General features: G+C 72.3%; 60 protein-coding genes (1 of these 60 running past the window's edge). 34 read left to right on the top strand and 26 right to left on the bottom strand.

Going from position 1 to position 54,272, the window contains the following annotated elements; all coding sequences use genetic code 11:
• The 8 genes from pstA to ABZ312_RS19710 form a co-directional block, all read right to left on the bottom strand.
• On the bottom strand, positions 1-778 hold the 5' portion of the coding sequence (gene pstA, locus ABZ312_RS19745; protein WP_500438322.1) for a phosphate ABC transporter permease PstA. The gene continues 296 nt to the left of window position 1, outside the view; 778 of the gene's 1,074 nt are visible here — the first part of the coding sequence; it begins with the start codon at positions 776-778; its stop codon lies beyond the left edge, outside the window.
• Positions 775-1,764, bottom strand: coding sequence for a phosphate ABC transporter permease subunit PstC (gene pstC / locus ABZ312_RS19740; protein ID WP_500330720.1), 990 nt, complete (start codon positions 1,762-1,764; stop codon positions 775-777). Before pstC ends, pstA begins: the two co-directional genes overlap by 4 nt.
• A gap of 101 nt (positions 1,765-1,865) precedes the next feature.
• The gene (pstS, locus tag ABZ312_RS19735) at positions 1,866-3,005 is read right to left on the bottom strand and encodes a phosphate ABC transporter substrate-binding protein PstS (RefSeq protein ID WP_500330721.1); all 1,140 of its coding nucleotides are present in this window, start codon (positions 3,003-3,005) and stop codon (positions 1,866-1,868) included.
• 213 nt (positions 3,006-3,218) lie between these two features.
• The gene (locus ABZ312_RS19730; RefSeq protein WP_500359393.1) at positions 3,219-3,674 is read right to left on the bottom strand and encodes an NUDIX hydrolase; all 456 of its coding nucleotides are present in this window, start codon (positions 3,672-3,674) and stop codon (positions 3,219-3,221) included.
• 40 nt (positions 3,675-3,714) lie between these two features.
• Positions 3,715-4,989 carry a CHAD domain-containing protein gene (locus tag ABZ312_RS19725; RefSeq protein ID WP_500330724.1) on the bottom strand — a complete coding sequence of 425 codons (1,275 nt, stop codon included), beginning with the start codon at positions 4,987-4,989 and terminating at the stop codon, positions 3,715-3,717.
• Positions 4,952-7,270, bottom strand: a complete 2,319-nt coding sequence (locus tag ABZ312_RS19720; protein WP_500330725.1) for an RNA degradosome polyphosphate kinase — start codon at positions 7,268-7,270, stop codon at positions 4,952-4,954. The genes ABZ312_RS19725 and ABZ312_RS19720 overlap by 38 nt, the downstream gene beginning before the upstream one ends.
• A 285-nt stretch (positions 7,271-7,555) precedes the next feature.
• Positions 7,556-8,500, bottom strand: a complete 945-nt coding sequence (gene mshD / locus ABZ312_RS19715) for a mycothiol synthase (RefSeq protein ID WP_500438320.1) — start codon at positions 8,498-8,500, stop codon at positions 7,556-7,558.
• The gene (locus ABZ312_RS19710; protein ID WP_500438318.1) at positions 8,497-9,693 is read right to left on the bottom strand and encodes an MFS transporter; all 1,197 of its coding nucleotides are present in this window, start codon (positions 9,691-9,693) and stop codon (positions 8,497-8,499) included. The genes mshD and ABZ312_RS19710 overlap by 4 nt, the downstream gene beginning before the upstream one ends.
• Positions 9,694-9,910: 217 nt before the next feature.
• On the opposite strand from ABZ312_RS19710, the gene ABZ312_RS19705 reads away from it, so the two are divergent.
• From ABZ312_RS19705 to ABZ312_RS19690, 4 genes are all read left to right on the top strand, one after another.
• Positions 9,911-11,710 carry a bifunctional metallophosphatase/5'-nucleotidase gene (locus ABZ312_RS19705; protein ID WP_500438316.1) on the top strand — a complete coding sequence of 600 codons (1,800 nt, stop codon included), beginning with the start codon at positions 9,911-9,913 and terminating at the stop codon, positions 11,708-11,710.
• Between the two features lie 143 nt (positions 11,711-11,853).
• The gene (locus ABZ312_RS19700; protein WP_500330731.1) at positions 11,854-12,150 is read left to right on the top strand and encodes a hypothetical protein; all 297 of its coding nucleotides are present in this window, start codon (positions 11,854-11,856) and stop codon (positions 12,148-12,150) included.
• Positions 12,150-13,334, top strand: coding sequence for a glutathionylspermidine synthase family protein (locus ABZ312_RS19695; RefSeq protein ID WP_500359395.1), 1,185 nt, complete (start codon positions 12,150-12,152; stop codon positions 13,332-13,334). Before ABZ312_RS19700 ends, ABZ312_RS19695 begins: the two co-directional genes overlap by 1 nt.
• A gap of 178 nt (positions 13,335-13,512) precedes the next feature.
• A complete protein-coding gene (locus ABZ312_RS19690) occupies positions 13,513-15,168 on the top strand; it encodes an RICIN domain-containing protein (RefSeq protein WP_500330734.1) in 1,656 nt (551 codons plus the stop codon).
• 59 nt (positions 15,169-15,227) lie between these two features.
• On the opposite strand, the gene ABZ312_RS19685 is transcribed toward ABZ312_RS19690, so the two are convergent.
• The 6 genes from ABZ312_RS19685 to ABZ312_RS19660 all read right to left on the bottom strand — a co-directional run bounded on the left by ABZ312_RS19685 (position 15,228) and on the right by ABZ312_RS19660 (position 20,865).
• On the bottom strand, positions 15,228-16,745 hold the full coding sequence (locus tag ABZ312_RS19685) for a sensor histidine kinase (protein ID WP_500360930.1): 1,518 nt from the start codon (positions 16,743-16,745) through the stop codon (positions 15,228-15,230).
• A complete protein-coding gene (locus ABZ312_RS19680) occupies positions 16,745-17,482 on the bottom strand; it encodes a response regulator transcription factor (RefSeq protein ID WP_500330737.1) in 738 nt (245 codons plus the stop codon). Before ABZ312_RS19680 ends, ABZ312_RS19685 begins: the two co-directional genes overlap by 1 nt.
• Before the next feature lie 73 nt (positions 17,483-17,555).
• Positions 17,556-17,741 carry a hypothetical protein gene (locus tag ABZ312_RS19675; protein WP_499513119.1) on the bottom strand — a complete coding sequence of 62 codons (186 nt, stop codon included), beginning with the start codon at positions 17,739-17,741 and terminating at the stop codon, positions 17,556-17,558.
• A gap of 29 nt (positions 17,742-17,770) precedes the next feature.
• Positions 17,771-18,838 carry a S1C family serine protease gene (locus ABZ312_RS19670; RefSeq protein WP_500438314.1) on the bottom strand — a complete coding sequence of 356 codons (1,068 nt, stop codon included), beginning with the start codon at positions 18,836-18,838 and terminating at the stop codon, positions 17,771-17,773.
• A gap of 176 nt (positions 18,839-19,014) precedes the next feature.
• Positions 19,015-20,037, bottom strand: coding sequence for a LacI family DNA-binding transcriptional regulator (locus tag ABZ312_RS19665; RefSeq protein ID WP_500330740.1), 1,023 nt, complete (start codon positions 20,035-20,037; stop codon positions 19,015-19,017).
• 66 nt (positions 20,038-20,103) lie between these two features.
• A complete protein-coding gene (locus tag ABZ312_RS19660; RefSeq protein ID WP_500330742.1) occupies positions 20,104-20,865 on the bottom strand; it encodes a response regulator transcription factor in 762 nt (253 codons plus the stop codon).
• Between the two features lie 178 nt (positions 20,866-21,043).
• Between ABZ312_RS19660 and ABZ312_RS19655 the strand changes: the two genes are divergently transcribed.
• The 8 genes from ABZ312_RS19655 to ABZ312_RS19620 all read left to right on the top strand — a co-directional run bounded on the left by ABZ312_RS19655 (position 21,044) and on the right by ABZ312_RS19620 (position 25,833).
• Positions 21,044-21,886, top strand: coding sequence for an alpha/beta hydrolase (locus ABZ312_RS19655; RefSeq protein WP_500330744.1), 843 nt, complete (start codon positions 21,044-21,046; stop codon positions 21,884-21,886).
• 112 nt (positions 21,887-21,998) lie between these two features.
• A complete protein-coding gene (locus tag ABZ312_RS19650) occupies positions 21,999-22,262 on the top strand; it encodes a MoaD/ThiS family protein (protein WP_500330746.1) in 264 nt (87 codons plus the stop codon).
• A gap of 4 nt (positions 22,263-22,266) precedes the next feature.
• Positions 22,267-23,148, top strand: coding sequence for a hypothetical protein (locus tag ABZ312_RS19645; protein WP_500330748.1), 882 nt, complete (start codon positions 22,267-22,269; stop codon positions 23,146-23,148).
• 57 nt (positions 23,149-23,205) lie between these two features.
• Positions 23,206-23,919, top strand: a complete 714-nt coding sequence (locus ABZ312_RS19640) for an LmeA family phospholipid-binding protein (protein WP_500330750.1) — start codon at positions 23,206-23,208, stop codon at positions 23,917-23,919.
• Positions 23,920-24,079: 160 nt separating this feature from the next.
• On the top strand, positions 24,080-24,160 hold the full coding sequence (locus tag ABZ312_RS19635) for a putative leader peptide (protein WP_360910367.1): 81 nt from the start codon (positions 24,080-24,082) through the stop codon (positions 24,158-24,160).
• Positions 24,161-24,306: 146 nt separating this feature from the next.
• A complete protein-coding gene (locus tag ABZ312_RS19630) occupies positions 24,307-25,152 on the top strand; it encodes a sulfurtransferase (protein ID WP_500330752.1) in 846 nt (281 codons plus the stop codon).
• A gap of 34 nt (positions 25,153-25,186) precedes the next feature.
• Positions 25,187-25,477, top strand: a complete 291-nt coding sequence (locus ABZ312_RS19625) for a DUF1416 domain-containing protein (protein ID WP_500330753.1) — start codon at positions 25,187-25,189, stop codon at positions 25,475-25,477.
• A gap of 122 nt (positions 25,478-25,599) precedes the next feature.
• Entirely contained in the window at positions 25,600-25,833 is a 234-nt protein-coding gene (locus ABZ312_RS19620) for a hypothetical protein (protein WP_499516897.1), read from the top strand.
• A 54-nt stretch (positions 25,834-25,887) separates the two neighbouring features.
• Here the strand turns inward: ABZ312_RS19620 and ABZ312_RS19615 are convergent, their stop codons facing one another.
• Positions 25,888-26,250 carry a DsrE family protein gene (locus tag ABZ312_RS19615; protein ID WP_500358913.1) on the bottom strand — a complete coding sequence of 121 codons (363 nt, stop codon included), beginning with the start codon at positions 26,248-26,250 and terminating at the stop codon, positions 25,888-25,890.
• 385 nt (positions 26,251-26,635) lie between these two features.
• On the opposite strand from ABZ312_RS19615, the gene ABZ312_RS19610 reads away from it, so the two are divergent.
• The 7 genes from ABZ312_RS19610 to ygfZ all read left to right on the top strand — a co-directional run bounded on the left by ABZ312_RS19610 (position 26,636) and on the right by ygfZ (position 32,314).
• Positions 26,636-27,124: a hypothetical protein gene (locus ABZ312_RS19610; RefSeq protein ID WP_500358914.1), complete on the top strand. Its 489-nt coding sequence runs from the start codon at positions 26,636-26,638 to the stop codon at positions 27,122-27,124.
• Positions 27,125-27,197: 73 nt separating this feature from the next.
• On the top strand, positions 27,198-27,992 hold the full coding sequence (locus ABZ312_RS19605) for a hypothetical protein (protein ID WP_500358915.1): 795 nt from the start codon (positions 27,198-27,200) through the stop codon (positions 27,990-27,992).
• Complete coding sequence (locus ABZ312_RS19600; RefSeq protein WP_500358916.1) at positions 27,989-28,915, top strand: hypothetical protein; 927 nt, start codon at positions 27,989-27,991, stop codon at positions 28,913-28,915. The genes ABZ312_RS19605 and ABZ312_RS19600 overlap by 4 nt, the downstream gene beginning before the upstream one ends.
• Positions 28,912-29,982, top strand: a complete 1,071-nt coding sequence (locus tag ABZ312_RS19595) for a hypothetical protein (RefSeq protein WP_500438312.1) — start codon at positions 28,912-28,914, stop codon at positions 29,980-29,982. Before ABZ312_RS19600 ends, ABZ312_RS19595 begins: the two co-directional genes overlap by 4 nt.
• A 245-nt stretch (positions 29,983-30,227) precedes the next feature.
• The gene (locus ABZ312_RS19590) at positions 30,228-30,791 is read left to right on the top strand and encodes a heme-binding beta-barrel domain-containing protein (RefSeq protein ID WP_500330764.1); all 564 of its coding nucleotides are present in this window, start codon (positions 30,228-30,230) and stop codon (positions 30,789-30,791) included.
• 79 nt (positions 30,792-30,870) lie between these two features.
• Positions 30,871-31,323: a Fur family transcriptional regulator gene (locus tag ABZ312_RS19585; RefSeq protein WP_500330766.1), complete on the top strand. Its 453-nt coding sequence runs from the start codon at positions 30,871-30,873 to the stop codon at positions 31,321-31,323.
• A gap of 10 nt (positions 31,324-31,333) precedes the next feature.
• Complete coding sequence (gene ygfZ / locus ABZ312_RS19580) at positions 31,334-32,314, top strand: CAF17-like 4Fe-4S cluster assembly/insertion protein YgfZ (protein ID WP_500330768.1); 981 nt, start codon at positions 31,334-31,336, stop codon at positions 32,312-32,314.
• A gap of 10 nt (positions 32,315-32,324) precedes the next feature.
• Here ygfZ and dtd read toward each other — a convergent pair whose 3' ends face one another.
• The gene (gene dtd / locus ABZ312_RS19575; RefSeq protein ID WP_500438310.1) at positions 32,325-32,750 is read right to left on the bottom strand and encodes a D-aminoacyl-tRNA deacylase; all 426 of its coding nucleotides are present in this window, start codon (positions 32,748-32,750) and stop codon (positions 32,325-32,327) included.
• Between the two features lie 171 nt (positions 32,751-32,921).
• Between dtd and ABZ312_RS19570 the strand changes: the two genes are divergently transcribed.
• Together ABZ312_RS19570 and ABZ312_RS19565 are read left to right on the top strand one after the other, a co-directional pair.
• Positions 32,922-33,494 carry an RsiG family protein gene (locus ABZ312_RS19570; RefSeq protein ID WP_500330772.1) on the top strand — a complete coding sequence of 191 codons (573 nt, stop codon included), beginning with the start codon at positions 32,922-32,924 and terminating at the stop codon, positions 33,492-33,494.
• 58 nt (positions 33,495-33,552) lie between these two features.
• Complete coding sequence (locus ABZ312_RS19565) at positions 33,553-34,794, top strand: GNAT family N-acetyltransferase (RefSeq protein ID WP_500330774.1); 1,242 nt, start codon at positions 33,553-33,555, stop codon at positions 34,792-34,794.
• 6 nt (positions 34,795-34,800) lie between these two features.
• Here ABZ312_RS19565 and ABZ312_RS19560 read toward each other — a convergent pair whose 3' ends face one another.
• The gene (locus tag ABZ312_RS19560) at positions 34,801-34,980 is read right to left on the bottom strand and encodes a hypothetical protein (RefSeq protein ID WP_500438308.1); all 180 of its coding nucleotides are present in this window, start codon (positions 34,978-34,980) and stop codon (positions 34,801-34,803) included.
• Positions 34,981-35,041: 61 nt separating this feature from the next.
• On the bottom strand, positions 35,042-35,209 hold the full coding sequence (locus ABZ312_RS19555; RefSeq protein WP_392614338.1) for a hypothetical protein: 168 nt from the start codon (positions 35,207-35,209) through the stop codon (positions 35,042-35,044).
• Positions 35,210-35,546: 337 nt separating this feature from the next.
• Here ABZ312_RS19555 and ABZ312_RS19550 point away from each other — a divergent pair, with 337 nt between their 5' ends.
• From ABZ312_RS19550 to ABZ312_RS19530, 5 genes are all read left to right on the top strand, one after another.
• Positions 35,547-36,407, top strand: a complete 861-nt coding sequence (locus ABZ312_RS19550; RefSeq protein ID WP_500358918.1) for a winged helix-turn-helix domain-containing protein — start codon at positions 35,547-35,549, stop codon at positions 36,405-36,407.
• The gene (locus ABZ312_RS19545) at positions 36,380-37,072 is read left to right on the top strand and encodes an HAD family hydrolase (protein WP_500330780.1); all 693 of its coding nucleotides are present in this window, start codon (positions 36,380-36,382) and stop codon (positions 37,070-37,072) included. Before ABZ312_RS19550 ends, ABZ312_RS19545 begins: the two co-directional genes overlap by 28 nt.
• A gap of 67 nt (positions 37,073-37,139) precedes the next feature.
• Positions 37,140-37,910 (top strand): HAD family hydrolase, encoded by a 771-nt coding sequence (locus tag ABZ312_RS19540; RefSeq protein ID WP_500438306.1) that lies wholly within the window; start codon positions 37,140-37,142, stop codon positions 37,908-37,910.
• 228 nt (positions 37,911-38,138) lie between these two features.
• Positions 38,139-39,401: a phosphotransferase gene (locus ABZ312_RS19535; protein ID WP_500438304.1), complete on the top strand. Its 1,263-nt coding sequence runs from the start codon at positions 38,139-38,141 to the stop codon at positions 39,399-39,401.
• Between the two features lie 2 nt (positions 39,402-39,403).
• Complete coding sequence (locus tag ABZ312_RS19530) at positions 39,404-40,255, top strand: GntR family transcriptional regulator (RefSeq protein WP_500438302.1); 852 nt, start codon at positions 39,404-39,406, stop codon at positions 40,253-40,255.
• Positions 40,256-40,278: 23 nt separating this feature from the next.
• Here the strand turns inward: ABZ312_RS19530 and ABZ312_RS19525 are convergent, their stop codons facing one another.
• Positions 40,279-40,698, bottom strand: a complete 420-nt coding sequence (locus ABZ312_RS19525; RefSeq protein WP_500330788.1) for a GNAT family N-acetyltransferase — start codon at positions 40,696-40,698, stop codon at positions 40,279-40,281.
• Between the two features lie 104 nt (positions 40,699-40,802).
• On the opposite strand from ABZ312_RS19525, the gene ABZ312_RS19520 reads away from it, so the two are divergent.
• The 3 genes from ABZ312_RS19520 to ABZ312_RS19510 all read left to right on the top strand — a co-directional run bounded on the left by ABZ312_RS19520 (position 40,803) and on the right by ABZ312_RS19510 (position 43,628).
• A complete protein-coding gene (locus ABZ312_RS19520; protein WP_500330790.1) occupies positions 40,803-41,675 on the top strand; it encodes a dihydrodipicolinate synthase family protein in 873 nt (290 codons plus the stop codon).
• Entirely contained in the window at positions 41,672-42,700 is a 1,029-nt protein-coding gene (locus ABZ312_RS19515; RefSeq protein ID WP_499513153.1) for an aspartate-semialdehyde dehydrogenase, read from the top strand. The genes ABZ312_RS19520 and ABZ312_RS19515 overlap by 4 nt, the downstream gene beginning before the upstream one ends.
• A 100-nt stretch (positions 42,701-42,800) precedes the next feature.
• Entirely contained in the window at positions 42,801-43,628 is an 828-nt protein-coding gene (locus ABZ312_RS19510) for a MerR family transcriptional regulator (RefSeq protein WP_500330792.1), read from the top strand.
• A 4-nt stretch (positions 43,629-43,632) separates the two neighbouring features.
• On the opposite strand, the gene ABZ312_RS19505 is transcribed toward ABZ312_RS19510, so the two are convergent.
• From ABZ312_RS19505 to ABZ312_RS19490, 4 genes are all read right to left on the bottom strand, one after another.
• Complete coding sequence (locus ABZ312_RS19505) at positions 43,633-44,181, bottom strand: DinB family protein (protein ID WP_500438300.1); 549 nt, start codon at positions 44,179-44,181, stop codon at positions 43,633-43,635.
• An 87-nt stretch (positions 44,182-44,268) separates the two neighbouring features.
• Complete coding sequence (locus ABZ312_RS19500) at positions 44,269-45,048, bottom strand: 2-phosphosulfolactate phosphatase (RefSeq protein WP_500358920.1); 780 nt, start codon at positions 45,046-45,048, stop codon at positions 44,269-44,271.
• A gap of 9 nt (positions 45,049-45,057) precedes the next feature.
• Positions 45,058-46,146 carry a MerR family transcriptional regulator gene (locus ABZ312_RS19495; protein WP_500330797.1) on the bottom strand — a complete coding sequence of 363 codons (1,089 nt, stop codon included), beginning with the start codon at positions 46,144-46,146 and terminating at the stop codon, positions 45,058-45,060.
• A 95-nt stretch (positions 46,147-46,241) separates the two neighbouring features.
• Positions 46,242-46,700 (bottom strand): bacteriocin immunity protein, encoded by a 459-nt coding sequence (locus tag ABZ312_RS19490; protein WP_500438298.1) that lies wholly within the window; start codon positions 46,698-46,700, stop codon positions 46,242-46,244.
• Between the two features lie 157 nt (positions 46,701-46,857).
• Here ABZ312_RS19490 and ABZ312_RS19485 point away from each other — a divergent pair, with 157 nt between their 5' ends.
• From ABZ312_RS19485 to ABZ312_RS19475, 3 genes are all read left to right on the top strand, one after another.
• A complete protein-coding gene (locus ABZ312_RS19485) occupies positions 46,858-47,352 on the top strand; it encodes a helix-turn-helix domain-containing protein (protein WP_499513159.1) in 495 nt (164 codons plus the stop codon).
• 76 nt (positions 47,353-47,428) lie between these two features.
• Entirely contained in the window at positions 47,429-48,055 is a 627-nt protein-coding gene (locus ABZ312_RS19480; RefSeq protein WP_500330800.1) for a hypothetical protein, read from the top strand.
• An 88-nt stretch (positions 48,056-48,143) separates the two neighbouring features.
• Positions 48,144-48,476, top strand: a complete 333-nt coding sequence (locus tag ABZ312_RS19475) for a DUF2516 family protein (protein WP_500330802.1) — start codon at positions 48,144-48,146, stop codon at positions 48,474-48,476.
• Between the two features lie 42 nt (positions 48,477-48,518).
• Here ABZ312_RS19475 and ABZ312_RS19470 read toward each other — a convergent pair whose 3' ends face one another.
• The 3 genes from ABZ312_RS19470 to ABZ312_RS19460 all read right to left on the bottom strand — a co-directional run bounded on the left by ABZ312_RS19470 (position 48,519) and on the right by ABZ312_RS19460 (position 52,204).
• The gene (locus ABZ312_RS19470) at positions 48,519-49,787 is read right to left on the bottom strand and encodes a PP2C family protein-serine/threonine phosphatase (protein WP_500438296.1); all 1,269 of its coding nucleotides are present in this window, start codon (positions 49,785-49,787) and stop codon (positions 48,519-48,521) included.
• 312 nt (positions 49,788-50,099) lie between these two features.
• Positions 50,100-51,128 carry a C40 family peptidase gene (locus ABZ312_RS19465; protein WP_500330806.1) on the bottom strand — a complete coding sequence of 343 codons (1,029 nt, stop codon included), beginning with the start codon at positions 51,126-51,128 and terminating at the stop codon, positions 50,100-50,102.
• Between the two features lie 275 nt (positions 51,129-51,403).
• Positions 51,404-52,204, bottom strand: a complete 801-nt coding sequence (locus ABZ312_RS19460) for a class I SAM-dependent methyltransferase (RefSeq protein WP_500330808.1) — start codon at positions 52,202-52,204, stop codon at positions 51,404-51,406.
• A 154-nt stretch (positions 52,205-52,358) separates the two neighbouring features.
• Here ABZ312_RS19460 and mshA point away from each other — a divergent pair, with 154 nt between their 5' ends.
• Together mshA and ABZ312_RS19450 are read left to right on the top strand one after the other, a co-directional pair.
• Complete coding sequence (gene mshA / locus ABZ312_RS19455; protein ID WP_500330810.1) at positions 52,359-53,711, top strand: D-inositol-3-phosphate glycosyltransferase; 1,353 nt, start codon at positions 52,359-52,361, stop codon at positions 53,709-53,711.
• Positions 53,704-54,219, top strand: a complete 516-nt coding sequence (locus ABZ312_RS19450; RefSeq protein WP_500358872.1) for a YbjN domain-containing protein — start codon at positions 53,704-53,706, stop codon at positions 54,217-54,219. The genes mshA and ABZ312_RS19450 overlap by 8 nt, the downstream gene beginning before the upstream one ends.
• Positions 54,220-54,272 lie beyond the last annotated feature (53 nt).

The following is a 54,272-nucleotide window of genomic DNA, read 5'->3' as shown; positions in this document are numbered from 1 at the left end:
TGACCACCTTCACAATGGTGCGCCACTTGGGGACACCGAGCGCCAGCGAGGCCTCGCGCAGCTCGTTCGGGACGAGCTTGAGCATCTCCTCGGTCGAGCGGACGACCACCGGCATCATCAGGATGGCCAGGGCCATGGCGCCGGCGAAGCCCGAGGGGCCGAAGCCCAGCAGCAGGTTCCAGGTCGACAGGATGAACAGACCGGCGACGATCGACGGGATGCCCGTCATGACGTCGACGAAGAAGGTCACCGCCGTGGCGAGCCGGCCCTTGCCGTACTCGACGAGGTAGACGGCGGTCATCATGCCGATCGGGGCCGCGATGGCGGTGGCGATGCCGACCTGCTCCAGGGTGCCGATGATGGCGTGGTAGACACCGCCGCCCTCGCCGATGGTCAGCACGCCGTTCATGGAGTGCGACAGGAAGGCGCCGTCGAGGATCTTGACACCCTTGCTGACCGTGGTCTGGATCAGCGAGTACAGGGGGAGCGCGGCGAGGACGAAGGACGCCCAGATGACGCTGGTGGCGACCCGGTCCTTGGCCTGGCGGCGGCCCTCGACCATCGCGGCGATCGCGTAGGTGCCGAGGACGAACAGCAGGACGGCGATCAGACCCCACTGGATCTTGCTGTCCAGGCTCGCTCCGAGGCCGATGCCGACGGCGAGCACGAGCGCGCCGGCGGCTATGCCCGCGGGAGCCCACTTGGGGAGCCGGCGCTGGGCCAGGGCCCGCTGCGGCACCGCGGGGGCGGAGCGCTTGTCTGCTACTGCGTGGCTCATGCGTTGGCCCCCGAGTATTCCTTGCGCTTGGCGATGATCGCGCGGGCGGCACCGTTGACGAGCAGGGTGATGACGAAGAGCACCAGACCGGAGGCGATCAGTGCGTCACGGCCGAACTCGTTGGCCTCGCCGAACTTGGCGACGATGTTCTGGGAGAAGGTCCCGCCGACCGGGTCCAGGACGTGCACCGACAGGATGGGCGCGGCGGACAGCACCGTGGCGACGGCCATCGTCTCGCCGAGCGCGCGGCCGAGGCCGAGCATCGAGGCGCTGATGATGCCGGACCGGGCGAAGGGGAGCACCGACATGCGGATGGTCTCCCAGCGGGTCGCGCCGAGGGCCAGGGCGGCCTCCTCGTGCATCCGCGGCACCTGGCGGAAGACCTCGCGGCTGACGTTGGTGATGATCGGGAGGATCATGATCGCCAGCAGGATGCCGACGGTGAAGATCGAGCGGGCCGCGCCCTGGGGGTCTTCCTTCTCGAAGACGACGGTCCAGCCGAGGTACTCGTCCAGCCACATGTTCAGGCCGACCAGGTGCGGGACCAGGAAGAGCGCGCCCCACAGGCCGTAGATGATGCTGGGCACGGCGGCGAGCAGGTCGACGATGTACGACAGCGGCGAGGCAATGCGGCGCGGCGCGTAGTGCGAGATGAACAGCGCGATGCCGACGGCGATCGGGACCGCGATGACCATCGCGATGACCGAGCTGACGATCGTGCCGTAGGCGAGCACGGCGATGCCGAAGACCGGCGGGTTCGCGCCGGCGTTCCACTCGAAGGTGGTCAGGAAGTTGCCCTGGTCCTTGGAGATCGCGTTGATCGCGCGGATCGTCAGGAAGATCGCGATCGACGCCATGATCACCAGCAGCAGGATGCCGGAACCACGGGACAGGCCTGAGAAGATCTTGTCGCCGGCGCGCGTGACGGTGGCCCCGGCATGCCTGGCGGACGGTGGCGGGGTGGGCTTCTGTGCGGTTATAGCCATCGGTTTTCTCTCCGGTCTGGGTGGGGGATCACTCCCCCGGCGGCGGTGCACCGGAAGTGCGACCGGCCCCGCGACGTGCGTCGCGGGGCCGGTCGACTGGGTTAGGACAGGGCGTCCACGGTGGAGCGGACCTTCGTGGCGATCTCGGCCGGGAGCGGCGCGTAGCCGGCCTCGGACAGGATCGACTGGCCCTCCTCGGACGCGGTGTAGCCCAGGAAGGACTTCACCAGCGGCAGGGTCTCGGCCTTGTTGCCCTTGTCGCAGGCGATCTCGTAGGTCACCAGGACGATCGGGTAGGCGTTGTCGGCCTTGGTGGTGTAGGCGGCGGACATGTCCAGGGACAGGTCGGCACCGGTGCCCACGACCTTCGCCTGCGCGATGCCGGCGGAGGCGTTGTCGGCGGTGGCCTCGACCGGGGCGGAGGCGCCGGTGTCGATCTTCACCGTCTTGATGCTGTTGGCGGTCGCGTAGGAGAGCTCGAAGTAACCGATCGAGCCGTTGACCTGCTTGACCTGGGCCGCGACACCGGCGGACTTGGCGGCGGACTGGCCGCCCTTGCCCGCCCACGCCTTGGCGTGCTCGTACGGCCACGCGTCCTTGGCGGCACCGTTGAAGTACTTGGTGAGGTTGTCCGTGGTGCCGGACTCGTCCTGGCGGTGGAAGGTCTGGATCTTGGAGCTGGGGAGCTTGGCGTCCGGGTTCAGCTTCTTGATGGCCGCGTCGTCCCAGGTGGTGATCTTCGAGTCGAAGATCTTGGCCAGGGTCGGGGCGTCCAGGACCAGGTTGTCCACGCCGGAGACGTTGTAACCGATGGCGATCGGGCCGCCGACCATCGGGATGCTGATGCCGGTGCCGTCGGTGCAGACCTTCTTGGACGCCTCGACCTCTTCGGGCTTCAGCGGCGAGTCGGATCCGGCGAAGCCGTCCGTGCCGTTGTTGAAGTCGATGATGCCCTCACCGGAGGACGACGCCTTGTAGTTGATCTGGGCGTCGGTGCAGGCCTGCTGGTAGTTCTTGACCCAGGCGTCCATGGCGTTCTGCTGCGCCGAGGAGCCCGAAGCGAGGAGCTGGCCGCCCTTGTCCGCGCACTTGATGCTGCTGGACGACGTGGGTGCCTTGCTGCTGTCGCCGCCCGCGTTTGTGTTGTCGTCCGAACCGCACGCAGTGAGCATGAGGGCACCCGAGACCGCGACCGCGCCGACGGCCAGGGCGCGGAGCCCGCTCTTACGCTGAAGCTTCACCTTTGGTGATTCCTTCCTGAAGCCCGCCGGTGGACGGCGAAGCAGAGGTATGGATTTCTGCATCCACCCGGCGGCTGCTCGCTCACCGGTAAGGCCGAAATTAGGCAGATCAGGTGAAGTGGTCGACGGCCAAGGGTGAACGCAAGGTGAACCTCGCATATCAGTGCGGTGCTGTAGCCCACACCGAGTGGCGTACGTCTCAGCGTGCCACCGTCACATGCGCGTTCCGCGCAGGAACGCGTCGAGCACGGCACGGTCCCGCTCATGGGTGAGCCGGTTGCGCGCGGCGGCCGGCGGAAGCCAGAGCATGCGGTCGACCTCGTGGTTCGGGGCGAAGGAACCCTCGCGCGCCTCGGCGGCCCAGTAACGCACAATCTTCGTGCGCCCTTCCACGAGATAGGTGGAGGACGGGAGCACCCGCCCGGGCACGCAGTCGAGCCCGGTCTCCTCCTTGACCTCGCGGAGCGCGCCGTCCAGCGCCGTCTCCCCGCGCTTCAACTTCCCCTTGGGAAGCGACCAGTCGTCGTACTTGGGGCGGTGGATCAGTGCGATCTCCAGGCCGTCGTCGAACGGGGAGCGGCGCCACAGCACCGCTCCGGCGGCGAGGATCGGGGTGTCGGCGGTTCCGGTGGAGGCGATGGCGGTGCTCCTTTCCGGGTTGCGGGTCACGGGCCGCCCCCACGGGCGGGCCGGACGGTCGGCGCGACCGTCAGCGCGACCAAAGGTGGGCGAAGGCGTACCGGGCCGCCTCCACCTCCAGGCGCTGGTCGGCGTGGAGCACGCCCAGCGCGTAGGCGGTGGCGGGGGCGATCCGCGGGGTGCGGGCGGCGGCGGTCACCGCGGTCGCGGCCTCCGAGGCCTCGCGGTGCTGCTCCAGCACCCGCGCCGCGGCGGCCAGCCGGGCGGCGGAGTCCCCGTCGTCGCAGGCCAGCACCTCCTGGGAGTAGCGGCGCAGCCGCAACAGGACGCGGACCCGGTTCCACGCGGCGTCCTGGCGTTCTGCGGGCAGTTCGCCGGCGAGCGCGGCGTGGAGCGTCTCGCCGTTGTACGGGTGCCGTGCGCGCGTCAGCGGCAGTGCGGCCGCGGCCTCGGTGAGCCGGGCGTGGGCCTGCTCCGCCAGCAGCGGCAGCAAGGTGGCGGCGGGTTTGCGCGCCGTGGGGGACAGCGGCACCTCGGAGGCGAGCACCGCCACCGCGTCCACCACCGCGTGGAACCGCGAGGAGCCCATGGCCTGCAGGGCGGCGGAGTGCGCCCGGGTCCGGGCGAGCGTGAGCTGACGTTCCAGCAGGGCACCGGCCCGGGCGGCGCCCACGGCGAGCGGGCCGCCCGCGGCGCCGCCGCGTTCGGCGGCCTGCGGCGGAGCCGGCGAGCGACGGGTCCCGGCGGCGTGGGCCACCGCGGTCAGCGGTTCCGGGACCTCGGCGGGCGCCTGGGGCGCCGCCGTCGTGCCGCGTGGGGTCTCCGCGACGCCGCCCAGGCGCTCGCGGGGCGGTTCGGACGCTGCGGACGCCGGGTCCGGCACGGTGGGCACCGGCAGCCACAGGCCGAGGTCGTCGTCGGCGGGAGCGGCGGGGATGCCCCCCGTGTCCTCCGCGGAGGCCAGCCGCTGCAGTGCGCCGATCAGCCGGCTGAGCCGGGCGGCGTAGCGGTGCTCGCGGCCGAGGGTGTCGGTGAGCCAGCCGAGCTCGGCCCGCAGGGGGTCGGCCCAGCCCGGGTCGGTGAGCGACCCGAAGGTGTGCAGGGTGCCGGCGATGCGGCGGGCCGAGCGGCGCATCTGGCGGCCGCTCTCGGCGGTGTCGTCCTGAGGCCGGCCGGGTTCGCCCTCACGTGGTGCCAGTGCGCGCAGAAAGGCCGTGGCCTCCTCCCGCAGGTACTGTCCGAGGACCGCACCGGCCTCACGGTCGGGGAGCCCGCCGGCGGTCAGGCCGGCGGGCGTCGCTGCCGTGTCAGGGTGTCGCTGGGCCACGCCGGCGCCTCCGCGCATCGATGAGCATCTCCTGGATGTGGGGCAGCGGACGCCCTTCGGCGTCGGTGCTGTGCCGGGTCCAGTCCCCGTCCGGGCCGAGCCACCAGGACGAGGTGGAGTCCGAGGTTCCGGTCTCCAGGAATCGGTTCAGGGAGGCGCGGTGCGCCGGGTCGGCGACCCGGACCAGCGCCTCGATCCGGCGGTCGAGGTTGCGGTGCATCATGTCGGCGCTGCCGAGCCACACCTCGGGGTCGCCTCCGTTGCCGAAGACGAAGACCCGGGAGTGCTCCAGGAAGCGGCCGAGCACGCTGCGCACCCGGATGTTCTCCGACAGGCCCGGCACCCCCGGGCGCAGCGCGCAGATGCCGCGCACCCAGACGTCGACGGGCACGCCGGCCATCGAGGCCCGGTAGAGGGCGTCGACGATCGCCTCGTCGACCATCGAGTTGGCCTTGATCCGGATGTACGCGGGCCGGCCCTCGCGATGGTGGGTGATCTCCGCGAGGATCCGCGAGACCAGCCCGTCGCGCAGGCTGCGCGGGGCCACCAGCAGGCGGTTGTAGGTCTCGCGGCGCGAGTAGCCGGAGAGCCGGTTGAACAGGTGGGACAGGTCGGCGCCGACCTGCGCGTCGGCGGTCAGCAGCCCGAGGTCCTCGTAGAGCCGGGCGGTCTTCGGGTGGTAGTTGCCGGTGCCGACGTGGCTGTAGCGGCGCAGCGTGTCGCCCTCCTGGCGGACCACGAGCGACAGCTTGCAGTGCGTCTTCAGCCCGACCAGGCCGTAGACGACGTGGCAGCCGGCCTCCTCCAGCTTGCGGGCCCACTTGATGTTGGCCTGCTCGTCGAAGCGCGCCTTGATCTCGACCAGCACCAGCACCTGCTTGCCGGCCTCGGCGGCGTCGATCAGGGCGTCCACGATCGGGGAGTCGCCGGAGGTGCGGTACAGCGTCTGCTTGATGGCCAGGACGTCCGGGTCCTGCGCGGCCTGCTCCAGGAAGCGCTGCACGGAGGTGGAGAAGGAGTTGTACGGGTGGTGCAGCAGCACGTCGCGCTCGCGCAGCGCCGCGAAGACGTCGGTGGCGTGCGCGGACTCGACCTCGGCCAGGTCCGGGTGGGTGCCGCCGACGAACTTCGGGTACTTCAGCTCCGGACGGTCCTGCCCGGCGATCGCGAACAGCCCGGTCAGGTCGAGCGGTCCGGGCAGCGGGTAGACCTCGGCGTCCTCTATGTTCAGTTCCTGGACCAGGGTGTCCAGGGCCTGCGGGGAGATCGACTCCTCGACCTCCAGGCGGACCGGGGGACCGAAGCGGCGCCGCAGCAGCTCCTTCTCCAGGGCCTGGAGCAGGTTCTCCGCGTCGTCCTCCTCCACCTCCAGGTCCTCGTTCCGGGTCACCCGGAACATGTGGCTGTCCAGCACCTCCATGCCGGGGAACAGCTCCTCCAGGTGCGCGGCGATGACGTCCTCCAGCGGGACGAAGCGCTGCGGGCCGGCCTCGAGGAACCGGGACAGGATCGGCGGGACCTTCACACGGGCGAAGTGGTCGTGACCGGAGACCGGGTTGCGCACGGTGACGGCCAGGTTCAGGGACAAGCCGGAGATGTACGGGAACGGGTGCGCCGGGTCGACGGCCAGCGGGGTCAGGACCGGGAAGATCTTGTTGCGGAAGAGCGTGAAGAGCCGGGCCTGCTCCTTCTCGGTGAGGTCGCTCCACCGGATGATGTGGATGTCCTCCTCGGCGAGCGCCGGGGCCACGTCGTTCTGGAAGCAGGCGGCGTGCCGGGCCATGAGCTCGCGGGCGCGGGTGAGGATGTTCTCCAGCACCTTGGTGGGCGACAGGCCCGAGGCCGAGCGCTGGGCGACGCCGGTGGTGATGCGGCGCTTCAGGCCGGCGACGCGGACCATGAAGAACTCGTCCAGGTTGCTGGCGAAGATCGCGAGGAAGTTGGCCCGTTCGAGGAGGGGGGTGCCCGGATCCTCGGCGAGTTCCAGCACGCGCTCGTTGAAGGCCAGCCAGCTCTGCTCGCGGTCAAGGAAACGGTTCATCGGGAGCTCTTCGTCCGTGCCCTCGTCCACCGCCGCGTCGGCCGCAAGGGCCTCGCCCGACTTCTCCGCGGGCCGCGGCACGGTCGCGAGGCCGTCCAGGCGCTTGAGTTCGGGGTGCAGGGGCGGGACGACGTGCGGGCGGCCGTAGGCCGGGGACTGCTCCGCCGGGGGCTGTTCCGCCGGGGTCTCGGACGCGGTGGGCGCACCGGAGCCGGACCGCTCGGTCCGGGCGTTCGTCGGGAAATTCATCGAGGCCATGGGTGCGAGCCCTCCTCCGGATCCGGCACGTCGTTCACGTGGACGGCGGCGCACGGAACCCGGCCACCGACCATGCCCCCATTGTCCCCGGCGCGCCGGGATACCGGCAGGTCGAGAGGGGGGAAGTGGGTCGCGGCGGGCGTCTGCATTCACAGATGCTCGCAAGCGAGTTTGAATCGCCGGTAACGGGCAGGTGGCGGTCAGGAAATCGCCGTACGTACCGGCCGTGTCCGGACGATCACCCGGAAGGCTCCGCCGGGGTCCGGTCGCCCGCCCGCGGGAGCCTCAGGTCTCCGTCCGGTACATCAGGTCGACCTCGTGCGTGGTGAAGCCGAGACGTTCGTAGACGGCGAGGGCGGGGGCGTTGTCCGCGTCGACGTAGAGCATCGCGGTGGGCAGGCCGCGGTCGTGCGCGAGGTACCGCAGCCCGATGAGGGTGAGCGCCCGGCCCAGGCCGCCGCCCTGCTCCTCGGGATGGATGCCCAGGACGTAGACCTCGCCGAGGCGCTCGCGCTCGTGCACCTTCGTCCAGTGGAAGCCGGCCAGCCGGTCGCCGCGGAAGGCGAGGAAGAAGCCGGCCGGGTCGAACCAGGGCTCGGCCTTGCGGTCGTCGAGGTCGCGCTGGGTGAGGCTGCCCTGCTCGGGGTGGTGCGCGAAGGCGGCGGCGTTGACCGCCAGCCAGGCGGCGTCGTCCTGCCCGGGGACGAAGGCGCGCACGGTGACGTCGGCGGGGAGCACGGGCCCGCCCAGCGGGGGCGTGCCGGCGCCCTCCTCCAGGGGGCGGCGAAGCTGCCGCAGCTCGCGGAAGAGGGCGAGGCCGAGCAGCCCGGCCAGGTGGCGGGCGGCGGGGTGGCCGCCGTGCGCCCACACGCGCAGCCGTTTGCCGGAGGCGGCGAGCAGTGCGTGGCCGAGGGCGCGGCCGTGACCCTGCGCGCGGTACGCGGGGTGGATGACCATCTCGGCGGCGGGGGCCTCGACCGGGTCGGTGTCCTCCAGTTGGGCGTACCCGACGAGCACGCCGTCGCTCTCGACCACCAGGTGGCGCACGCCCTCACGGGCACCGCCGCGCAGGTTCAGCCGGCCCTGCTCGGAGACCGCGGCCTGGCCGTCGACCGCCGCGGCCGCCTCGATCAGGGCCAGGACCGCCTCGGCGCGGCCGGGGCTCAGCGCGTCGAGGGTCTCGATCCTGCGGGGGCCCACGGCGGTCTGCTGCGCTGCTGCGTCGGTCATGGGACCGAGCTTACGGCCGTGGGGGTGCGGGAGGTGTCCATCGGCACCAGTGCCGCCGCACCGCAGGCCACGGCCGCCGCGGCGGCGAGGGCGGGCCAGTAGCCGGTGGCCGAGATGAGGGCGGCGCTCAGCGGCGGGACGACGGCGGCGGTCAGGTTCTGTCCGGTGTTGTGGACGCCGAGGGCACGGCCGGACCAGGACGGGCCGGCGCGTTCGGCCGTGGCGGTGAAGGACAGGCCGTTGGTGCTGGCGGTGATCCCTATGGACAGGACGAGGGCGGCGGCGGTCACCGCGGAGGGGAAGGCCGCGGTCACCGCCGCCGCGGCGACCACCACGGCGGTGCCGACGGCGAGTTGCCGCATCGGCCGCAGCCGGCTGCCGACCCGGTCCGACCAGCGCCCGGCGGCGATCCGGAAGCAGGCCCCCAGCACCTGTGCGACGGCGATCAGCCGGCCGGCGCCGACCGGCGACCAGCCCCGGGTGTCCACCAGCAGCACCAGGGCGAAGGCCCCCGCCGTGAACTGCGGTACGACCAGCAGCGCGCCCGCGCCGTGGATCCGCCACAAGGTCGCCGAGCCCCGGTAGGGGTTGGCGGCCGGTGCCGCGCCGGGACCGGTCCGCGGGCGTACCGGGTCGGCGGCGAACAGTGCGACCAGGCTGGCGACGACCCCGCACACGGCGGCCAGGAAGCCGAAGGCGCAGTGCACCCCGTACGCGGCGGCGAGCGGCGGCATGGTCAGTGCGGCCACGCCCATGCCCAGCGGGGTGGCGGTCTGCCGGATGCCCATGGCCAGCCCGCGTTCCCCGGCGGAGAACCAGCCCATGACGAGGCGTCCGCTCGCGGAGTACACCGAGGCCCCCGCCGCTCCCGCCAGGGCGAGCAGCGCGCCCAGTGCCGTCGTGCCGCCTCCGGCGCGCACCGCGCCGGCCGCGACGGCGAGCAGCGCGGCGGCGCCGCCCAGCCCGGTGGCGATGACGACGCGTTCGCCGTACCGGTCGGCGGCGGCGCCCCACACGACGAGGGCCGCGACCAGCCCGGTGGTGGGGCAGGCGATGAGCAGTCCGATCTGCGGCAGCGTCAGGTGCGCGGTGTCCCGCAACGTGGCGGCCAGATAGGGGACTCCGTAGACGAAGGCGCAGGCGGCGGTCTGTGCGGCGGTGCCCAGGGCGAGCATCAGCCAGCGACGGGGCATGGGTGCACCTCCTCGGTCGGTGGTGGATCCAACTATGTCGCTTGTTTGAATGGCGAGACAGATCGTTCCGGTGAGTGAGACGGAATGCCCGGCTGCCCGTCATGTACCGATCAGTCGAAACCTGCCCGTAACCGCAAAGCCACTGACAACTACGCGCGTTGACAATAGGCTGCGGCCGTCCTCCGCCTCCATCCATCGTTCACGTCCAAGGGGACCCATGTCAGTGACCCACCCGCGTCGCCGTGCCGCACGCCGCGTCGCCGCCGCGACCGCCGGCCTCGCGGCGGTCGGTGTGCTCGCGATAGCGAGCCCGGCCGCCCAGGCCCACGAGACCCAGCACGGGGGTCACGGCCACGGCAGCCGTACCGTCGACCTCCAGCTCCTCGCCGTCAACGACTTCCACGGCAACCTGGAGCCCCCGGCCGGTTCCTCCGGCCGCGTCACCGAGCTCCAGGCGGACGGCACCACCAAGACCGTCGACGCCGGCGGCGTCGAGTACCTGGCCTCCAGCCTGCGCACCGCCCGCAAGGGGCAGGAGCGTTCGCTCACCGTCGCCGCCGGCGACATCGTGGGCGCCAGCCCGCTGCTGTCGGGCCTGTTCCACGACGAGCCCACCGTCGAGGCCATGAACAAGCTGGGCCTGGACGTCACCGGCGTCGGCAACCACGAGTTCGACGAGGGCAAGGACGAGCTGCTCCGTCTGCAGAACGGCGGCTGCCACCCGGTCGAGGGCTGCTACGAGAAGGGCCGCACGTTCACGGGCGCGGACTACCCGATCCTCTCGGCGAACGTCGTCAACGAGAAGACCGGCCGCCCGCTGCTCAAGCCCTACACCATCGAGAACGTCAAGGGCGTCCGCGTCGGCTTCATCGGCGTCACGCTCGAGGGCACCCCGAACATCGTCACCGCCGAGGGCGTCAAGGGCCTGAAGTTCCTCGACGAGGTCGAGACGATCAACAAGTACACCAAGGAGCTCAAGCGCAAGGGCGTCAACGCCGTCGTCGCGCTCGTGCACGAGGGCGGCTTCCCCGCCTCCTCCGCGTACAACTACGACTGCGACGCCGGCGGTGCGGGCACCGGTCTGTCCGGCCCGATCGTCGACATCGCCAAGAACACCTCGGCGGACGTCGACGCGCTGGTCACCGGCCACACCCACAACGCGTACGTCTGCACCATCCCCGACCCCAAGGGCAACGACCGTCTGGTCACCAGCGCGGCGTCCTTCGGCCGGCTCTTCACCGAGCTCGACATGAAGTACGACCTGCGCACGCACGACATCGTGCGCGCCTCGGTCGAGGGCTCCAACCACGTCGTGGACCGCACCCAGACCAAGGCCGCGGACATGACCTCGCTGATCAGCCGCTGGCAGACGCTGGCCGCCCCGGTCGCGGGCCGCACCGTCGGCTACATCTCGCAGGACATCACCCGGGCCGGCAACGAGTCCGCCCTCGGCGACCTCATCGCCGACGCGCAGCTCGCGTACGCCAGGACCCTCGACCCGTCGGCCACGATCGCGCTGATGAACCCCGGCGGGATCCGCACCGACCTGGTGCACAAGGCCTCCGGCAGCGAGGGCGACGGCGTCGTCACCTACGCCGAGGGCTTCGCGGTCCAGCCGTTCAGCAACACGGTCAACCTGCGGACGCTGACCGGCGCCCAGCTGGTCACCGTGCTCCAGCAGCAGGTCAGCGGCAGCAACGAGGCCGCCCCGAAGATCCTGCAGATCTCCAGCGGCCTGACCTACACGCTGGACCTCACCAAGACCGGTGCCGCCCGTGTCGTGACCGACTCGATCCGTCTCGGTGGCGCCCCGATCGACCCGGCGGGCAGCTACCGCGTCGCGATGAACTCCTTCCTGTCCGGCGGCGGTGACGGCTTCGGCGAGCTGGCCAAGGGCACCAACGAGCTCGTCGGCGGCGACGACCTGGCCGCGCTCAACGCCTACCTGACCGCCAACTCCTCGGCCTCCGCGCCGCTGGCGGCCCCGGCGGCGAACCGCATCACGATCGTCCAGTAGTACGCGGCACGAGCGGGCAGGTCCCGCGACCGTGCTCCGCCCCGGGGGCGGCCGTCGAGACCGACGGCCGCCCCCGTCCTTCGTGGCGGGCCGCCCGCGACCCCGCTCTCGTGGCGCCGGCCCCCGCTGCCTACGCTGTGGACATGACGACTACGGAGCGACGGCGGTTCAGGTCCGGCACGGTGATCCTCGGCGGCATGGGCGTGCTGGCCGCCGCGCTGACCGCGTGCGGCTCCGACCCCGACAAGCGCTGCGTGGACCCGGACACGTACCGGACGCTCCCGGTCAAGGAGTGCGACGACGACGGCGGCCACGGCCGCTACTACTACGGGGGCAGCGTCCGCAGCGGGAAGGCCAAGGGCGGCAGCTTCGACAAGTCGTCGGTGAAGACCGGGGGCTTCGGCGGCCACGGCTCGGGCCACGGGTCCGGCGGCGGCTGATGCGCCGGTACGCCGTCGAGCCGCGCCCGGGCTGGCAGCGGATCGTGGAGGACCAGGGCGTCGTCTACCCGCTGACCCGTCACCCCGACGGCTCCCTGCGGCCGTACTGGGACGAGAGCGGGTACTACGCGTTCTCGCTCCCGGAGGTCGAGGCCCTGGAGGAGACCGTCGCGGAACTGCACGCGATGTGCCTCGCCGCCGCGGAGCACATCGTGGCCGAGGACCGGTTCGCCGAGCTCGGCGTCCACGACCCGCGCCTGGCCGGGCGGATCGCCGAGTCCTGGCGGCGGCGCACCGAACTCCCCTCCCTCTACGGCCGCTTCGACCTGCGCTACGACGGGACCGGCCCGGCGAAGCTGCTGGAGTACAACGCCGACACCCCCACCTCGCTGGTGGAGGCGGCCAGCGCGCAGTGGTTCTGGATGGAGGACCGTTTCCCCGGCGCCGACCAGTGGAACTCCCTCCACGAGCGCCTCGTCGACGCGTGGCGGCGCCAGGCCCCGCTGCTGCCGCCAGGACCGGTGCACTTCGCCCACACCGAGGCCGACGAGCTCGGCGAGGACCTGATGACGGTGGCCTACCTGCGGGAGACCGCCGAACAGGCCGGGCTCGACACCCACGCCCTGTCCGTCGAGGCGATCGGCTGGGACGAGCTGTCCGGACGCTTCGTCGACGACCGGATGCGCTTCATCCGCAGCTGCTTCAAGCTCTACCCCTGGGAATGGCTGGCAGGCGACCCGTTCGGCGGCCACGTCCTGGACACCCTCGACAACGGCGGCGGCACCGGCACCACCTGCTGGATCGAGCCCGCCTGGAAGATGCTGCTGTCCAACAAGGCGCTGCTGGCCGTCCTGTGGGAGCTCTACCCGGGCCACCCCAACCTCCTCGCCGCCCACCTCGACGGTCCCCGCGACCTCGCCCGGACCACCGGCTGGGTCGCCAAGCCGCTGCTCGGCCGCGAGGGCGCGGGCGTCACCGTGCACCGCGCGGGAGAAGCCGCCGTGCCGCGCGCCGACGAACCCTGCTGCTACCAGGAACTGGCCCCGCTGCCGGTGTTCGACGGCAACCACGTGGTGCTCGGCGCATGGGTCGTGGCGGACGAGCCGGCCGGGCTCGGCATACGCGAGTCGGCCGGCCTGGTCACCGACACGTACGCGCGCTTCCTGCCGCACGTCATCCGCTGAGGGGGCACGACCTCGGCGGCACAGGGTGACCCGTCGGCCGCAGCGCGTGGGCTGAAGGCGCTTACTCCCTGCCGCACAGGGGAGTTACCAGCGGAAACACTTTCCTCGGCAGTAACTTGTGGCCCACCATGGGCAACCCTGTCCCTCCAGACCCATCGACGTGTCCGGGTGGTCCGCCGTGTCCCAAACGCACCTAGAGCCCGTCTACGACGAGTTGTCCGACGCCGCTCTCACCGAGCGGGTACGGGCCGGCGCACCGACCGCCTACCCGGCGACCGAGGAACTGCGCCGCCGTCACCTCCCGGCCGTCCTGTGCTACGCACGGCTGTGCGCCCGCGGACAGTCCGCCGCCGACCAACTCGCCGCGCAGGCCTTCGCGCTGGCCTGGCAGGAGGTGCACCGGGGGGTCGACCCGCGCGGTCCCTGGCGGCACCGGCTGCTGATGCTCGTCCACCAGGCCGCCGCCGTGTGGGCGGGCGGCAGCCGCCGCGAACGGCTCGGTGACGAGTACGCCGCCTTCATCGACGACATCCGCGGCGCCGAGCAGCGCGTGCCCGGGCTCCCGGGCCTGCCCGTCAACCCTCGGCTCCACCTTGCCGAACGCTCCGTGCTGTGCGGCGCCTTCGCCGTGCTGCCCCAGCACACCCAGGGCGTGCTGTGGCACGCGGTCGTCGAGCGGGAGGCCGACGCCGACGTCGCCCGCTGGACCGGCGACAGGGCCCCGGAGCTGCCCGACCTGACCGCCAGGGCCCGGGACGCGCTGCGCGAGGCCTACCTGCGGACGTACCTGGAGCGCAGCGAGGACCCCCGGTGCAAGGGCTTCGGCCGCCTCCTCGACGCCGCCGCCCGCCGTGACGACGCCCGGCAGAACGAGGACGTGGAGCGGCACCTCGCGCACTGCCAGGGCTGTGCCGGTGCGCTTCAGACGCTGATCGTCCTCGAACGCGACCCCCGGCCGCTGCTCGCCACGGCCCTGCTCGGATGGGCGGGCCCCGCCTACCTGGCGGCCCGGTCCGCCCCCGCGCTGCCCGCCACCGCACCCGCCCCGCCGGCTCCGCCCCCGACGTCCCGCCGGCGCAGGCGTCCCGGACCGCTGGAGCGGCTGCTGAACCTGCGCGCCCGCCACCCCTCGCCCCTGGTCTCCCTGGTGCTGGTCGTCGCCGCCAGCCTGGCGGTCACCGGCCTGGTGTACGCGACGGGCGACGACCCCGCACCGACCGGCAGCGACAGGGCACTGCCCCAGCCGCCCACGGGCTCGGTCACGGTCACCGCGACCGCCACCGCCACCGCGACGCAGACCTTCACCCCGAGCCCCGCGGGGACCCCGAGCGCCTCGGCGACCCGGTCGCCCACGCGGCCCGGCGCCGGGGCCACCCAACACGTCCCGGCGACGCGCACGCCGAGCGCCGGCCCGCCGCGGAGGGTGCCGGGCAGCAGCTACGCCCAGATCGTCAACGACGCGTCCGGCCTCTGCCTGGACGTGCGGGACGAGGAGTTCGACAAGGGCGACGACGTCATCGTCGCGGGCTGCGACTCCGGCTCCGCCTCCCAACAGTGGCGGGTGGACTCCCGCGGCCTGCTGGTCAACGGCGCGGACTCCTCGTTCTGCCTGGACTCACGCGGTGACACCGATCGCGGCCTCGGCATCTGGGCCTGCTCGTCGGTCGAGGGCAGGAACGCGCGGAACCTGCAGTTCCTGGTGGACTCCCTGGGCCGGATCCGCCCGCAGATCGACCTCGGCACCGCGATGCAGCCGGACGGCTCGACCCCCGGCTCCACCCTCTCCTTCGCTTCCGCCGGCAGCGGCGACGCGCAGCGCTGGCACGCCGGGTAGCCGGCCCGGACGGGCGGGCCACCCGGCGTGCCAGCGGTCTCAGGCGGTCTCAGGCGGTCTCAGACGGTCTCGGGTGTCCCGGGCATCTCCGGTGTCCCGGGTGTCCCGGGAGTCACCGGTGTCTCGGGTGTCCCGGGCGTCCGGGGCGGCGGGGTCTGCGCCCCGGGCAGTCGTACGAGTGCCACGGTGCCGCCGCCCTGCGCGGGGTGGAGGGCGATGGTGCCGCCGAGCTGCTGCACCGTACGGGCCACGATCGACAGGCCGAGGCCCGAGCCGGGCAGGCTGCGGGCGGAGGCCGAACGCCAGAAGCGCTCGAACACGTGCGGCAGGTCCTCCGGTGGGATGCCCGGGCCGTGGTCCCTGACCGTGAGCTCGCCGCCGTGCAGGTCGACCTCGATCGTGCCGGCCGGCGGGCTGAACTTCACGGCGTTGTCCAGGAGGTTGATCACCGCCCGTTCCAGGGCGGACGGTTCGGCCCGCAGGTACCAGGGGGCCAGCTCGGTGGTGATCTTCAGGTCGGGACCGGTACGGCGCCGCGCCCGCTCCAGCGCCGCCTCCACGACCTCGTGGAACGCCACGGTCTGCGAGGGCGACCCGCCGGGTGCCCCGTCCGGACGGGACAGCTCCTGCAGATCGCCGATGAGCGTGGCCAGTTCGCTTATCTGGGCCTTCACCGACAGCATCAGCTCCCGGCGGTCCTCCGGGGGCAGTTCCCGGCCGGTCAGCTCGCTGCGTTCCAGCAGTTCGATGTTGGTGCGCAGGGAGGTGAGCGGGGTGCGCAGTTCATGGCCGGCGTCCGCGATCAGCTGCTGCTGCAGCTCGCGGGAGGAGGACAGCGCGGCCGTCATGGAGTTGAAGGAGGCCGAGAGCCGGGCGATCTCATCGCGGCCCTCGACGGGGATGCGGACGCTCAGGTCCTCGGTGCGGGCGACGTGCTCCACGGTGTCGGTGAGCCGGTCCACCGGCTTCAGCCCCGCGCGGGCCACCCCGAGTCCGGCGACGCTGGCGCCGACCACCCCTATCCCGCTGACGGCCAGCAGGATCACGGCCAGGGTGTTCAGCGGCCCGGTCACCTCGCTGAGCGGGCGGCCCACGGAGATCGCGGCCCGCTCGGTCTGATGGCGGGAGTACTCGATCTGGGCGGGCCGCGTCAGCACCCGCATCTCCGTGCCGTCCTTCGTGGTCACGGTCTGCAGCGACTCCGACGCGTCACCCCGGACCACGGCCAGGTCGGCCTCGCTCACCGGGAGCATCTCGTCGCCGAGCACCCAGCACCCCGTGCCGTCCTCGGTGACGAGCAGCACGGACGAGTGGTTGGGGTTGAAGGCGAGCGCCCCGTCGGACGTGTCGTTCTGGGGCTTGCTCAGGCATCCGTAGTCCACGAGCACGCTCCGGGCGGCGGGGGCCGCGTTGCCCGGCGCGCGCAGCGACTCGTCCAGCTGGTCCATCAGCTGCTTCTGCACGATGAACCAGCAGGCCAGCGCGCACGCGGCCACGGCGGCCGCCACGGCGGCCGCGGTGAGGATCGCCAGCCGGGACCGCAGCGGCAGGGAACGGAAGCGCGGGATGCGCGGCATCAGCCCTTGCCCTCCGTGGAGCGCAGCACGTAGCCGACGCCCCGCACGGTGTGGACCAGGCGGGGCAGGCTGCCGGACTCGGTCTTGCGCCGCAGGTACATGACGTACACGTCCAGGGAGTTGGAGCTCGGCTCGAAGTCGAAGCCCCAGACCGCCTTGAGGATCTGCTCCCGGGTGAGCACCTGGCGCGGGTGCGCGAGGAACATCTCCAGCAGGGTGTACTCGGTGCGGGTCAGCTCGACCGGCACGCCGGCCCGGGTGACCTCGCGGGTCGAGGTGTCCATCCGCAGGTCCCCGAAGGACAGCACGCCCTCCTCGCCGTGGTCGCCGCCCGGCACCGTCGCGTACGCGCTTCGCCGCAGTAGCGCCCGCAGCCGGGCCAGCAGTTCGTCCAGCTCGAAGGGCTTGACGAGGTAGTCGTCGGCGCCCGCGTCGAGACCGGTGACCCGGTCGCCCACCGTGTCGCGGGCGGTGAGCATGAGGATCGGTGTGGTGGTGCCGCCGGACCGGAGCCTGCGGGCGGTGGTGAGGCCGTCCATGCGCGGCATGAGGACGTCGAGGACGATCGCGTCGGGCCGGTAGGAGGCGACCTGGTCCAGGGCGGCCAGGCCGTCCTCCGCCAGCTCGGTCTCGTATCCCTCGAAGGCGAGGCTGCGCCGGAGTGCTTCGCGGACCGCGGGCTCGTCGTCCACGATCAGGATGCGGGCGGGGGCCTCGCCGTTCTCGCCGGGGCTCAAGGGTCTTCCACCTCGCGGGATGGGGGTCGGGGGCGGTGGGTGCCGCCGGGGGTGCGGTGGGGTGCTCCGGTTCTTAGCCTCGCACGGCGGCGAGGCGGTGGGCCGCAATCGCCCGGCGGGCGTAGCGGCGCGCGTACCGGCGGGTGGTCGCGATCTCCGGCTCGCGGGCGGCCGGCTCCCGGTAGGGGATCAGCGCGCGGTCGGAGGGGCCGGACGGGACTCCGGCGGGGTGGAGGGAGGTGCTCAGGAAGACGTTCATGGTGCCCACGTCCCTTCGGTGCGGTGCGGTCAGCTGTCGCCGCCGCCGTTGCGCAGGGTGTCGAGGTCTGCCTTGAGGGTGTTCACGGGGATGGCGAAGCCGAGGCCGACGCTGCCGGCCTGGCCGGAGGAGGAGGAAGCGGCGGAGTACATGGCCGAGTTGATGCCGATGATCTCGCCGTTCATGTTGATCAGGGCGCCACCGGAGTTCCCGGGGTTGAGCGAGGCGTCGGTCTGGATCGCCTTGTACGTGGTCGTGGACGGGCCGACGTCGCCGTTGTACTGGCCGCCGCCGAACTCGAACGGCCACCGGCCGGTGCCGCCGCCGGGTCGCTGTCCCTGGCCCTGGCCGGTGGAGATGGTCACGTCGCGGTCGAGCGCGGAGACGATGCCGCTGGTGACCGTGCCCGTCAGGCCCTCGGGCGAGCCGATGGCGACGACCTGGTCGCCGACCGAGACCCGGCTGGAGTCGCCCAGCGACGCGACCGGCAGGCCGCTCACGCCCTCGGCCTTCACCAGCGCGAGGTCCTTGCCGCCGTCGGTGCCGACGACGGCCGCGGTGACCGACTTGCCGGAGCTGAAGGTGACCTTGACCGAGTCCGCTCCGGAGACGACGTGGTTGTTGGTGACGATCTCACCGTCACCGGTGACGACCACGCCCGAGCCGGTCGACTGCCCGGCGCCGGACGTCGCGCTGATCTCCACGATGCTCGGGCTGACGGCGGCGGCCACGGCCGCGACGCCGGTGCTGCCCGAACTGCTGGTGCCGATCACCTTGGTCGTGGTGCCCGCCACGGCCGGCGAGGTGGTCGCCCGCCCCACCAGGGCGGCCGTCCCGCCGCCGATCAGCGCGGACACCAGCGCCACGGAGGCGACCAGGGCCACGGGCCGTCGCCTGCGTTGCCTGGGGATCCCGGTCGCGGGCGCCGGCATCGGCGTGGGCTGCGGCTGGGGCTGGGGCTGCGAGGCGTAGGGCGCCGGGTGTCCGTACGGGACGTGCGGCTCGTACGGCGGCCGGGACGGGTACCCGCCGGCGCCGGGGGACTGCTGCGGCTGCCGCGGGTCGTAGGCGTCGTCGTGACGGGTGCTCTCGTTCATGCCTATGACTGTGCTCGCCGAACATGAGAGCTTCCTGAGCGTGACCTGAGAACCGGGGCAGAGTTCCGTATGCCCGATATAAAGAACGAAGCGCCAGGTCAGGGCCTACGCTTACACGGCCCGTAGACAGGTCGCCGGTCGCGGCGGGCGGAGGCCCGCCGCGACCGGCGGAACGGTCAGTGGCAGCCGCAGCTGCGCCGCACGACCAGCCGGGACGGGAACTGCCGCAGCCGCTCCCGCCGCGAGCCGGAGACCCGCAGCCCGTCGTCCAGCACCAGGTCCACCGCCGCACGGGCCATCGCCTCGCGGTCCGAGGCCACCGTCGTCAGCGGCGGGTCGGTGAGCGCCGCCTCCTTGACGTCGTCGAAGCCGGCCACGGCCAGCTCGCCCGGCACGTCGATCCGCAGTTCGCGGGCCGCCCGCAGCACGCCGATGGCCTGGTCGTCGGTGGCGCACACGATCGCCGTCGGCCGGCCCGGCCGGGAGAGCAGCTCCAGGCCGACCTTGTAGGCGTCGTAGCGGTTGTACGGGGTGGAGTACAGGCGGCCCTCGACGGAGCGCCCGGCCTCCTGCATCGCACGGCGCCAGCCCTCGACGTGGTCGGTGACGGGGTCGCCGGACTTCGGGGTGGCCTCGGTGCCGCCGAGGCAGGCCACGAACTCGTGACCGTGCTCCAGCAGGTGCCGGGTGGCGAGCTGGGCGCCGCCGACGTCGTCCGTCACGACCGCGACGTCGTCGATCGCCTCGGGCCGCCGGTGCATCAGCACGACCCGCGCGTCCCAGGCGTCGATCTCCGTCGCCGCGTGCTCGCTGAGGCCCTGGCTGATGAGGATCAGCCCGGAGACCCGCATGCCGAGGAAGGCACGCAGGTAGTGCACTTCGCGCTCGTCGAGGTAGTCCGAGTTGCCGACCAGCACCATCTTGCCGCGCTCGGCGGCCGCCCTCTCGACGGCGTGCGCCATCTCCGCGAAGAACGGCTGCCGGGCGTCCGGCACGATCAGGCCTATGAGGTCCGTGCGACGGCTCGCCATCGCCTGGGCCACCCGGTCGGGGCGGTAGCCCAGTTGTTTGATCGCCGCGAGGACACGCTCGCGGGTGGCCGGTGCGACCGGCCGGGGTCCGTTGTTGATGACGTAGCTGACGACTGCGGTCGAGGTTCCCGCAAGCCTTGCCACATCGTCACGCGTCACCTTTGCCACGGGCCGAGTCTACGCGGGTACACCCGCGCGTCCCACCGTCTGTCCACAGGCGTGACCACCGCGTGATCAGCCGTTCCGGGAGGCGGTGACGGCCGTCCCCTGCCCGGGTGCCTCCTCGGCCGGCGACGGCGCCGGCTCCTCCGCCGTCCGCTCGCCCTTCTCCGGGGTGACGAAGCGGTAGCCGACGTTGCGGACGGTGCCGATCAGGGACTCGTGCTCGGGACCGAGCTTGGCGCGCAGCCGCCGTACGTGCACGTCCACGGTGCGCGTGCCGCCGAAGTAGTCGTAGCCCCAGACCTCCTGCAGGAGCTGGGCGCGGGTGAAGACCCGGCCCGGGTGCTGCGCGAGGTACTTGAGCAGCTCGAACTCCTTGAAGGTCAGGTCCAGGACCCGGCCCTTGAGCTTCGCGCTGTACGTGGCCTCGTCGACCGACAGGTCCCCGTTGCGGATCTCCATCGGGCTGTCGTCGACGCTGATCTGCTGCCGGCCCATCGCCAGCCGCAGCCGCGCCTCGACCTCGGCGGGCCCCGCGGTGTCCAGCAGGACGTCGTCGATGCCCCAGTCCGCGGTGACGGCCGCCAGGCCGCCCTCGGTGACCACCAGGACCAGCGGGCAGCCGGGTCCGGTGGAGCGCAGCAGCTGGCACAGCGAGCGGACCTGCGGCAGGTCGCGGCGGCCGTCGATGAGGATCACGTCGGCGCCGGGGGTGTCCACCAGCGCGGGGCCCTCGGCCGGGGCCACCCGTACGTTGTGCAGCAGCAGTCCGAGCGCGGGGAGCACCTCGGTGGACGGCTGGAGTGCGTTGGTCAGGAGGAGGAGAGAGCTCACCGGCCGCTCCCATCGTTCATCGTCCGGTCATGCGTGTTCCGCTTGCCCATTGCGACCCTCCTCGGTCCCTGCGAGGACGTGTGCGTCCGCCGACGTGTGCGCTCCGGTCGCCCGGAAAGCACGAAAGGACCCGGGGGCGACGCTGCCCGGATCCTCTTGACCCAAGAGAATAGCCCACATGGAGTCGGTAAGTGAGTCCGCGGTTGCGCGGTCGTGTGTCCCGTCGATCATTTCCGGTGGGTTGCGAGCGGTGCTGACGGCCGAGGACCGGGTGCCGATCGACGCCGCGTACCTGCCCGGAGCGACGCCCGGAGGGCTCGCGATCGTGGTCGCGCACGGCTTCACCGGCGCCCTGGAGCGGCCGGCCGTGCGTCGCGCGGCGGAGATCTTCGCGCGGGTGGACGGCGTCGGCGGTGTGGTGACCTTCTCCTTCCGGGGGCACGGCCGCTCGGGCGGGCGCTCCACGGTCGGCGACCGCGAGGTCTGGGACCTGGACGCCGCGGTGCGCTGGGCACGGCGGCTGGGCCACCCCGCGGTGGCCTCGGTGGGCTTCTCCATGGGCGGTTCCGTCGTCCTGCGGCATGCGGGGCGCAAACCGGCGCACGATGGGGCGCACGTTGACGCCGTGGTCTCGGTGAGTGCGCCCGCGCGCTGGTACTACCGGGGTACGGCGCCGATGCGCCGGGTCCACTGGGCCATCACCCGCCCCGCCGGACGCCTGGTCTCCCGGGGGCTGCTGCACACGCGCATCCACGACAAGGACTGGGACCCCGTGCCCGTGCCCCCGGTCGAGGCGGTGCGGTCCATCGCGCCCACCCCGCTGCTCATCGTGCACGGCGACCGGGACGGCTACTTCCCGCTCGACCACCCGCTCTCCCTCGCCGACGCCGCGGGCGACGCAGCCGAGCTGTGGATCGAGCCCGGATTCGGCCACGCCGAGAACGCCGCGGCGCCCGCCCTCCTGCACCGCGTCGCGGTGTGGGCGGCCGAACGGGTCCGCCCCACTGGCACGCCCGGCTGACCCCGCGGCCCGCACACCCGGGCCCGCACACCCGGGCCCGGCCACCTCGCGGCGCCATCGCTGCGCCATCATGGACGGCGGCACGACCCGCACGGCGAACGGAAGGACCGCTATGGCGGCACACGGAACCATCCGGTACTGGGCCGCGGCCAAGGCTGCCGCCGGCGCCGCGGAGGAGCCGTACCGGGAGGGCACCCTCGCCGAGGCGCTGGACGCGGCGCGCGAGCGCCACGCGTCGCGCCCCGAGTTCGCCCGCGTACTGGCGAACTGTTCGTTCCTGGTCGACGGGAACCCCGTCGGCACCCGGGACCACACCGGGGTGCGGCTGGCCGACGGCGGCACCGTCGAGGTGCTCCCGCCGTTCGCGGGAGGATGAGCACGTGACCGACAACCACGACTGGTACGACCGCGGCGCGGGCGCGATGCCCGCGCACGACGCCACCGCCGTCCTCCCGCCCGTCGGGGGCGCCCCGCAGCCGCCCCCGGACGGTGGCCGCGCCGCCCGGCGCCGGCAGGCGTCCCGCACCGGCTCGCCGATCATCGCCCCCGGCATGCAGCCCGCCCTCGTCACGGCCGTCCTGGCGCTGCTGCTGGCCGGCGGGGCGCTGCTGGGCCGCCCCGCGCTCGCCGCCGCGGGCGTGGTGCTGCAGGCGGTCACCGCGGCCGGCTGGTTCCGGCTGAACGGCATGTGGCCGGCGAGGCAGGGCATCGTGCTGGCCTTCCTCGCGGGCGTCACCGCCGAGGCCGCGGTGCTGATCGACGGGGCGGACAACGCCCCGGCCGTGATCGTCGGCACCCTCGGCGTCTGGCTGCTGCTCGTCCTCGTCCTGCAGCTGCGCCACCGCGGCAGTCCCGAGGAGCGGCTCTCCTCGCTGACCGCGACCACCGCCTCGACGCTCATCACGATCCTGGCCACCGGGTTCCTGGCGACCACGGCGGTCCCGCGGGGCACCGACGCCGTGGTGACCGCGGTGATCGCGGTCGCCGTCGCGACGCTCGCCCGGGCGATCCCGCTGCCCGGCGTCGTCTCCGTGGTCGTGGCGCTCGCCGCCGCCACTGGCAGCGGCATCGCGCTCGGACAGCTGGAGACCTCCGACGCGGCCCTGGTCGCGCTGGCCGCCGGGGTGTGCGCGCTGATCGGCCTGCGGGTGGCCAGCTACGACTTCCCGTCCCGGTTCGTCCACTTCACGGCGGGTGTGGCGCTGCCGCTGACCGCCGCGGCGCCGGGCGTCTACGTCATGGCCCGGGCACTGCTGGGCTGACACATGGACTGACACACCGACTAGGGTCGGTCCGAACACCGACTCGGGGGTTGTCTCATGCGTGCTCTGAAGGTCCTGCTCGTCCTCGTCGTGCTCCTCGGCGGCCTGTTCGTCGCGGCGGACCGGATCGCCGTGCACTTCGCGGAGTCCGAGGCGGCGGACCGGGCGCAGACCACGCTGGGGCTGACCTCCCCGCCGGGGATCGACATCAAGGGTTTCCCGTTCCTCACGCAGGTGCTGGCCAAGAAGCTGGACGACGTCGCGGTGACGGCGGACGGCGTGCAGGCCGCCGGCACCGGCGGGCAGACGTTGCGCGTCACCCGCTTCCAGGCCGACCTGCACGGGCTGGACCTGGGCAGCGGCTTCAGCAGCGCGGTCGCCGACACCGCCGAGGGCACCGCCCTCGTCAGCTACGAGGACCTCGCCAAGGCCGCCCCGAGCGGCGTGACCATCGGTTACGGGGGCACCTCGGCGGACGGCAAGGGCCAGATCAAGGTGGGGGTCGAGGTCTCCACCCCGGTCGGCTCGATCAAGCGCAGCGTGGTGAGCGGGATCAGCCTGGCCGGCAAGGACAGCATCAAGCTGAGCGCGGGCAAGATACCGGACCTGGACTCGCTTCCCCCGGTCGTGGAGGAGCTGGTCCGCGAGCGGATCGACTTCACCCGCGAACTGTCGGGCCTGCCGGAGGGCATCGAGCTCACGTCGGTGAGCGTGAACGCCGACGGCATCAGCATCGCGGCGACGGGCAAGAAGGTCGTTCTCGCCCAGTGAGACGAGGGTGTCCGCTCCGCAGTCGGGGCGGTACCAGGCAGGGGCGGGGCGGCCGCGCGGCAGCCCGGCACCTGATGTTCATCTCGCAGTACGGACAATCTTATCTCGGGATACGGACCGCCGGTGACACCGGCCGGTCCCCTTCCCTACGATCGAGCCCATGAAGCGACAGGCGGATCTCACGAAGCGGCGGGCAGTCGACCTGTGCCGTGTCGCCGCCATGCTCTGTCGCATCCCGTAGGGGCCCCCGCGCCGTCTTCCGGCGCCGCACGCGGCCCCGCCCTTCCCCGCGCAAAAGCCGCGACGCGCCCGTGCAGCGCAGCCCGGCACCTGTGCGCACCCGTCCGTGCGCCGAGACATCCGCAACTGCCCCGGAGGAGAACAGCAATGAGCCGCAGTGACGTCCTGGTGGACGCCGACTGGGTCCAGGCCCGGATCGACGACCCGAAGGTGGTCATCGTCGAGGTCGACGAGGACACGTCGGCGTACGACAAGAACCACATCAAGAACGCCGTCCGGATCGACTGGAAGACCGACCTCCAGGACCCGGTGCGCCGTGACTTCGTCGACCAGGCCGGCTTCGAGAAGCTGCTGTCGGAGAAGGGCATCGCCAACGACGACACCGTCGTGCTCTACGGCGGCAACAACAACTGGTTCGCGTCCTACGCCTACTGGTACTTCAAGCTCTACGGCCACCAGGACGTCAAGCTCCTCGACGGCGGCCGCAAGAAGTGGGAGCTGGACTCCCGCGACCTGGTCGACGGCTCCGAGGTGCCCGTCCGCCCGGCCACGCAGTACACGGCCCAGGCCCAGGACGCCTCGATCCGCGCCTTCCGCGACGACGTGATCGCCGCCATCGGCAGCCTCAACCTCGTCGACGTCCGCTCGCCCGACGAGTTCTCCGGCAAGCTGCTCGCCCCGGCGCACCTGCCGCAGGAGCAGTCGCAGCGCCCGGGCCACGTCCCGACCGCCCGCAACATCCCGTGGTCGAAGTCGGCCAACGACGACGGCACCTTCAAGTCGGACGACGAGCTGAAGGAGCTGTACGAGGGCGAGGGCGTGGACCTGGCCAGGGACACCATCGCCTACTGCCGCATCGGCGAGCGCTCCGCGCACACCTGGTTCGTGCTGCACGAGCTGCTCGGCCAGCCCAACGTCAAGAACTACGACGGTTCCTGGACCGAGTACGGCTCCCTCGTCGGCGTGCCGATCGAGCTCGGCGCCGCCAAGTAAGCCCCCCAGACCCCCGACCCGGAGGAACAGCACCATGTGTGGAGCGAAGACCGGCGGCCCGGACCTGGCCGGCATCGACGTGGCGACCGAGACGATCATCCAGGGTTCCGTGACCCGCGACGGCGAGCCGGTGACCGGCTACGTCCGGCTGCTGGACGGCGGCGGCGAGTTCACGGCCGAGGTCCCGACCTCGGCGACCGGCCAGTTCCGCTTCTTCGCGGCCCCGGGCTCGTGGACGCTGCGCGCCCTCGTGCCGGGCGCGACGGTGGACCGTTCCGTCGTGGCCCGGCAGGGCGACCTCACCGAGGTCGCCATCGCCGTCTGACCCGGCGACCGCGCGGACGGAGAAGGGCCGCAATCCCACCGGGCCACCGAGTGGGAGTGCGGCCCTTCGGGTCGTACCGTGGAAGGGTGTCCACGAGGCGGCGTCGTCGCTGGTATTACGCCATGATGGGCAGTTGCGTGCTGCTCTTCGTCCTGGCGTGGAGCCTCGTGCGCCTGTGGTCGGTGCCGGTGGCCGTCGGGATGTGCGTGGTGGCCATGGTCATCCCGCCGATCGCCGCCGTCGTGGCCAACCGCAGGGGCCCGGACGAACACTGGTGGGACGAGACCGGCGACCCCAAGTCCGACGAGTGGTGGCGCGAGCTGGACCGCCGCGACGACCACCGCGACCAGCGCTGACGCCCGGGGGAGCCGCGCCCGCGCGCCCCGCCGCGTTCCACCCGGCCCGGCGGCTCAGTAGACGAGCGCCTGCGTGCCGTCGGCCATGGCCTCGCTGACGAAGACCTGCGCACCGGCGATCCGGATGCCCTCCAGCACGTCCTTCTCCGTGATGTCCCGGCGCGCCGCGCACTGCGTGCACAGCGTGATCCGGCCGCCCGCCAGGATCCCCTCGATCAGCTCGGGCAGCGGCGCGGCGTGCGGCAGCTCGAACTCCGCGGCCCGTCCCGGCAGCGCGAACCACGAGGACTCGCCGGTCAGCCAGAGCGACACCTCGACGCCGCTGGCGACCGCCACCGCCGCCACCGTGAACGCCTGGGAGCAGCGTTCGGGAGCGTCCGCACCTGCGGTTACCTTGATCACGAGCTTCTTCGCCATGGTCATACCCTAGGCTGGCCCGTCTCACAGGAAAAACACTGGGAGCGTTTACCAGCGCTCGGCATAATGCGTTCGCCGCGTAGGTGCGATCAGCGCGCCGGCCGCGGATTTCTGCCCGGGGGGGCTTGTGGAAGCGCGTACCGATTCGCGTACCGGCGTCGTGATCGCCACGATCGTCGGACTTGTTGTGCTCGCGACATTGACTGCGGGGGCCGTCGTGGCGTTCGGCTCCTCTTCGTCGTCGTCCGCGTCCGCGTCGCCGGGCGGGGCCGAGCCGAGCAGCCGGGGTCCGGAGACGGCGGACCCCGCGACGCCGTCCCCGACGGCGTCCCCGAGCCGCCGAGCGACAGCGACGCCCTCGCCCGCCGGCACCCTCAAGGGCTCCGTGGACGACGGGAAGCACCGCGGCGACCTGCGCTACTTCCTGCTCGTCCCGCCGGCGGACGCCGAGGTCTACGGCGACGAGGAGGGCACCGAGCTCTCCCGTTCCGAGGTCGCCGACTCCGCCGAGGTGAAGCAGGCCCTGGCCACCTACGGTTTCAAGGCGGCGGCCCAGCGGACCTACCTCACCGGCGACGGCGAGTACGAGGTCTCCGCGCAGCTCGTCCGCTTCGCGAGCGCCGGCTCCGCCACCGGCTACTACAACGCCTTCTACTACCAGGGCACGCGGCTCACGCTCCCCGCGTCGGGCAGCCCCGCCAAGGCCTACCGGCTGTCGTCCTCCTCCGCCGAGAGCACCGGCTCGGTGATCGTCCTGTCCCACCAGGGCGACGTGCACGTCACCCTCTCGGTCACCGGGGCGAAGACCCCCGGCAAGGCCCTGCTCGCCCGGCTCCTCGACCAGCAGTACCGGCGCCTGAAGACCGGCCGCTGAGCCGCACACCGAAGTCACCGGCCGGCCCGCGCGCCGGCCGCACCCAACCACGGACACACCAGTGGAGAACCCTTTGTCCCAGGACACCCCCGTACCGGAACAGGACGCCCCTGTTCCGGACGGGCCCCCCGTCCGCCCGCCGCGCAGACGTGGCCGGACCACCCTGCTGATCGCCTGCGCGGCGGTCCTCGGCGTCCTCGCGGGCGCCGGCGCCGGGTACCAGATCCAGTACGACCGCCCCGAGACGCCGCTCCCCCCGCTCGCCCAGCCGAAGCTCCCGCAGCCCAAGGGCGCCGCCCCCGCGGCGAAGCCGCTCGCGGCGGCCGAGGACACGCTGCCCAAGTACGACGGGGACCTGCGCAAGCTGCTGGTGAAGAAGCCGAAGGGCGCCAAGGACCTCGACGGCACGTTCGGCGAGGACCACTGGCTCTCGCTGTACGACTACGCCGACACCTACGAGGAACCGGACAGCATGTTCAGCGAGCTGAACAGCAACGACTTCCGGAGGGCGGCCGTCTCCATCTGGCGGACCGGTGGCTACGCCACGTCCGTCACCACCGAGGTCCACCTGATCCAGTTCCGCGACGAGGCGGACACCTACACCGACGAGATGCTCGCGGGTCAGCAGGGCTACATGGCCGGGAAGAAGTACGCGGGCAACAAGGGGACGGCCATCCCCGGCGCCTTCGACGGCAGGGCGTGGGTGTACTCCAAGCCCTGGACGAAGGCGGGCTACCTGCCCATGTACACGGCGCGCGCCCTGGCCCGCAAGGGCACGGTCATGATGGACATCTGGGTGCACTCGGACCGGCCGATCAAGAAGTCCACCATCATGTCCCTGGCCGAGCGGCAGTGGGAGCGGCTGTGAGCGACGAGAACACCCCTGTCCCGGCGGAGCCGCAGCAGCCGCAGCCCGAGGCCCCGGCGGCCCGGCCCGAGCCGCAGCCGGACCAGCCGGAGGGCCAGTCGGCCGGGCCCGAGGCCCAGCCGGCACCGCTCGCCGGGCTTCCGCCCGCGGACGGGACCACCGGGCCGGAGGCCGCCCCCGCGCCCCGCCGCGGCCGCCGTGGCCTCGCCCTGGGCATCGCGGCCGCGCTGGTCGCCGTCGTCGCGGGCGGTGGCATCGGCGTCGCCGTGCTGCAGCACCAGAAGGACGACGGCAAGCAGGCGAGCCCGCGGACCTGGAAGGCCCCCGAGCCGAAGAAGACCGGCGAGTACGGCAGCCAGTCCGGCGGCAGCCACTACGGCGCGCTCGGCAAGCTGCTGCTGCCCGTGCCCGATGCGTACCTGCCGGGCCCGGACGTCGGCGAGTACGGCAACGACGCGGAGTTCACCGGCAAGGAGGCCGTGGCCGTCTTCGAGGGCGACCTCGCCGGGCTGCCGAAGAAGCAGCGGGACCGTCTGCACAAGGCCGTGGCGGGGCTGCACATCCAGGGCGTGGGTCTGCGGACGTACCGCGAGGTGTCGGGCGAGGCCGTCTTCGAGACGCAGATCGTCCAGATGAAGAACAAGCGCGCGGCGCGCGCCGGCACCGAGTTCTTCACCGAGTTCACCAAGGCGCTCGGAGTCTTCAGGAACGGGCCGAAGATCGAGGGCCACGCCAAGGCGCGCTGCGTCCTGCCGCCCAAGAAGCCCGGCGCGAAGCTCGACGCCATGATCTGCGAGGCGACCGAGGGCGACCTGACCATCCGCATGTCCGTCTCGGGCGCCTCGCCGCTGAAGAAGGACGACGCCGCGGATCTGTTCAAGCAGCAGCTCGACCGCGTACAGGACCCGGGAGAGGCCGCATGACCGAGCAGACCCAGAGCGACGACGTGACGATCCCCGCGCAGGCCGCCGCCCCGGCGGAGGAGACCCTCACGGACGCCGCCCCCGCGGCGGCTCCCTCCGGGGACGACGCGGCGGAGGCCGTGCCTGCGGAGGCCGCCGGGCCCGTCGTCGCCGAAGCCACGACGGAGCCCGCGTCGACGGAGAACGCCCCGGTGCAGCCCTCGCCGGTGGACGCCACCTCCGCGGCGGACGCCCCGGTGGAGCCCGTGCCCGCCGAGGCGGTCTCCGAGGTGGTCTCCGCGGAGCCTGCCGCACCCCGCCCGCGGAAGCGGCTGCGGGAGCGCAGGGGGCTGCGCGCCGCCGTGCGGTGGACCGCCGCCGTCGTGGCGTTCGCGGCCCTCGGCGGGGCCGCGGCGTACGCCGTCACGCAGCCCGAGCGGACCGAGATCCCGGGTCTGCGGACCCCGGACGACGGCCGGTGGACCTACCCCGCCCTGAAGCTGCCCAAGCTGCCGGCCGGGGCGCCCCGGCCGCTGGACGGGGACCACAACCCGCCCCGCCGGCACTACGCGGACATCCGCACCCTGCTGCTGCCGGCGCCCGCCGGGGCCAAGGTCGACAAGACCTTCCCGGGCGCCACGGGGTGGCTGCCGACCCGCGACTTCCTGGAGGTCTTCCGCGAGGACGACCGCAAGAAGCTGACCGGGAAGCTCGAGCAGAACACCCTCCGGCACGTCGCCGCCCGCGCCTGGACCATGGGCGACGGCACCCGCGCGGAGGTCTACCTGCTGCAGTTCGCGACCTGGGGGTACTCGAGCGACGTCAAGGACGCGCTCATCGACGACGGCACCCTCGCCAAGGCCGAGGCGGCCGACTACGACACGGACTGGGATTCGACGTCGCTCGACGACTCCGACCTGCACCTGTCCCTCTACGACGAGGACAAGCCGCGCGGCGCCGAGCACGTCCGGTACGGCTACGTCCAGTCCGGCGACGTCGTGGCCATGGTCGTGCTCTCCAAGGCCGGGACCCAGCCGGCCGTCCCGTTCCACCAGGCCGTGCTGCTGCAGGCGCAGCTGCTCGGCTGACGAGGGCACCGGGACATCGGGGGCGGGCGCGGCGCGTGGGGCGGACCTCACGCGGCCGCGCCCGCACCCGCCCACTAGACTCGTAGCTGGCCCACCGGGCCGCCGACCGTCCGCGCCTGCCCGAGGAGCACGCTCGTGAGCGCCATTGAGTTCTTCTTCGACACCCTGCTCGTCCTGGTCTGCCTTGGCGTCATCGCGTTCTCCGCTCTGGCCGTGAAGAAGCTCTACCAGGGACAGCGCTGAACATGATCGAGATCCCCTCCGACCTGCATCCCGACCTGGTCCCGCTCGCCTTCCTCCTGGGCACCTGGGAGGGCGCGGGCGTCTTCGACTTCCCCGGCGCCGAGAAGTGCAACTTCGGGCAGGAAGTGATCTTCAGCCACGACGGGCGGCCGTTCCTGGAGTACACCTCCAAGTCCTGGGTGCTGGACGCCGAGGGCAAGCCGGTGAAGCCGCTGGAGAGCGAGTCGGGCTTCTGGCGGATCGACGAGGACCGCAAGGTCGAGATCACCATGACCCGCGACGACGGCGTGATCGAGATCTGGTACGGCGAGCTCGCCGAGGGCAAGCCGCAGATCGACCTGGTCACCGACGCCGTGGCCCGGCTCGGCGACGCGCCCCCGTACAGCGGCGGCAAGCGCCTGTACGGCTACGTCAAGAGCGACCTGATGTGGGTGGGCGAGAAGGCCACCCCCGAGGTGCCGCTGCGCCCCTACATGTCGGCGCACCTGAAGAAGGTCGTCAACCCCAGCGAGTGGGCGAAGGACCTCAAGGACCTCCCGGACGACGGCATCGCCTTCTTCCGCTGAGCCGCCCCGCGGGCCCCGCGCGACCCCCGAGGGGGATCACGACTCCGTGATCCCCCTTTCCCTTGCCTAGACTGTCCTCGTGGTCACCACGGACTGGAAGAGCGACCTGAGGCAGCGCGGCTACCGGCTGACGCCGCAGCGGCAGCTTGTCCTGGAGGCGGTCGACACGCTGGAGCACGCGACGCCGGACGACATCCTGACCGAGGTGCGCAGGACCGCCTCGGGCGTCAACATCTCCACGGTCTACCGCACCCTGGAGCTCCTGGAGGAACTGGGCCTGGTCAGCCACGCCCACCTCGGGCACGGCGCTCCCACCTACCACCTCGCCGACCGGCACCACCACATGCACCTGGTCTGCCGGGACTGCGAGTCGGTCATCGAGGCCGACGTGTCCGTCGCCGAGCCGCTGACCGCGCGGCTGCGCGAGACGTACGGCTTCGAGACCGACATGAAGCACTTCGCGATCTTCGGCCGGTGCGCGGACTGCGCGGGGAGGCCCCGAACGCCTGAGGGTTCAAGTAACCGGACGTAGGCTGGTGGGCATGCAGCGACAAACAACGACCAGTCCCCTGCTGTCGCTCCCCGGCGCCGTTCCCGCGGAAGGCCCCGACGAGGGAGTCGCCGCGCACTACGGAGACCTCTTCCGCGAGCAGCGCGCCCTGGCGGACGGCAACGGATTCGTCGACCTCTCCCACCGTGGCGTCGTCGCCGTCACCGGCCAGGACCGCCTCGCGTGGCTCCACCTGCTGCTCACCCAGCACGTCAGCGACCTCCCGCCCGGCCGGGCCACCGAGGCGCTGGTCCTCTCCGCCCACGGCCACATCGAGCACGCCCTCTACCTCGTCGACGACGGCACGGCCACCTGGATGCACGTCGAGCCCGGCACGCAGGCCGAGCTGATCGCGTATCTGGAGAGCATGAAGTTCTTCTACCAGGTCGACGTCTCGGACCGGACCGGCGAATACGCCGTCGTGCACCTGCCGGCGGGCAGCATCGCCGCCGTCCCCGGGGACTGGCCGGTGCGCGAGGTCCCCTACGGCCGCGACGTGTTCGTGCCGCGCGGCGAACTGGAGGCCTTCGCCCGGCAGGTCGGCACCCCCGTCGGCGTGCTGGCCCTGGAGGCCCTGCGGATCGAAGGGCACCGGCCGCGGCTCGGTCTGGAGACCGACCACCGCACCATCCCGCACGAGCTGGGCTGGCTGGACACCGCCGTCCACCTGGACAAGGGCTGCTACCGCGGCCAGGAGACCGTCGCCCGGGTGCACAACCTCGGCCGGCCGCCGCGCCGCCTGGTCTTCCTCCACCTGGACGGCAGCGAGGTCAAGCTGCCCGGCCACGGCGCGCCCGTACGGCTCGCCGCGGACGGACCGGACGGCCGCCCGGTCGGCACCGTCACCTCCTCCGCCCGGCACTGGGAACTCGGCCCGATCGCCCTCGCCGTGATCAAGCGCAACACCCCGGTGGACGCGGTGCTGCTCGCGGACGGGACGGCGGCGAACCAGGAGACGGTCGTCGAGCCCTGAGGGACGCGCCTCACATCTCCAGCACGACCGTGAACGGGCCGTCGTTCGTGAGCGAGACCTTCATCTCCGCTCCGAAGCGGCCCGTCTCCACGTGCGCACCCAGCGCCCGCAGGTGTGCCACCACTTCGTCCACCAGCGGCTCGGCGACCGGCCCGGGCGCCGCCGCGTTCCAGGTGGGGCGGCGCCCCTTGCGGGCGTCACCGTAGAGGGTGAACTGGGAGATCACGAGCAGCGGCGCGGCGATGTCCGAGCAGGACTTCTCCCCGGGCAGGATGCGCAGCCCCCACAGCTTCCGCGCCAGCTGGGCCGCCTTCTCCGCGGTGTCGTCGTGCGTCACCCCCACCAGCACGCACAGGCCGGGACCGACGATCTCGCCGACCGTCTCGCCGTCCACCACGACACTCGCTTCGCTCACCCGCTGGGCCACCGCACGCATGTCGCCATTGTCCCGGGTCGGTGGGGGCGCGCGGCACCCGGGCCGTACGCCCGCTTGGACTCACGCACAACTGTCCGGAGCCGCCGTTCGGGTGCAGGTGCCTGCGCGACGCAGTTACTCGGTGGCACGATCGAGATCTGCCCGACGTGGGGGACGAGGGGACGGACAGCGATGAAGCACAGCATCACGACCGGCACGGCGGAAGGCGATCGCATGCTCAAGGCACCGGGCCCGCGCTCCCCCCTCACCGCCGGTACCCCCCAGCCCGACTTCGCCGACCTCACCCTCGAAGGGCTGCGCACCGCGCGCCGCGAGGCCCAGCTGGAGGAGGCCGACCTCTCCTACCTGCGGCGGCTCCTCCAGGGCCGGATCGACATCCTCCGCGCCGAACTCGCCCGGCGCACCGCCCCGGACGCCCCCGTGCTCGACCGGCTCTCCGAGATCCTCACCGACACCCCGTCCCGGCACCGCACCTCCGCCCGCCACGTCACCCTGGGCACCCCGCACAGCGAGCGCTACCGGCAGCTCGCCGAGGAGATGCTCGCCGAGGTCCAGCTCTCCGACCTCGAGGCCCGCACCGACCAGGAACTCCACGACGCGATGGGCCGGCTGGTCCGGCACGAGCAGCAGGTCTCCCGCTGCCGGCAGTCCCTGCAGCGGACGGTCGACGGCTGCAGCACCGAGATCGCCCGCCGCTACCGCGAGGGCGAGGCCCGGGTCGAGGACCTGCTGGCGGGGGACTGACGGCGACGCGGCGAAAACGGGATGCGACCGGGCCGCGGGTCCGCCTACCGTGCGGGGCATGAGCCTTGAGGTCCGTACGATCGGCGAGTCCGACTTCCCCGGCTGGCTGCGCGCCGTCAACACCGGCTTCCACCGGCCGCCGTCGGTGACCGAGGAGGAGATCGCCCTCCGCCGCTCCCAGACGGACCTGGACCGCACCCAGGGCGCGTTCGACGAGGGCCGCTGCGTGGCCACCTTCCGCAGCATGCCCCGTGAACTCACCGTGCCCGGCGGCGCGGTGCTGCCCGCCTCGGCGATCACCAACGTCTCCGTCACCGCCACGCACCGCCGCCGCGGCCTCGCCTCCCGCATGATGGCCGCGGAACTCGACGCCTCCGTGCGCCGCGGCGAGCCGGTCGCGATCCTCGTCGCCGCCGAGTACCGGATCTACGGCCGCTTCGGCTTCGGCCCCGCCGCGGGGGTCACCGAGTGGGAGGTCGACACCGCCCGTGCGGGCCGCCCCCAGGGAGCGCCGTCCGACAGCGGCCGCATCGACCTGGCGGACCCGTCCGAGGTCCTCAAGCTCGGCCCCCAGCTGCACGACCGGGTGCGACTGCGCCATCCCGGCGCGATCAACCGCACCGAGCGCTTCTGGGAGTACGCCACGGGGACGGTGGTCAACCCTGCCTTCCCTTGGAAGGAACCGATCTTCGTCCTCTACCGCGACGCCTCCGGGCGCGTCGACGGCCTGGCCGCGTACACGGCCGAGGACACCTGGCACGGGATGTTCCCGAAGGTCCCGCTCACCGTGCGGGAGTTGCTCGCCGCCACCCCCGAGGCCGAACGCGCCCTGTGGCGCTACCTGCTCGCCATCGACTGGGTCGCCACCGTACGCACCGGTTTCCGCGGCCCTGACGACGTCCTGCCGTTGCTGCTCGGTGACCCGCGCGCCGCCCACGTCCACTCCACCAGCGACTTCCTGTGGCTGCGCCTGCTGGACGTCCCCCGCGCACTGTCCGCCCGCACCTACGCGGCCCCCGGCTCCGTCGTCCTCGACGTCGCCGACCCCGACGGCCACGCCGCCGGCCGCTTCCGCCTCGAAGCCGCCGCCGACGGCACCGCCACCGCCGAGGCGGCCCCCTCCGCCGCCCCGGACGTCACCCTCACCGCCGCCGCCCTCGCCTCCCTCTACCTCGGCGACGAGTCCGCGGCCCGCCTGACCATCACCGGCGGCGCCGCGGAATCCCGTCCGGGCGGCGTGGCCCGCCTCGACGCCCTGTTCCGCACCGCGCGCAGGCCGTGGCCGATCGACACGTTCTAGCCGTTGTCAGTGGTGTCCGTAGGACACCAGCACCAGGAGGACGAGTACCCCGCCGACGCACATCGCATAGCTAGAACGGGCCTTGAACCCGGCACCCACCAGCAGTACGCCCAGCCCCATCAACGGCCCGTACTGCCACGCCAGGTAATGCTCCAGCAGTGCCGTTGTCACATGGCTCCACAGCATGACCCACCACCCCCTTCCCAGGTGGCCGACCGCAAGGCACGGGCCCGCTGCCGCCCTGGCCCTACTGGGCCAGGAGCAGCGCGATCACCGCGAGTCCGACGCACGTGAACGTCGTGTTCCGGGCCTTGTGGCCCACCGTGAACAGTCCGACGGCGAAGGCGCCGGCCGCGCCGTACCGCCACTGGACGAGCTGCTCGAACGCGAAGGCACACAGAGCGATAGCTGGCATAGCGATTCACTCCTTCGAGGCGCGTGGGATCGATCCCTCCGCGCGGAGAGCGCGGAGGGGGCAGATTTGACCCGTGGGTCGGCATGTGGCTGAGCGGAAGCGTGGTGCTGCTGACGCGTGCGAAGCGGCGTGGCGCTGCACTCTCAGCCGCGGTCATCCCCGGCGCGTCGTCGGGACGGAGAGGCTGCGGCCCCCGATGGCGTCAACTGGTCCAACTTGACTGGCGGCTGGACCAGTTGACTGCATTCCTCTACGGTCATGTTGCCGCTGACTGCAGATCACTAAACTCCATGCAGTCAACTCCACTTGCCTGGCGTGAAGCTGTAGTGTGGGTCACGTGAGCAACGACCGCACTGCCGGTGGGCCCAGGCGCGAGTACGAGCGTGTGGCCGATGCGTTGCGGCACGAAATCGAGGGCGGCGACATCGCCACGGGTGAACAACTCCCCACGCATGCCGAGCTGGTGGATCGCTTCGACGTCTCCCGCGCCACCGTCCAGAAGGCGATCAAGGCGCTCGAGGGCAAGGGCTACGTGGAGTCGGCCCAGGGCAAGGGGGTCTTCGCGCGCGACTGGCGTAAGTCCGCCGTTGCTGCCCATGCCAACGGGACCGCCACGGCGACGGTGGAAGCCGGCAGCGTGGAACTGGACGACGCCATCGCGGGGGCTTTCGAGGCGGAGCACGTCACGATCGATGCGTACTGCCTGACGGCCGAGTCGCTCAACGCGGCCATCGTGCCGCAGGTCAAACGGATCATCCGCGGCGAAATCCGGCCGGGCTCGATCCACCTGCGCCTGCTGCTGCCGCGCACCGACGTACGGCTGGCCGTTCCGCGCAACGTCGAGGACCCCGACGACGAGCGCCCCATGGCGCGGCTCACAGATCTGTCCGCGGCCCACACTCGAGCCCTGAGGAACCTGGAGAACCTGGCCGGTCAGGGCGCCGTACCCGAGGTGAAGGTCGAGGTACGCCTGGTTCCGGTCACACCTCTGCACAAGCTCTACCTGATCAATGGAGACCTGGCCCTCGACGGCATGTACGTCGTCACGGACAACGTCATCAACGTCGACGATGCGACCATCAAAATCCATGACGTCCTGGGTGTCGGGGCCAAGCTTTACCCGCAGCCACGGGAACGTGTGGAACTCTCTCAGGAGTGGTTCGACTCTCTGTGGACGAGGCTAGCCAAGCCCGCCTGACATCCGTCGGCATCGAATGCGTCCTGCTGGACTTCGATGGCCCGATCTGCCGGCTCTTCGCCGGGCATCCCGCCTCCGTCGCCGCCTCGCGGCTCAAGGACCGGCTCGGCGACATGTCGCTGCTCCCGTCCGAACTGGCCGGCACGGATGATCCGCACGGGCTGCTGTGGGCGATCGCCACGGGGCCCGGCCGCAACGCGCACGAGGTGAGCGCCGAATTGAACTCCCTCCTGGCGAAGGAGGAGGTCGTGGCGGCCGCATCCGCGACGATCACGCCTGGTGCGGTGGACCTCGTCCGCGGCCTGCGAGCCCGGGGCCTCCACCTCGGAGTGGTCAGCAACAACGGATACGAGGCGATTCGCAACGTCCTCCTCGCGACGCACCTGCTGGAGTTGTTCGACGGGCCGATCATCGGCCGCCCCGATGATGCCCGGCTCATGAAGCCCGATGCCTTCATGCTGCGAGAAGCGGTGAAACGGCTCGGCGCGAAGCCCGAACACTGCCTGTTCGTGGGGGATTCCTGGCGGGACGCCGAGGCTTCACGACGAGCCGACGTCAATTTTGTCGGCTATGCGAAGAGTGCACGCAAGGGACGTGAGATGACGAAGGCAAATGCCAAGTGGGTCGTTTCGCGGATGCAGGACGTGATGGGTTTGTTGCCGTGAGTCGCCGAAGCGGTGTCGTCGTCACGGCCCTCTGGTCAAGTCCCCTGCGGGCACTCAAACTCACTGGGTGACTTCTGATCGCGAGTGGCCGAGGAAAAGCGGCCTCCGGGCCCTGCTGGCCGGCCTCGAGGGAGTGCTGTTCGACTTCGACGGCCCACTCTGCCACCTTTTCGCGCCGAAGGGGGCGGACTGGGTCGCGGAGCAATTGTACGAATTCATCAAAGACAAGAAGCTGCCGACCGTACGTCCCGAAAAGGAGCACAGCCCCATAGATATCCTCCGCGAGGCGGCACGCACGTGGCCGGACTTCGCGGACGTCGCTCACCTCGAAGGCAAACTCACGTCGCTGGAGGAGGGGTGCGCCGAGGATCCGGTGATGACGACTGGTGCCCAGGCGCTGGTGGAAGCCATCAAGGATGATGGAATACCGGTCGCCATAACCACGAACAATTCCGAGGAAGCAGTTCGGGCCTGCCTGGCCAACTGCGGTCTGGGTCCGTTGTTCGGCACGCATGTGTACGGCCGGCGGAACATGGCCGAAGGGCACCCGCTGTTGCTGAAGCCCGACCCCGCATGCATCGAGCGTGCGATCGGGGGCCTTCGACTGGTCCGCCCCGAGCGCTGCCTGTTGATCGGTGATTCGCCCGCGGACGTGCTGGCCGCGAACAGCGCGGACGTGCGGTTCCTCGGTTTCGAGAACCCTCACGTTGACGACAACCAGGAACTGCGCCACGTCTTCCCCGGGACGATCGTCGAGCGTCTGGACGAGATCCGGACGGAGTGGGGCGAAGTCCATGGGCGATGCCGGACGCACTCGGCGAGTGGCGAGACCCACTGACCGCAGTCGTTCCGTGCGGGAAGTCCCGGTTCACCCATTTCGATGGGTTCCATCGTTCGGGCTAGCTCGGGGCGGAATATTTATGCGGCGTCTCGCCTCGCGCGACGTGCGGTTTGCATAGCTCAGTGGGGTTGGAGGGCTCAAAAATGAATAAAGATGCGGTGGAGTTCAGCCCCATGCGGGTCGAGGGAGGGATACGCTTCCTTTTTCTGATCCTCGAGGAATCCGGTGACCAGCCCTACCTACGAGTTCGCGTCGCGAATCGCCACCGAGGTGGTAGGCCCACTCAAAGGGCACCATCACGAGGCATATGCCGTCCGCCTGATCCCCGGCACGCCGCTCGGTGACAAGTTCAGGTGGCTGAAGCTGCGCGAACCCCGGGAACACGCCGTCTGGTACGACCACAGGTGCTTCGCGTCGGAGGAGCAACTTGTCCTGGAATTGGGCGGTCGAATTCCGCGCATTCCCAAGGTCGTCGACGTGAGTGAGCTCGTGGACGTTCCCGCCGGAGTGACTTTTGTCGAATTCATCGAAGGCCGGACTCTCGGAGATCTGACATCTCCCGGAAGGTCGGTTCCCCGGCGCTACAGAAGAAGATTGATCCAATTCTTCGGTTCCTTGGTGTCGGTCGACGCGTCGCGTGTCCGCGCGGATCGCGTCTGCGGGAACGAGCCGGGGCATCTCCCTTTCAACGGTAACGACAGCACGAGTTTCCTGGGAAACCTGATCGGCCACACTCGCGGGGTGTTTGACAAGAGAAGGACGGTACTCGATCCGCTTTTTGATGCACTGGCGATCCCCGATGGCCTCTTGGAAACACTCCCCGACGCATTGGGAAACCTCACCAGGCGCCCGTTCGCCCTCCTGCACGGTGACCTGCACCGCGAAAACCTCGTGGTCGACGGCGACCGGGAACTGTGGACGATCGACTGGGAGCTCGCCCGCATCGGTGACCCGCTCTACGACCTCGCCACGCACCTTCACCTGATGCGCTACCCCCGCCGGCAGGCACGGCAGATGGTCCGGGGCTGGCGAAAGGTTGTGGGGAAGAGTTTGCCGGGGGCGTCGGACGCGGTGGAGGGTGATCTTCCCCGTTACCTCGCGTACAAGCGAGTCCAGTCCGTCTATACGGATGTGATGCGCGGGGCGATGGCGGCCAGTTGGGCCCCCGAGGACGGGCCGGGACAGCGTGAGGTGGTGACGCATGCCGTGGCATCCATCGCTGCGGCGCTCACCCGTGCCCGGCGCGGAGAGGACGGCACGGGCCTACGCCACGTGGGGCTGCGGACGGTTGCCACTCCCGAGCGGATCGAGAAGGAACTCCTCCACTGGCTGGAGGAGTACGGAGCCCGGGCCCGGAAGGTGGATGACGTGACGACGGCAGGCGGGGTGGGCTCGGAGCCTCGGCTCGACATGATTCCGTCCTTTGAACCCGCGGTACCTGAGGAGCAGAACGGGCCAATCGGGCTGAAGCGCGGCGCTACAGTCTGAGGGTGAGCAACGACCCGACTGCCGGTGGGTCCAGGCGCGAGTACGAGCGTGTGGCCGATGCGTTGCGTCATGAGATCGAGAGCGGCGACATAGCGGCGGGCTCGCAACTACCCACGCATGCGGAGCTGGTGGCCCGCTTCGCTGTCTCCCGTGCCACGCTCCAGAGGGCGCTCAAGGAGCTTGTGAGCCGGGGCTACCTGGAGACGATCCAGGGCGTTGGGGTCTTCGTCCGGGACTGGCGCGACGGCGTCGGCGAGACACACGGCGACCGGCAGGCGGCGGAGGCCGGCAGCATCGAACTGGACGATGCCATCGCGGACGCGTTCGAGGCGGAGCACATCACGATCGACGCGTACTGCCTGACCGCCGAGTCGCTCAACGCGGCCCTCGTGCCGCAGGCGCGCCGGATCCTCAGGGGGGAGCTCCGGCCGTCGTCGATCCGGGTCCGGTTCCTGCTCGCCCGCCCCGGAGCGCACTTGGCGATCCCCCGGATCGTGGGGGAGCCGGAGGACGCCCGGCCGCTTGACCGGCTGTCCGAGTTGATCGAGCGCCACGCGTTCGCCCTGCGCAACCTGCTGGAGGACCTGGGCAGACGGGGGATCGACGTGGCCGTCGACGTCCGGACTCTCCCCATCACGCCGGTGGCCAAGTATTACCTGCTCAATGGGCATCAGGGGCTCATGGGCTTCTACAAGGTCGAGGCGAACACCGTGGACCTCCCGGACGGCGAGACCGCCCAGATCTACGACGTCCTGGGCCTGGGGGCGCGGCTGTACCCCCAGGGGCCCGAGCAACGGGCCGAGTGCCAGCAGTGGTTCGACTCCCTGTGGAACACCATCGCCGAATCGGTCTGACGCCCACGACCTCGGTGCCTGGCTCACATCACCAGTGACATCCAGTGCCCCGGCACCTCCAGCGGCTGGAACCCCACCTTCGTGTACACCCCGTGGGCGTCGTGCGTCGCGAGGAGCACGCGCCGCACGCCCAGGCCCTCCAGGTGGTCGCGGGCAGCGGTCGCCAGGGCCGTGGCGAGGCCGTGGCCGCGGGCGGCGGGGGTCACGTAGACGTCGCAGAGCCAGGCGAAGGTGGCGTGGTCGGTGACGACGCGGGCGCAGGCGACCTGGGTGCCGGTCTCCTTGTCGTACGCGCCGAAGTTGAGGGAGGCGGCGATCGCGGCGTCCTGGACGGCGCGGGGGCGGCCGAGGGCCCAGTAGGCGTCGGTGGAGAGCCAGTGGTGGACCAGGGCGGCGTCTATGCGGGCGGGGTCGGCGGAGATCTCGTACCGGTCGTCTCTCATGGGGCCTGAGGGTAGGGGATGCGGCTCCGTGCAGTGCTGCTTACCGGTGGGATGAAGGACTATTAACTGGACCTTGAGGGTGCCGTGGGCCCACGCTCGATGGCATGGGTATTCACGTACCGCTCATCACGCCCTTCGACGAGGCCGGCCGCGTGGACGCCGGCGCGCTGGGGCGGCTGGCGCACGAGGTGGCCGACGGGGGTGTCGCCGGGCTGGTGGCGCTGGGGACGACGGCCGAGGCGGCGATGCTGGACGAGGCCGAGAAGGCGGTCGTCCGGGAGACCGTGGGGCGGGTGTGCCGCGAGCGGGGGCTGCGGTACACCGTGGGCGCCGGGGGGACGGACACGCGCAGGGCCGCGGCGGAACTCGCGGGGCTGGACGCGGACGCCGCGCTCGTGTCCGTGCCGTCGTACGTCAGGCCTTCGCAGGAAGGGGTCGTCGCGCACTTCGAGGCCCTGGCGCGGGCATCCGCGGTGCCGCTGGTCGTCTACAACATCCCCTACCGCACCGGGCTCGCCCTCACCGCGGACACGGTGCGCAGGGTCGCCGCGATCGACGGGGTCGCGGGCTTCAAGCACGCCGTCGGCGGCATCGACCAGGACACCGTGCTGCTGGTGGGGGAGGTGCCGCTGTACGCCGGGGACGACGTGTTCGCGCCGGCGCTGCTCGCCCTGGGCGCGCGGGGGGCGATCGCGGCGTCCGCGCACCTGGCCACCGAGCGGTGGGTGGAGGAGGCCCGTTTCCACGACGCGGAGCGCGGGCATGCGCTCGCGAGGCTCGCCGCCGCCTGCTTCGCCGAGCCGAACCCCACGGTGATCAAGGCGGTGCTGCACGCCCAGGGACGCATCCCGACCCCCGACGTGCGGCTGCCGCTGCTGCCCGCCGGGCGACCGTCGCTCGAGACGGCACTCCGGGCACTCGCCGCGTCGGGGGATACTCGGGACCGTACGTACGCACTGATCGGAGAGACCGGATGAGGATCGGAATCGTCGGAGCCACCGGCCAGGTCGGCGGTGTCATGCGCAAGGTGCTGGCCGAGCGCGACTTCCCGGTGGAGCGGCTGCGGCTGTTCGCGTCGGCCCGTTCGGCGGGACGTGCCGTGCCGTGGAAGGACGGCGAGGTCACGGTCGAGGACGCGGCCACCGCGGACTACTCGGGTCTCGACATCGTGCTGTTCTCCGCGGGCGGCGCCACCTCCAAGGCGCTGGCCCCCAAGGTCGCCGCCGCGGGCGCGGTCGTGATCGACAACTCCTCCGCCTGGCGGATGGACCCCGAGGTCCCGCTGGTCGTCGCCGAGGTCAACCCGCAGGCGATCGCCGACCGGCCCAAGGGCATCATCGCCAACCCGAACTGCACCACCATGGCCGCCATGCCCGTGCTGCGCCCGCTGCACGAGGAGGCGGGGCTGACCGCGCTCGTCGCCACCACCTACCAGGCGGTCTCCGGCTCCGGTCTGGCCGGTGTCGCCGAGCTCGACGGCCAGGTGCGCAAGGTCGCCGACCGGGCGACCGAGCTGACCTTCGACGGCGAGGCCGTGGAGTTCCCCGAGCCCGCGGTCTACCAGCGGCCCATCGCGTTCAACGTCGTCCCGCTGGCCGGCAAGATCGTCGACGACGGCCGCTTCGAGACCGACGAGGAGCAGAAGCTCCGCAACGAGTCCCGCAAGATCCTGGGCATCCCGGAGCTGAAGGTGTCCGGCACCTGCGTCCGCGTGCCCGTGTTCTCCGGGCACTCGCTGCAGGTCAACGCACGTTTCGAGCGTCCGGTCAGCGTGGCGCGCGCGTACGAGCTGCTGGGCGCGGCCCCGGGCGTGGAGCTGTCGGAGATCCCCACCCCGCAGCAGGCCGCGGGCAAGGACCCCTCCTACGTCGGCCGGATCCGGGTGGACGAGACCGTCGAGCACGGCCTCGCGCTCTTCCTCTCCAACGACAACCTGCGCAAGGGCGCCGCTCTCAACGCCGTCCAGATCGCGGAGCTGGTCGCCGCCGAGCTGCGCGGCTGACCCCGTTCGCCCCCCTGGATGCCCCGGCGCCGACCGCGCCGGGGCATCCGCCGTCCCGCTTGACCCTCACACCGTGTGAGGCGCTGGACTCGGAGACGTCATGTTCGGAATCGGAGACTTCGCCAGGCACGGCCGCGTGTCGGTCCGCATGCTGCGTCACTACGACGCCGTAGGACTGCTGCGCCCCGACCGTGTCGACCCCGCCACCGGCTACCGCAGCTACGCCGCCGGGCAGCTCGCCCGGCTCAACCGCATCATCGCCCTCAAGGACCTCGGCTTCACGCTCGAACAGGTGCGGTCGATCCTCGACGAGGAGGTGAGCGCGGAGCAGCTGCGCGGCATGCTGCGGCTGCGCCGCGCAGAGCTCGCGGCGGCGATGGCCGCGGACGCGGCGCGGCTGGCGGGCGTCGAGGCGAGGCTCCGCACGATCGAGAGCGAGGGACGGATGTCCACCGACGACGTGGTGATCAAGAGGGTGCCCGCGGTGCGGCTCGCGGAGCTGACGGCGACCGCGGCGGGGTTCGAGCCGGCGCAGATCGGGCCCGTCATCCAGCCGCTGTACGAGGAGCTGTGCCGGCGGCTGGACGCGGCGGGCGTGCGGCCGGTGGGGCCGGGGGTCGCGTACTACGAGGACGCCCCGGAGGGGGAGGGCGCGATCCTCGTCCACGCCGGGCTGCAGGTCGCGGCCGATCCGGACGGCGGGTACGACTTCGCGGTCGTCGACCTGCCGGAGCTGGAGAGCGCGGCGACGATCGTGCACCGCGGCTCCATGGACGACGTCCTGCGCAGCGCCCAGGCCCTGGCGCGGGGGATCGACGCCCAGGGCCACCGGTCCCTCGGCTACCCCCGCGAGCTGTACCTGGAGTGCGAAGGGCATCCCGACACATGGGTGACGGAGCTGCAGGAACCGGTGGCCACGGTGGCGTGACCGGTCAGCCCGTGGGCTTGCCCTGCTGAGCCGCCTCGGCGACCAGCTCGAAGGCCGTCCGGCCGTCCAGGGACTCGCGGATGACGTCCGCGTGCCCGGCGTGCCGGGCGGTCTCCTCGATCAGGTGGAGCAGGATCCATCGGGCGCTGACCTTCATGCCCGGCGGGTTCCAGGGCGCGTCCGGCAGCGGCACCACGACGTCCAGGTCGGGCAGCGCCAGGACGGCCTCCTCGGTCTCCCGGCCGATCCGCGCGTACTCCTCCAGCCAGCCGGCGAGGGTCTCGCCCTCCAGTAGCCGGAAGCCGTCGAGGTAGTCCGCCTCGGTGCCCTTCTTGTCCTCGTGGCCCAGCAGCAGGCCCTGCACCCAGGACTCCTCGGTCCTGGCGACGTGCTTGACCAGCCCGGCGAGGCTCATCTCGCTGACGCTCGGCTGGGAGGAGGCCTGCTCGTCGGTGAGCCCGAGCACCGCGCGGCGCATCCCGCCGCGCTGCGCCTCCAGGTACGCCAGCAGCGCGTCCCGCTCACCCGTCTCGTTCCGTACCACCGTCGGCATCGCGCGCTCCCTTTGGCCATCGGCCTCGGTCGTGGGCGCCGGTGTTCCGGCGTCCTCCGATGTCTTCGACGTTACGCACCGATGCGGTCAGTTCCGGTCCGCGATGGGCCGCGAGGAGAAGGCTCCCTCGGAGAGGACCGGGACGACGGTGGCGGCGTCGAACTCGGTGGCGATCGCGACGTCCTCCGGGAAACCGCCGCCGCTGAGCTCGCGCCCTGAGGCGCAGGCCGCGACGGTGCCGGCGGGGTCGGGCGCCCCGGTGAAGGCGGCCGCCGCGGCGCGCGCCTCGGGGGAGAGCGTCACGGCGGGGGCGTGCCCCCGCAGCGCGGTGACGACCGCACCGGCGCCGAGCAGGTCCTCCAGTGCGGGCCGCAGGGTCCCGTCGGGCCAGCGCTCGCCCGCGGCGATCACCGCGACGGGGCGGTCCCGGACGCCGTAGCCGTGCCGGGCGAGCCACGCGCCGACGGCGGTCGCGTTGCGCAGGCAGGCGGCGACGACGGTCGCCGCCTCCCCGGCCGCCGCGGCGATTGTCGATCCGTTGGGCGAGGGCAGCACCAGCCGCGGGGTGTACGGCGCACGGCGCAGGGCGGCGGGGGACAGCGACCACGGCGAGCGTTCGCTGACCTCCCGCCGCCCCACGGCCAGCCGCGCCCCGACCCGCCGCGCGTACGCGGCCGCCGTCGCGTCGCGCCAGGCGTACGGGTGCACCGCGGTGCCCGCCTCGACGGCCACCGTCACCGCGGTGGTGAAGGACAGGACGTCGACGACGACGAGGCACGCCACGTGCGCCCCGATCCGCCGGGCGCCTTCCGGTCCCCACTCGAACCGCACCCCGTGGCGTGTCTGCAGAAACCATTCCTCGCTCATGGGCGAGGACTATGCCGCCGCGGACCTCTCCTGTACATCGGCGACCGCGCAACTGACGTTGTCCGGACCGCCGGCGGCGTTGGCCAGCCCGACCAGCGTGCGCACCGTCTCCCCGGGCCCGGCGCCGGAGGCGAGCACCCGGCGCAGCTCGTCGTCCGGGACGACGGTGGACAGGCCGTCCGTGCACAGCAGGTAGCGGTCGCCGGGACGCGGGTCGTGCAGCCGCAGGTCGGGCAGGCGCCCGGCGGGACGGGTGCCGGAACCCAAGGCCCGTACGAGCAGCGACCGCTGGGGGTGCGAGGCGGCTTCGGCCTCGGTCAGCCGGCCCTCGTCCACCATCGACTGCACCATCGTGTGGTCGTGCGTGATCCGGAACAGTTCGCCGTCGCGCAGCAGGTACGCCCGGGAGTCCCCGATGTGGACGAGGGCCAGCCGCTCCCCGGACCACAGCAGCGCGGTGAGCGTGGTGCCCGAGTCCGCGAAGCCGCGTACGGTCTCGTCGGCCCGGTCCAGGGCGTCCTGCAGCAGGTCCAGCAGACCGCCGGGGGCGGCAGCGGCGTCGAGCTCCTTCAGCGCGTCGACGGCGGCGGCGCCCGCCGGCGCCCCCTCGTCTCCGAAGCCGTCGGCCACCGCCAGCAGCCGGGCGCCGGCGTAGGCGGTGTCCTGGTTGCCGGGCCGGACCAGGCCGGCGTCGGAAAGGGCGGCGTAGCGCAGTTCCAGGGAGCGGTTCGCGTGGTTGGAGTCGTTCGCGTCGTTCACGACGGAGTCCTTCCGGGACAGGTGATCGACGAGGAAGGCGGCCAGGTCCCGCCGCGCGCCGTGCGCGGCCTCGGCCTGCGCCCAGTACGCCCGGATCTCCCGCGCGGCGGCGGGCGCGTCCAGCGCGCACACCTCACGTATGCGGGCCAGCGGCATCCCCAGCCGCCGCAGCCAGGCCACGAGCCGGGCGCGCTCCAGTTGGGCGGGGGCGTAGTGGCGGTAGCCGGTCAGCGGATCGACCCGCGCGGGCGTCAGCAGCCCCAGCTCGTCGTACAGCCGCAGCGCCTTCGGCGACAGCCGGGACGCCTTCGCGAACGCCCCGATCGTCAGCGAGTCCATGGCGGGCTCCCTCCCTCGGGCCGGGCAAGCCGCCCGGCCGCTTCGATGCTGTGGCCTGCCCCAAGGTCAAGGTCAACCGGCCACCCGGGCGCGGTTCACAGGGCGATCGGCCGGTAGGCGAGCGCGGCGTCGACGATCCGTTCGGGCGGGGCGTCCTCGAGGCCGGCCGGGGGGTGGAAGAGCAGGTCGCAGGCCCGGGGGTGCGGGGTGTTGCAGTCGAAGAGCCGCAGGTAGTAGTCGGTGTCCTCGCCGGCCGGGTCGGCATCGACACGGCGGACGATCTCGACGAGTTCCTCACGCGTGATGTCCGCCACCCGCGGCCGGGCGGGCCGGGCGGCCTCCCGGGCGAACCCTTCCAGGTCGCGCGACACGTCGTACCGGACGAAGTCGGACAGCAGGTAGTCGTGGCCCGTGCGCTCGTTGAAGGCGGCCACGGCCTCCTCCGTCGGTTCGCCGGAGCCGGCCAGGTCCTCGATCCGCTCGATCTCACGGGCGACCTCCGCCAGTCGTTCCGGGTTGACGGGCGGCGGGAGCAGTTCGGCGCGCAGGTCCACGGCGGCATTATGCGGGCCGGGGCCGACAGCGGGCCGGGGCGGCGCCGTGGGTTCGCCGCGGCCGGCTGGGCCGTGCGGGGGATGTCACATCCCCTTAACGAGACTTTTGCAAGCATCTTGCTTGCAAAAGTTAGCACCGCGCGGCATCCTCGGAGGCATGGCTTCACTGAACGTCGGCACCCTCGGTGAGTACCTGCGGGAGCAGCGGCGCAACGCGCAGTTGTCCCTGCGTCAGCTCGCCGACGCCGCGGGGGTGTCCAACCCCTACCTCAGCCAGATCGAGCGCGGGCTGCGCAAGCCCAGTGCCGAGATCCTGCAGCAGCTCGCCAGGGCGCTGCGCATCTCCGCCGAGACCCTGTACGTGCAGGCAGGGATCCTCGACGAGCGGGACCAGGGCGAGGGGATGGAGGTGCGGACCGCCATCCTGGCCGACACGGCGATCAACGAGAAGCAGAAGCAAGTCCTCCTGCAGATCTACGAGTCGTTCCGCAAGGAGAACGCCGCAGTGGAGGAAGCTCTTGACGAGCAGCCCGCCGCGCCGCGCGAGCACGTGGCGAAGAAGGCGGCGAAGAAGGCTGTCGCCGTGCTGAAGCCGAACGCGTCCGGACCGGCCGGACCGGGCAGCGGCGACGACGCCGCGGCCGCCGGGTGACCGGCTGCGCCCGGTCGCGCGGAACGGGCGACTGAACAGACGTACACGCCACCATCCTCAAACGGGAGAAACCCTCATGGCGATCACCGAAGACATCGTCAAGACCCTCAAGGACCCGACCCCGCTGTACGCGCTGGCCGGGACCGCGGACCTCGCGGCCGAGAAGCTCAAGGAGGTCCCGCCGCTGATCGAGAAGATCCGCGCCGAGGCCCCCGAGCGGATCGAGAAGATCCGCGGCACCGACCCCAAGGCCGTGCAGGAGAAGGTGACCGCGCAGGCCAAGGACGCCCAGACCAAGGCGCAGGCCAAGGTCAACGAGCTCCTGGGCACCATCGACGGCGACCTGCGCAAGCTGCGTGACTCCGCACAGGACTTCGCGCTGCAGCAGGTGGGCCGTGCCGCCGAGTACGCGGTCCGTGCCAAGGAGGCCTACGACGGCCTGGCCGAGCGCGGCAAGGACGCGGTCGCGACCTGGCGCGGCGAGGCCGCCGACCAGGTCGAGGACATCGCGGTCGCGATCGAGCCCGAGCCCGTCCCGGCCGCGCGGCAGGCGCCGGTCGCGGACATCAAGCCCGCCCCGGCTCCTTCCCCGGCCCCCGCCCCCGCCCCGGCCCCGGTGCAGGACGGCCAGGCGAAGAAGGCCCCGGTCAAGAAGGCCCCCGCGGCCAAGAAGCCCGCGACGCCGGGCAAGCCCGCTTCCTGAGCGGCCGGAACATCACGGGCCGGGCACGCGTGGCGTGCCCGGCTCGTTGTGCCGGTACGGTGGGAGCCGATGACGGAGGTGGACGGCAATGCTGGTGCAGGGCTTCTACAACTTGCTGGGCTGGATCTCCATCGCCCTGCTGGTCTTCGCGCTCTTCGCGCTGGTCGACGCGGCCATCCGGCGTGAGGACGCCTACCGGGCGGCGGACAAGAAGACCAAGCCCTTCTGGCTGATCATCCTCGCCGTGGCGGCGGCGCTGATCGCGATCCTGCCGATCATGTCGTTCCTGCCGGTCATCGGCCTGATCGCGGTGATCGTCTACACGGTGGACGTGCGTCCCGCCCTCAAGCAGGTGTCCGGTCCGCGACGGCGCGGCGGCGGCAGCAGCAGCGACGGCCCGTACGGCCCCTTCAACCGCTGAGGCGGAGTTCCCCCCGGCCGGCGGACCGGCCGGGCCCTCGGATCAGGCGCCCGACTCCAGGAGCATGAGGGCGACGTCGTCCGTCAGCTCCCCGCCGTTGAGCTCCCGTACCTCCATCATCGCCGCGTCCAGCAGCTCCTCGCCGGCGAGTCCGGCGGACAGCTGCCGCCCGACCAGCTCGACCATGCCGTCCTGGCCCAGCCGCTGCGCGCCCAGGCCGATCCGGCCCTCGATGAGCCCGTCGGTGTAGAGCATCAGGCTCCACGCCTCGCCCAGCTCGAAGCGCGCGCCCTCCCAGCAGTCCCTCTGGGGCAGCAGCCCGAGCGCCGGGCCGCCGTGCTCGTACGGCAGCAGCTGCGGTGCCATCCCGGACAGCGACACCAGCGGCGCCGGGTGACCGGCCAGCCAGAGGTCGGCGGCGCGGCCGTCCGGGCTGATGTCGACCTGGCAGAGGGTCGCGAAGATCTCGTCGTGGGACCGCTCGTGCTCCAGGACCTCCTGCAGGGTGCCCAGCAGGGCGGCCCCGCACAGTCCGGCCAGGGTCAGCGCGCGCCAGGCGATGCGCAGCTCGACGCCGAGGGCGGCCTCGTCCGGGCCGTGGCCGCAGACGTCGCCGATCATCGCGTGCACGGTGCCGTCCGGGGTGCGGACGGTGTCGTAGAAGTCGCCGCCGAGCAGGGCCCGGCTGCGGCCGGGCCGGTAGCGGGCGGCGAAGCGCAGGTCGGCGTCGTGGAGCAGCGGCGTGGGGAGCAGCCCGCGTTCCAGCCGCGAGTTCTCCTGGGCGAGCAGCCGGGTCTCGGTCAGCTGGCGCTGCGCGACGTCGGCGCGCTTGCGCTCCACGGCGTAGCGGATGGCCCGGGTCAGGTGGGACGGGTCCAGGTCGGCCGGGGTCAGGTGGTCCTGGGCGCCGACGCGGACGGCCTCGGCGGCGCGCTCGGCGTCGGTGTCCGTGCCGGCGGTCAGCACCAGCACGGCGGTGCGCGGGGCGAGGCGCAGCAGCTGCCGCAGGCTGTCCAGCCCGTCGGAGACGCCCTCGGCGGCGGGGGCGGACAGCTCCAGCAGGATGCAGTTGACGTCGTCCCTGAGCAGCCGCTCGGCCTCGGTCAGGTTGCGGGCGCGGCGGATGCGGACCCGTGTGCCGGAGACGTCCAGCAGGTCGGGGACGGTGAAGGCACCGACCGGGTCCTCACCGATGACGAGCAGGGTCAGGGCAGGGGAGGTCCGGCCGTCGACCAGGGTGGTTTCCTGGCGCGGCCCCGGCACGACGGCGTACTGGTCGGTGCGCCGCTCGGTCGCGGACATCGGCGACATCGGACAATTCCTTCCCTCCCCCCGAGGGCAACGTCCCGGAGCGGTCGGATCGGTCGGATCGGTTGCTCAGCTCCGAGAACACTGAAGGGCGACCATAGCGGTAGCGCCCGGCGGCGGGGGAGGCCCTGTTGGTAAACCGCCCGTGTCATATGCGGTTCTGAGCTGCGGATTTCGACCGCGGAGGGACGAAGCGGGCATGACCAACGTCACGTTTGCTCGGAGACGGGGTGGTACGGGTCACGCGGCCGGGGTCACAGGACGCAGGTCACAGCGCGGCGGCCCCACGCAGCCGCCCGGCACGGCCGCGTGCGGTCATCCGGGGCGCACGACGCCGAGGACGGGCATCGACCCGGCCCCCGCCATCGTGATCCGCCGCCCGGGGCGCGGCGCGTGGACGATGGCGCCGTCGCCCACGTAGATGCCGACATGGCTGGCGTCGTCGAAGTAGACGACCAGGTCGCCCGGGCGCATCGCCGCCATGGGGACGTGCGGCAGGAGCCGCCACTGCTCCTGCGAGGTGCGCGGGATGCCGACCCCCGCGGCGCGCCAGGCGGCCCGGGTCAGCGCGGAGCAGTCGTACGCGGCCGGGCCGTCCGCCCCCCATTCGTACGGCTTGCCGATCTGCGCCGCGGCGAAGGCGACCGCCGCGGCGCCCTGCCGTGTGGCGCCGGCGGCGTTGCGGCGCAGGTGGGTGGCGGCGTCGGTGCGCAGCCAGGCCACCTGGGAACGGTAGGCGGCCTCGTCCTCCAGCCGTTCCAGCCGTGCCCGCTCCCGGGCCTCCAGGCCGGCGAGCAGGCGTTTCGCCCGGGTCAGACGCGCGGTGACCTCCCGCTCGGCGTCGGCCGCCTCCTTCTGGTCGGCCACGAGGCGCTCCCAGGCGGCGGTGGCGGAGCGGGCGTAGGCGCCCAGCTCCGCCGTGGTGGTGCGCAACTGCTCGATCGTGGTGCCGGCGGCCTGGGCGCCCCGGTCGGCGAGGGCGAGCCCGTCCAGGAAGGCGTCCGGGTCGTCGCTGAGCAGCAGGTCGAGCCCGGGGCCGATGCCGCCGCCGCGGTACTGGGCGCGGGCGAGCGCGCCTGCCCGGGCGGTCAGGGTGCGCAGCCGGATCTGCTCCCGGTCGATGACGCGGGCGAGCGCGACGATCTCCTTCTGCTGGGCGAGGACCCGTTCGTGCGCGGCGTTGTAGGTGTCGGTAGCGCGTTCGGCCTGCCGGTAGAGGGTGCCGACCTCGGCCCGTACGTCCTGGAGCGTGCGGGGCGGGCGGGGCGGATCGGCGTGCGCGACCTGCACGGGGGCGGCGAGGAGCAGCAGCGCGGCACAGGCCAGGCAGGCCGTACGCTTCATGCGGGCACCTCCGCAGCACACATCTGACGGTCCGTCACATGGCTGTGGATGGTGCCACGGAAGACGCGAATCGGCCAGAGCCGTGGGCCGGTGCACCGCCCTCCGGCGCCATGTCGGCCCGGCCCGGGACGTGTTCGGCGGCCGTGGAGGGGTGCCGACGGCTGCCGTCGGCGGGCGGGATCGGCCCGGTGCGGCGGGGCGCCTGCGTCGTCGTGTACGGATCCGACACGCGCCCCGCGCATCGTCCGGGCGGCGTGGCGACCGAGCCGCGGGGATCAGTCCGGTGCCGGGGCCAGGGCCTCCCAGCGGACGGTCACCTCGCCCTGGCGCCAGCGGGACGGGGTGTCGGTGACGGGCCAGCCGCCCGGGCCCGCCAGGCTGCGCACCGTGCGGATCCAGCGCTGCCGTGCGCCCAGGGAGGCGAAGGGCGCGGCGGCCGCCCACGCGCGGTCGAAGTCGGTGAGGAACGTGTGCACGGGCTCGCCCGGCACATTGCGGTGGATCAGCGCCTTGGGCAGCCGCTCCGCCAGGTCGGAGGGGCGCTCCAGCGAGCCGAGCCGGGTGGCGAAGGTCACCGTGCGCGGGCCCTCGGGGCCGAGCGCCACCCACACGTGGCGGCGGCCGATCTCGTCACAGGTGCCCTCCACCAGCAGCCCGTCCGGCGCGAGCCGGGACCGCAGGCGGGTCCACACCTCGGCGACGCGCTCCTCGTCGTACTGGCGCAGCACGTTCGCCGCCCGGATCAGCGCCGGCCTGCGGCCGTCCGGGAGGGGCACCTCGAATCCGCCGTGCGCGAAGGAGAGCCCCTCGCGGGCGTACGGCCGGGCGGCGGCCACCCGGGCCGGGTCGATCTCGATGCCGACGACCTCGGCGTCGGGGCGCGCGGTGCGCAGCCTTCCCAGCAGCTCCAGGGCCGTCCAGGGCGCGGCGCCGTAGCCCAGGTCCACGGCGAGCGGATCGTCGCTGCGGCGCAGCGCGGGCCCGTGCTGCGCCGCGATCCAGCGGTCCATGCGGCGCAGCCGGTTGGGGTTGGTCGTCCCCCGGGTCACCTCTCCGACCGGCCGTGTCGCGCGCATGCGCCGAGCCTATGCGAGCCCGCGGGCGCCGGATCCGGGCCGGGCCGACGGTCACGCTTTGGCAAAGCGGAAATGGATCTAGGCCTTCCGCTGGTTGTCACCGTTCAGGGGCGGCCTCCGCTCGGCCGCCCGTCGGAGAAGTGGAGGAGGCGACGTGAGCCAGTACGTGGCGAAGGTCCTGGCCGGTGGTGCCCATCGCCGGTTGCGCCGCCATGGCGTCGGTGGACGCCGTCCGCGGCGCGTGGCCATGCTCAGCGTGCACACCTCGCCCCTCCACCAGCCCGGCACCGGCGACGCGGGCGGTATGAACGTCTACATCGTCGAGCTGGCCAAGCGGCTCGCGGAGGGCCCCGGCGTGGAGGTCGAGATCTTCACCCGGGCCACCACGGCCGCCCTGCCGCCCACGGTCGAGCTGGCGCCCGGGGTCCTGGTGCGGCACGTGGACGCCGGCCCGTACGAGGGCCTGGCCAAGGAGGATCTTCCCGCGCAGCTGTGCGCCTTCACTCACGGCGTGATGCACGCCGAGGCCAGCCACCGGCAGGGCCACTACGACCTGGTGCACTCGCACTACTGGCTCTCCGGCCACGTCGGCTGGCTCGCCGCCGAGCGCTGGGGCGTCCCGCTCGTCCACGCCATGCACACCATGGCCAAGGTCAAGAACGCGGCGCTCGCCGAGGGCGACACCCCCGAGCCCACGGCCCGGGTCATCGGCGAGACGCAGATCGTCAACGCCGCCGACCGGCTGATCGCCAACACCGCCGAGGAGTCGGACGAGCTGATCCGGCACTACGAGGCCGACCCCGGCAAGGTCGCCGTCGTCCACCCCGGGGTGAACCTGGACCGCTTCCGGCCGGACGCCCACGGCGGCCGCGCCGGGGCCCGCGCGCGCCTCGGCCTGCCGCAGGACGCGGTGATCCCGCTCTTCGCCGGCCGGATACAGCCCCTCAAGGCGCCGGACATCCTGCTGCGCGCCGCGGCCATCCTGCTGGCGGAGGACCCGTCGCTGCGCGACCGCCTCGTCGTCCCGGTCGTCGGCGGGCCGAGCGGCAGCGGCCTGGCCAAGCCCGAGCGCCTGCAGAAGCTCGCCGCCCGGCTCGGCATCTCCGACCTCGTGCGCTTCCAGCCGCCGGTCGCCCAGGACCGGCTCGCGGACTGGTACCGGGCCGCGTCGGTGCTGGTCATGCCCTCGTACAGCGAGTCGTTCGGGCTGGTCGCCATCGAGGCGCAGGCCTGCGGCACGCCGGTGGTGGCGGCCTCGGTCGGCGGGCTGCCGGTGGCCGTGAAGGACGGCGAGACCGGCTTCCTCGTCGCGGGCCACGAACCGGCCGACTACGCGCGCGCCCTGCGCCGCTTCGTCGAGCACCCGGAGCTGGTGCCCGCCATGGGCGGGGCCGCCGCCCGGCACGCGGGGTGCTTCGGCTGGGACGCGGCGGCCACCAGGACCGCCGAGGTGTACGCGGGTGCGATGGCCGAGCGGCGGCGTCGCCTACGATCGCCGCATGGGTGAGCGGGAGCAGACGGCGGCGCGCGCGGCGGTCGAGCGGGCACTGGAGGACGCCGAACTCGGCTGGGAGACCGGAGCCGGGGGCGAGTACGTCGTCAAGCTCCCCGGCACGCGCAAGCTGTCCACCACCGTGGCGCTGGCGGTGGGGCGGCACACCCTGACGGTCAATGCCTTCGTCGTGCGCCGCCCCGACGAGAACCACGAGGCGTTCTACCGCTGGCTCCTGGAGCGCAACACCCGGCTGTACGGCGTGGCCTACGCCATCGACGCGCTCGGCGACGTCTACCTCTCCGGCCGGCTCCCGCTGGTCGCGGTGACCCCCGAGGAGGTCGACCGGCTGCTGGGTGCCGTCCTCGAGAACGCGGACGGCAGCTTCAACACGCTGCTGGAACTGGGCTTCGCCGACGCGATCCGCAAGGAGCACGCATGGCGGACCGCGCGCGGCGAGTCCACGCGCAACCTCGACGCGTTCGCACATCTGATTGGCAAGGCCGGCAAGGGTGCCGAGTAGCCTCGCCGCCGCCTGAGCGTCACCAAGGTCTCGATGACGACGGCTCCCACGGC

The sequence above is a fragment of the Streptomyces sp. NPDC006207 genome, from assembly GCF_040613835.1.
Classification (GTDB): Bacteria; Actinomycetota; Actinomycetes; order Streptomycetales; family Streptomycetaceae; genus Actinacidiphila.
The sequence above is the reverse complement of the archived record's forward strand: the minus strand, read 5'-3'. Positions and strand labels throughout refer to the sequence as shown.

What these genes read in the sequence shown, in the direction of transcription:
- ABZ312_RS19685 (WP_500360930.1), bottom strand. Translation starts at nt 16,745, where the DNA reads ATGCCGCGCATCCCGCGCTTCCGTTCCCTGCCGCTGCGGTCCCGGCTG.
- ABZ312_RS19675 (WP_499513119.1), bottom strand. Translation starts at nt 17,741, where the DNA reads ATGAACGTCTTCCTGAGCACCTCCCTCCACCCCGCCGGAGTCCCGTCC.
- ABZ312_RS19705 (WP_500438316.1), top strand. Translation starts at nt 9,911, where the DNA reads ATGTCAGTGACCCACCCGCGTCGCCGTGCCGCACGCCGCGTCGCCGCC.
- ABZ312_RS19495 (WP_500330797.1), bottom strand. Translation starts at nt 46,146, where the DNA reads ATGGACTCGCTGACGATCGGGGCGTTCGCGAAGGCGTCCCGGCTGTCG.
- ABZ312_RS19565 (WP_500330774.1), top strand. Translation starts at nt 33,553, where the DNA reads ATGAGCCTTGAGGTCCGTACGATCGGCGAGTCCGACTTCCCCGGCTGG.
- ABZ312_RS19725 (WP_500330724.1), bottom strand. Translation starts at nt 4,989, where the DNA reads ATGCGCGGAGGCGCCGGCGTGGCCCAGCGACACCCTGACACGGCAGCG.
- ABZ312_RS19595 (WP_500438312.1), top strand. Translation starts at nt 28,912, where the DNA reads ATGACCGAGCAGACCCAGAGCGACGACGTGACGATCCCCGCGCAGGCC.
- mshD (WP_500438320.1), bottom strand. Translation starts at nt 8,500, where the DNA reads ATGACCGACGCAGCAGCGCAGCAGACCGCCGTGGGCCCCCGCAGGATC.
- ABZ312_RS19505 (WP_500438300.1), bottom strand. Translation starts at nt 44,181, where the DNA reads ATGCCGACGGTGGTACGGAACGAGACGGGTGAGCGGGACGCGCTGCTG.
- ABZ312_RS19480 (WP_500330800.1), top strand. Translation starts at nt 47,429, where the DNA reads ATGGCGATCACCGAAGACATCGTCAAGACCCTCAAGGACCCGACCCCG.
- ABZ312_RS19470 (WP_500438296.1), bottom strand. Translation starts at nt 49,787, where the DNA reads ATGTCGCCGATGTCCGCGACCGAGCGGCGCACCGACCAGTACGCCGTC.
- ABZ312_RS19525 (WP_500330788.1), bottom strand. Translation starts at nt 40,698, where the DNA reads ATGAGAGACGACCGGTACGAGATCTCCGCCGACCCCGCCCGCATAGAC.
- ABZ312_RS19710 (WP_500438318.1), bottom strand. Translation starts at nt 9,693, where the DNA reads ATGCCCCGTCGCTGGCTGATGCTCGCCCTGGGCACCGCCGCACAGACC.
- ABZ312_RS19450 (WP_500358872.1), top strand. Translation starts at nt 53,704, where the DNA reads ATGGGTGAGCGGGAGCAGACGGCGGCGCGCGCGGCGGTCGAGCGGGCA.
- ABZ312_RS19590 (WP_500330764.1), top strand. Translation starts at nt 30,228, where the DNA reads ATGATCGAGATCCCCTCCGACCTGCATCCCGACCTGGTCCCGCTCGCC.
- ABZ312_RS19520 (WP_500330790.1), top strand. Translation starts at nt 40,803, where the DNA reads ATGGGTATTCACGTACCGCTCATCACGCCCTTCGACGAGGCCGGCCGC.
- ABZ312_RS19615 (WP_500358913.1), bottom strand. Translation starts at nt 26,250, where the DNA reads ATGGCGAAGAAGCTCGTGATCAAGGTAACCGCAGGTGCGGACGCTCCC.
- ABZ312_RS19720 (WP_500330725.1), bottom strand. Translation starts at nt 7,270, where the DNA reads ATGGCCTCGATGAATTTCCCGACGAACGCCCGGACCGAGCGGTCCGGC.
- ABZ312_RS19630 (WP_500330752.1), top strand. Translation starts at nt 24,307, where the DNA reads ATGAGCCGCAGTGACGTCCTGGTGGACGCCGACTGGGTCCAGGCCCGG.
- ABZ312_RS19670 (WP_500438314.1), bottom strand. Translation starts at nt 18,838, where the DNA reads ATGAACGAGAGCACCCGTCACGACGACGCCTACGACCCGCGGCAGCCG.
- ygfZ (WP_500330768.1), top strand. Translation starts at nt 31,334, where the DNA reads ATGCAGCGACAAACAACGACCAGTCCCCTGCTGTCGCTCCCCGGCGCC.
- ABZ312_RS19620 (WP_499516897.1), top strand. Translation starts at nt 25,600, where the DNA reads ATGATGGGCAGTTGCGTGCTGCTCTTCGTCCTGGCGTGGAGCCTCGTG.
- ABZ312_RS19475 (WP_500330802.1), top strand. Translation starts at nt 48,144, where the DNA reads ATGCTGGTGCAGGGCTTCTACAACTTGCTGGGCTGGATCTCCATCGCC.
- ABZ312_RS19635 (WP_360910367.1), top strand. Translation starts at nt 24,080, where the DNA reads ATGAAGCGACAGGCGGATCTCACGAAGCGGCGGGCAGTCGACCTGTGC.
- ABZ312_RS19695 (WP_500359395.1), top strand. Translation starts at nt 12,150, where the DNA reads ATGCGCCGGTACGCCGTCGAGCCGCGCCCGGGCTGGCAGCGGATCGTG.
- ABZ312_RS19515 (WP_499513153.1), top strand. Translation starts at nt 41,672, where the DNA reads ATGAGGATCGGAATCGTCGGAGCCACCGGCCAGGTCGGCGGTGTCATG.
- ABZ312_RS19625 (WP_500330753.1), top strand. Translation starts at nt 25,187, where the DNA reads ATGTGTGGAGCGAAGACCGGCGGCCCGGACCTGGCCGGCATCGACGTG.
- ABZ312_RS19570 (WP_500330772.1), top strand. Translation starts at nt 32,922, where the DNA reads ATGAAGCACAGCATCACGACCGGCACGGCGGAAGGCGATCGCATGCTC.
- ABZ312_RS19655 (WP_500330744.1), top strand. Translation starts at nt 21,044, where the DNA reads ATGGAGTCGGTAAGTGAGTCCGCGGTTGCGCGGTCGTGTGTCCCGTCG.
- pstC (WP_500330720.1), bottom strand. Translation starts at nt 1,764, where the DNA reads ATGGCTATAACCGCACAGAAGCCCACCCCGCCACCGTCCGCCAGGCAT.
- ABZ312_RS19650 (WP_500330746.1), top strand. Translation starts at nt 21,999, where the DNA reads ATGGCGGCACACGGAACCATCCGGTACTGGGCCGCGGCCAAGGCTGCC.
- ABZ312_RS19500 (WP_500358920.1), bottom strand. Translation starts at nt 45,048, where the DNA reads ATGAGCGAGGAATGGTTTCTGCAGACACGCCACGGGGTGCGGTTCGAG.
- ABZ312_RS19640 (WP_500330750.1), top strand. Translation starts at nt 23,206, where the DNA reads ATGCGTGCTCTGAAGGTCCTGCTCGTCCTCGTCGTGCTCCTCGGCGGC.
- dtd (WP_500438310.1), bottom strand. Translation starts at nt 32,750, where the DNA reads ATGCGTGCGGTGGCCCAGCGGGTGAGCGAAGCGAGTGTCGTGGTGGAC.
- ABZ312_RS19700 (WP_500330731.1), top strand. Translation starts at nt 11,854, where the DNA reads ATGACGACTACGGAGCGACGGCGGTTCAGGTCCGGCACGGTGATCCTC.
- ABZ312_RS19560 (WP_500438308.1), bottom strand. Translation starts at nt 34,980, where the DNA reads ATGCTGTGGAGCCATGTGACAACGGCACTGCTGGAGCATTACCTGGCG.
- ABZ312_RS19485 (WP_499513159.1), top strand. Translation starts at nt 46,858, where the DNA reads ATGGCTTCACTGAACGTCGGCACCCTCGGTGAGTACCTGCGGGAGCAG.
- ABZ312_RS19460 (WP_500330808.1), bottom strand. Translation starts at nt 52,204, where the DNA reads ATGCGCGCGACACGGCCGGTCGGAGAGGTGACCCGGGGGACGACCAAC.
- ABZ312_RS19555 (WP_392614338.1), bottom strand. Translation starts at nt 35,209, where the DNA reads ATGCCAGCTATCGCTCTGTGTGCCTTCGCGTTCGAGCAGCTCGTCCAG.
- ABZ312_RS19465 (WP_500330806.1), bottom strand. Translation starts at nt 51,128, where the DNA reads ATGAAGCGTACGGCCTGCCTGGCCTGTGCCGCGCTGCTGCTCCTCGCC.
- ABZ312_RS19510 (WP_500330792.1), top strand. Translation starts at nt 42,801, where the DNA reads ATGTTCGGAATCGGAGACTTCGCCAGGCACGGCCGCGTGTCGGTCCGC.